Here is a 57671-nt window from a genome sequence, read left to right as displayed (position 1 = left end):
GAATTCTTACATTATCGGAAAAATGGGCGAGATCTGTATTCGTCCCACTCCATGCAAGCACAACATACTGTGCCATAAATTCGATATCAACGATACCACCTGAGTCCTGTTTTAAATGAAAAATACCATGTTTTTTTTGTTCAGAAGATGATCCCAAATGATCTTTCATCTTCTGACGCATTTTTAACACTTCTTCACGCACTACATTTTCATCACGAACTTGCGTCAGGATTTGGCAGCGGATCTGCTCAAATTGCTGGCATAAACTTTGATCGCCCGCAATCGAACGGGCACGGACTAAAGCCTGATGTTCCCATAACCATGCATTTTTCTGCTGATATTGTTCATAGGCTTTTAAACTGGTCACCAGCATGCCGGCTTCACCCGAAGGTCGAAGACGGGTATCAATTTCATAAACACGTCCATCCAGAGTTTGCGTGGTCATCAACGACATAAACTTCTGTGCTACCCGAATGGCAAATTCCGCTCCACTAATGCCCTTACGGCCATCGGTTTCACCTTGCTCTTCAAGCGCATGAATAAACACCAGATCCAGATCTGAACCATAACCCAGCTCGATGCCGCCTAATTTTCCATACGCAATCACCGCAAAGCCTTTACGATCCAGACTACAACGTTGCCCGTCATTCCCCAAAGGATAACCATGCCGTGCTGCGACAGCTTCATAGGCCAAACGTAAGGTTGCCTGTACACTCACCTCAGCAATATCGGTCAATGCATCCGATACTTTCATCAACGGACTTTCTGCCAGCACATCACTGGCAGCGACGGTCAGGACATTGCTCTTTTTAAATAAGCGCAATACCCGCATCTGGTCTTCAACTTGGTCAATCTCAATCCGCAGTAATTGCTGACGTAAAGAATCTTCCAGATCCTGACGCTGTGGCAGACCAAAATCCATCGACAGGAATTCATCGAGTAAGACTGGATACTGCGCCAGTTCTTCACAAATCCATGGGCTGACGGTCGACATTTTCACCAGTCGCTGCAAGGCACCGCGGCTTTCCATTAACATCACCAGATATACGGTACGGCGCAGTACCGACTCGACCAATGGCATCAAGCGTAACAAAGCCACTTGCGGCTGATCCGACTGTAAAATCGCTTCAATCAAATGCGGCCAGAATTTCTTTAACCGTTCCAAAGCACTGGCAGGAATTTTACGCAGGGCCTGACCATGCCAAAAGTTCTGGATCAGGTTTCTGGCATTGTCATCCAGTACCGCATTGAGTTTTTGTTCAAGCTGGACAAAATCATCCACCGGCTCAGCAAACTCTTTTTCCTGAATTAATTGCTTAAACTGGACTTTGACTTTGTCGCGCTTCTGGTTTAACACCTCAAGAAATGCTGTCCAATCGCTAAAGCCCAAGGTGTCCAGCATCCGCTGTCTCAGTTCGGGCTCGGTAGGCAAGGATTGAGTCTGCTGATCATTCAAGGCCTGAATCGCATGTTCCACCCGTCTTAAAAACAGATAGGCATCTTCCAGATCAATCACCGCTTGTTGATCCAGTAACTCCGCTTCACCTAAATGATGTAAATTGACCAGACACTGACGATCTTGCAGTTCACGCTTCGATCCACCGTAGATGAGCTGGAACACCTGCACAATAAATTCGATTTCACGAATCCCGCCTGCACCGAGCTTAATATCTTCTTCGATATTACGGCGCATGACTTCACGTTCGATCATGGCTTTCATTTCACGCATAGCAGCGAAAGCAGAATAATCAACATAACGACGGAATACGAATGGACGCGACATGTCCAGTAACTCTGCACCCGCTTTGCCACCCGTAATTACGCGTGCCTTAATCCAGGCATAGCGTTCCCATTCACGCCCATGCTGGCTCAGATATTTTTCCAGTCCACTATGACTGATGGCCAGAGCCGAACCATCGCCCCACGGACGCAAGCGCATATCGACGCGGAACACAAAACCGTCAGCAGTAATGTGATCGAGTAGATAAATCAGTTTCTGTCCCCACAAAATGCAGAACTGCTGCACATCAATACATTTACGTCCATTGCTTTCGCCCTGTTCATCAAAGGCAAAAATCAGGTCAATATCACTGGACAGATTCAGTTCTTGTGCACCCAGCTTGCCCATTCCGATGACAATCAAATCCTGCAACTGGCCTGAATAACCGATCGGTTCACCATGTTTGGCCAATAAAGGCGGTAAGGCAAAAGCTTTGGCAGCACAGATACTGGCATCGGCAAAATCAGACAGTTCACGGGTTAGCGTGATCACATTGGTCAATTGATTGGCATCCTGCCAGATCCAGCGGAACATCAACTTGGCACGCAGCACACGCAAGGCTTTCATCCAGGCTTGTTCATTGCTGATCTCAGCCACAGCCTGTTGAACTTTTTGATAGATGGTTTCAGTCGATAATGACTCAAGGAATTGATCTTGGTGATAGTCTTGTTCTAATTCTGCTTGGTATAAATTTAAAACCTGTTCAGCATATTGGCTTGCGACCAAGGTTTTTTGTAGTTGTTGCGCATTCATATCAAAAGGCTCGACTGATGTCATCTCATCTTGGTTAGTTATATCAGTTACAAGCTTATCTTTAAAATCACTTTAGACTAATTTTGCTTTGGTTTTCGCTTGAGTTGTACACAAATCAACCTGCTCACGCTCTATCGGGAGCAGTACCGTAAATACCGTGCCTTCCCCTTCATTGGAAGTCACATTGATTTCCCCCAGATTCATTTCCACAAAGCGTTTGCACAGGCTTAAACCCAGTCCGGCACCTTTCTCTCCTGCGGTGCCTTTATAGCTCATGGTAATGCGCGGCTGGAATAAATTCTTGATTTGTTCCGGGGTCATACCCAACCCCGTATCTTTGACATACACCTCAACATAGGTACCTTTATGTTGTGCCTGAATGTAAACTTTGCCTGAGCCATCCACATCGGTAAATTTCAAGGCATTGGACACCAGATTCTGAATCACCGAGGTGATCATGTTCATATCGGCATAGACTTTCAGGTTTTCATCGACTTCATTAATCAGTTCAATATTCTTCTTGATTGCCAAAGTTTTCAGGATATCGGTCACAATATTGGTGATCTGGCGCAACTTGAAGTTAATCGGATGGTAGACAAAGCGCCCACCCTCTGCCATTGCCCAATTCAGTAAGCTTTCCAACAGGTTATAGGTCGACTGTGAAGTATCATAAAGATAATCGGCAATATTCTGGATGCTCGACTCGTCCAGGGTATCACGCTCTTTGGCCAATATTTCCGCAAAACCGAGCAAACCATGAAATGGTGCACGCAGGTCATGGGAAATAATGGAAAAGAATTTGGTTTTACTAAAATTCAGTGCAGCTTCTTGTTCGTATAATTCTTTAAGTTCATCGTGGTTAAATTTCAGTTCCAGCTGTTGCATGAAGTTGATGCAATGCTCTTGTAGCAATTGTTTTTGTAATTCACTAAAGCCTTGTGCCGCTTCATCAAACAGAATGATATAACCCAGTGAGGTTTGGTCCGGATGCCTGAGATGCAAGGCAATTGCTGACTGGACTTTCTTTTTAATCGGATGTAAAAATGCCAATAGGGTCTGATATTGTGGATGATCACAGTCGACCAGATCGCCATTGACGAAAAGTGTATTTAGGCTTTTGCTAATTTTGGAGGTATCTATTGCTTGTAATTTTTCAGGACAACGATGCCACAGGTAAGGTTCCTGATGAAAAGCCAGCAAAGCCGTACTGGCTTGCATCAGTTTACGGTTAAACTGTAAAAATTGCTCAAGCAGGTTCTGCTCTGAGTTTAGCCCCAAAGAAAGAGAGATTTTACAAGCGCTTAGCTTCTCGGCTTGCTGTAGTTCTAATAATTGAATCGCCATTCCCGCCTCTCGAATATTTTCGTTATACGGTTCTTTACGTTTTATAGAAAAAATGTGAAAACTATCACTTAGTATTAACAAACTTTAACAGAAAAGGCAATTGTTGATTTAATCAATTCGCAACAAAACGTGAAATTTCATTGAATTTTAACTTTATAAGTTCCCAACCTGCTACCTGCAAAGCAACTAACAGTATTACCAACGCTTTCGGCATTCCTTCGATTTCGACTGAGACACCGATGAATCTTGATGGCTTTAAACCACAGGTGGCTTGAGCTTGAAGTAAATATTATTCTTCAGGTATATATTTAAGTTTTAACTTATCATATATACGTAAGGTTGAGTCTGCACTCCAAAAATATAACCATGCAATACTGATACACATTAAGAATAACGCCAATGAGAATATGAATCCTAAAAAATAGGTAGTTGCACTAACTTGAATAGGATCCACTACAGGCAACCATTTCAAAAACATAACTAAAATATCATTTATATAAAGAATTCCTAACGTTAAAAAATATATAACTGCAAAAAAACCATTAATCTTTATTAATTGTTTTTTAGTATATTTTGTCACCAAAACTGGCTTTTCAGCCTCTATCTTAACCTCTATAAATTTTCGAGCAGTTATCACATCTTCAATAGTTGAGAAAAAACGTTGAGGATAATTTTCAATAACATAATCAACTTCGTGATGCCCAACTTTCTCAGAACCCACTAAAAGCTGTGCGGCACAATCTTTTTCAATCTCTGGTGCTTCTTTTTGATAATATTTATTAGTATATGCTTTGATTTCCTCAATACGTTTTGCATAAAGTTTACGCTTATGTGCGAACCTTGTGGATTTATCAATCCAAACTAGTAAAGGACCTAATGCTGCGAATATTGGTAGTAATTTCAATATAAAATCGACCATTTAATTCCTCAATTTATAAAAAATTTATAATTTTATTAAAACTAAAACTGTAATTGCTTTGCATAAACAAAAAGAAAGTGATTAAGAACAAGGTGATTGCTGAAAATATTGAAAAATACATTTTTAATTTTACTGATACAGCCGTACTATCCAACTCTTCTTTTACAGATAATATTGTTGGTGACTCATCTTCAAACTTAGATGATAAATTTAAAAACACACTTGTATATTCTTTAATCATTGAATTTAAAGTATTTCTTTGCCCTAAAATATTAATTATCAAAAGTAAAACCATTAAAGCTATTGTAATAAGCACAACTAAATTTTTAGTAGCACTAAGGTTTTTAACAGGATCAACTTCTTGTATTTGAGCCATAGCAAACCATATACCTGCAGGTATTGCCAACATTTTTGTTGCTACAGAATCAAATGCCTCATTCATTTTTTTTATATATTCTGTTCTCTTTTCCAAATACTCTTTACGAACTTTATCAAAACTATAGTTATCAACATAACTTTGATAGCTATGATTAATATTATGAATCAAAGGATTTAAATTCTGAATAATGTAAATAAATCTATTATTTTCATCTTGATCTTTAATAAAATTAGTAACTTCTTTACTCATTAAATGAATTATTGCTTCACGATGCATGTCTTTTTTCATCAACAACTCTAAGGACTCACTATCTATAGAGCTTTCTAAACAATTCTCAGTTAATTTAAATCTAAACTTATAAGAACGATTAAAAAAAATGGTTCCCTGATCGCTTTTAGTTTGCTCACTCAGATATTGAATAAATTTATAAACCTTACCTACTTTTAAGTAATTTTTATATTTAGGATCCTTTGAATCTATATTATAGTAAATATTAGTTTTGGTGAACAAAATTTCAGCAACTGGAAATTCCACATAGTGTTCAAAACTTAAAAGTTCATTCCAATCTGAACAAATTAAAAAACTATCCCCTCTGTTATTATTGGTTTTTTCTAATTCAATTCGAAATAATATTCCATCTTCAGAAAACCTATCTTCATAGCTTTGAATTATTCTATCTATATCTACATTGGTAGAATTTTCAGAACCTGCTTTTTTTACCCCTAAACTTGAGTTTGCTAATTCTATATCAGCTAGACCTTTCAACTTCATTATTGAATCAAAGTCAAGGGCTAACCAACCTACAAATTTATCGTGAGAGTCATCCCTATCTCTTAGAGACAGTAGAAATTCACGATAGATTTGCACAGGACTAATGGTCATTTTTTATCTGCTTGATTAAGACTTTGTGTTGCCTTCTCAACATCTTCCAAAAACTCTTTCGTCAATAAACTTTCTTCAATTTCGAGTTTACCATTTTTACGAAAAATACTTTTGCCTATAAGATGGCGAGCGATACTTAAAGACAAATCTTTATTTCGACTACTCACTTTTTTAAAATTATTAAGCACTCCCCTACTGATGGAAATATTGTCAGACAGATTATGCTTATTACTTGCGTAGGTGAAAAATTCTTCACTTTTCTCAGGAAATACCCTTTTTGCAACATTCTCAAGCAAAACATCTTCATTATTTTTCAGACATTCAGTTACATAGCTATGAGTTTCAATTAATTTCGCATCAACATGCTCCTGAGTTTGTTTTAGTTCATTTAAGACGAATTCTTCAATAGCTGCTTTTAGCTGATGTGTTTCTTCTTTAGCTGCATTTGCATCTACAGTACAACCAATGAATTTTTCAAAATAGTCTCGAACCTCATCTGCATGTCCTTTCTTAAATCTAATATATCTACATGAAAAACCATCAATCCATTCATGAATATTAATTGTTGCCCCTAGATGTAACTTATCTAAATCTAGAATTTCACGAACAACAAAATTTAATTCGTTATCTACATCTGTTCCTTTTGTTTTGTTAATAACGGCTACAGCTAACCTAGTTTGAGCTGTGGATTCATACTCAAAAAAAACAAGATATCCGCCATTAATTCTTTTATCTTTTCTTAAAATAGCTTCAAAATGTTGAGCGAGTTGATTTGTCATCTCTACAAAATCTGAACATTCTGAAGTACCGTTATAAAATGCATTTAACTTTTGTTCAAAAGCAGGTTGAGCTTCTGTATCTTCATTAACAGCAAATTCACCAACATAGAGACTTGCTTTTGCAAATAATTTAACCAATCCGATGGCTAAATCTGTATCCAGTTTAGATACATCATTTTCCTCATCTTTAATTTTAGAGATAATCATATCTTCTGCATCTTCTATAGACGCTTTAGCACGACGTACCTCATGAATAATAATGTGTTGAATACTCATAACCACCCCGAAAATTCATTAAAATTCTTAAAATTTATAGGGGATTTATAACATTTTAACAAACCTATTTAAACAACTAAGTTAAGTTAGGCGACATAATTCAACGCATAAAAAAAGCCCAATAAAATATTGGGCTTATGATAATAAAGGATACTATCCTCCTCCATTAGCTGGAGGTTCAGCATCTTTCTTGGGCTTAGAAGCATCTAAAACAACAGTGGTCTGTTCAACAACCTTACCTAATAGCTGCGTAATATTATTTGGTAAATCATTCATTTTTTGATTTAAATTTTGTTCTTGTTCATCCTTACCGAAGTAAACATCAACCAGTTTTTCATGTATTTCTTCTTTCTTAGCTTCTGACATATCTGCAATAAAAGATTTAAGAGCAGTCAAGCGTAAAAAAACACCTTCATTCTTTTTCCAATATATATAACTTTTCGATGCTAATCTTGATGTAAACGCTATTGTAGAAAAAATTAGAATTGAAAAAATAAGTCTTATTCCAAGATAAGCTAAATCAAGGGCTTTATAGTCGCCTGTATGTTTGGTAGCAAAATCGCTTAAACTTGAATATGAGAAATAAATTGCAAAGCCTATAATTCCGAAACTCAAAATATTAAAAAAATAGTATGAGTACATTTCAAAGTTAGCTTTACTTTTATAGTCATCTGTTAACTTGATTGCTGTCTCATCACTAATAAAGTCTTTGAAACTTCTTGAAGTTTTCTTGACTGAATTCACTTCTTGAGTTATTAGTGCTTCCGTTTCATCTAGCTCCTTAGTAAAATCTTTCAATACAGAAATTGTATTATCATGAATTTTCTTTTCAACACGATCAGCTCTAACCTTCAACTCTGCATCAAACTCACTAATTTTTTTATTGAGTTCTTCATTTAAGTTAAAAATATTTGAATTAATTTCAGTAAGCTGACTATATACACCTTTAACTTTTTCACTAACATCCAAGTATGACTTATTCAGATTTTTTAAATCTTCCCCAGCAATATTGTATTTAGAGGCAACAGATTTAACATTGTTTTCAAATGAATTAAATCGCATATCAATTTCATTCATCTTATCACTAGTAAAATTATAGAAATCTTTCTCCAATCTTTTTAAAACTAAATTTTGAGGTTTATATTTATTTTTAGTATCTCTATAAAACTTTAAAAAACTCAATCTTAGTTTATTAATTTGATCAGAGTAATCAGTTAACTCTTTATAGAATTGAATATCGTCTTCATAAAATGGATCAATAATGCTGTGCAGCCTAATCATCCGTAACTTATCTTTCAATTCATAATTAAATTTTTTAATTTCATCTAAATCAAACTCATCGATTCCATTTGAAATATGATCTATTCTCATTCTCTCATCAGTTTCATAGTATCTAATTGATATTTCTTGCATAAAATTATCTGAAATATTTTTAATATTAGATAAAAAAAGGACGAACTCTTTTTTTATCTTATCAACTACCTCGATATAGGTGTAGGCAGATTTTTTATCTTGTAAAAACAAAATATAGTTATCAATTTTCTCTAAATATCTCTCTATAACTTCTTTTGACTCTTCTAGCTCTTCAAACATATCCATAGTATCTATATCTATTTATTACTATGAATTTTACACAACTTAACAAAGTTTGACACTATGAATAAGCTCAAAATGACATGATGATATGGTTCATTTTGACCCGATACAAAAGGTCAAAAAGACATTTACTACTATCTATAAATAAAATAACAACTAGAAATATAAAAGAAAGCCAAAACCAAAAAACGCTTGCTTTCAAAAAATATAATTGTATTTTCTAAATCATAGTCAGACCTATGGCAGACGTACGAATCCCGAAAGCATCTCCACACAAGATGAGAAAACCCATGATGGGCTTCTTTACGAAAAATCTTTTAGCTAAAGAACAAGAATATTAATCATGATTTATCTGAAGAATCAAAATAGTTAGTTAGTCATAATTTTAAAAATTTTTAGTAATCTATTTATAATTATATATTTCCCCATTAAAAAACCCCAAGCCTTTAATACCAGCTTGGGGTCTTTGAATCTTGGTCCCGAGGGTCGGACTCGAACCGACACGTCATCTCTGACAGCGGATTTTGAGTCCGCCGCGTCTACCAATTTCACCACCTCGGGAAGAGTGCGATGCTTTGTGTTGCGTATAATAACCTGTTTGATTTTATTGTCAAACACTAACTCACGCTTATTGCTCACTTTTAAATCACTCAGATATTTTTCTATCAATAAACACGCGAACTCAGCGAGAAAACGCAAAAACGACTATACTACGCCCAATTTTTGCAATGTTTTAGATGTATGCAACTCTCCGACTTTTCGTTTGATCTCCCCGATGAACTTATTGCTCGCTACCCGCTAGACAGTCGTAGCGCATCTCGCCTGCTGCATATCGATGCGCAAGGTCAATATCACGACCATGCCTTTACCGATATTCTCGATCTACTCGAAGAGGGCGATTTACTGGTACTGAATGACACCAAAGTCATGAAAGCACGCTTAAAGGGCAAACGTGCCACAGGCGGCGCAATCGAAGTGCTGGTTGAACGTATGTTGGATACCCACACTGCGCATTGCCATATCAAATCAAGTAACTCACCCAAAGCAGGCGCAGAACTGTATATCGGTGAAGATGCGGTTCCAGTCACTGTACAAGGCCGTCATGAAAACCTGTTTGTGGTGAAGTTTTCACAACCGATCTTGTCGGTACTGGATCAATACGGCCAACTGCCGATTCCACCTTATTTCAATCGTGAAGCCGAAGAGATTGATACTGAACGTTATCAAACTGTGTTCCATGATCCTGAAAAAATTGCCAGCGTTGCTGCGCCCACAGCCAGTCTGCATTTTGATCAAGACCTGTTAGAAAAATTAGCCGCTAAAGGCGTACAAAAAACCTTTGTGACCTTACATGTCGGTGCAGGAACGTTTATGCCTGTGCGTACTACAGACATTACCAATCACATTATGCACAGTGAATGGTGTAATGTCCCGCAAGCCACCATTGACCTGATTCTGGCAACCAAAGCACGCGGTAATAAAGTGATTGCGGTAGGCACTACGGCGACCCGCGCGCTGGAAAGTGCAGCACAGGCCAATCAAGGCAAAATTGCAGCATGGACTGGTGATACCCAAATCTTTATCTATCCGGGTTATCAGTTTTGTATCGTGGACCGTTTGATTACCAACTTCCATTTACCAGAATCGACCTTGCTGATGCTGGTTTCAGCGTTGTCGAATCGCGACAATATTTTGGCCGCTTATAAACATGCGGTGCAACAACGTTATCGTTTCTTTAGTTATGGCGATGCGATGCTGATTGATAAGCTCGACGCTTAAAACAATCAATAGGCTAAATTCAGGTTTAGCCTATTTTTTAGAATAATGATTTAAAAAAACCATGCCATTTATCTTTCAAAAAATTCAAAAAACCTTTCAAAATCAATTCATGCATAATCAGGTGACCTTAGAAAATATTAAGGCCATTCGCCAATTGCTTGAGGAACAGCCCACACCCGACACGCTTATTCATCGCTTAAAATACTGGCAAGGCGAGCAAAACCTGTATATCAAGAATTACCTGAACTGGGCGCTGACCACACTGAGCCTGATTTTTTTATTGGCTGGCCTTTTGTTCTCAGGCTACTACCTGATTGTTTGTGTTGCTTTGTTTGCTCTTGGCCTGCGCTATCGCATTCCGACCATTGAACTGGAAAACTTAAAACAGGAACTCAGGCTTTATCTGCTGGAACAGACCTATCAGGTTCGGTTTGATCATGAAAATACGCCATTAACCCATGCATTACAGGATCATCCCTTATTTCAACTCGGTGATAAAGACAATACTGTTACAACCTTGCTTACTGGGCAAATCGCCATTAAACAGAAAGCCTATGATTATTCAGTGATTAAATATCACTACACCTATATAACCAAAACAACCGATGATCAGGGAAGAGAGGTTTGGGAAACGACTCATTGTGATTTGTGGGGTGTGCTGATGGAGAATTTTCCCTATAAAGGCGTGAGTATTTCAGCGGCACATAAAAGCCATTGTCATCTTGGTATCGAATGGCAGTCCAGTGATATCCGTTTTAACCAGAAATATCAGCAAAGCGGTATCAGTGAATTTGAGTTTGTGAAATTCTTAACACCAGAACGCTTACTGGCACTTGAGCACATGATGCAGGCTTTTCATGGCGATTTTTATGTCGATCCGCACACTGGCCTGATGTGCTGGTTATTTAATGAGTCGCCTTTGGCCGAAAATAATTATTTGTTTCAGGCCATGAGCATCAATGAACTGGCCGAAAAGCTGGAACAGTTGCAAATGCCAAAACTTCAACGTTTACAAGATGCGTTCTCCAATCTGCTCAAGACCCTCTAATTGCATTTATAACGGTTAAAATAACCCGCAAGGTACTTCTTAGTTTCTGAAATTTAAAGCATAATTCAGTTTATACCCAGCAATTATAATGACATAAAAACGCCATGCCGATCGATACCGTACAACAAGCCCTCCATATCCGGCGTAAAAAAAATGCGCAGGTATTCCGTAATATCGCCCGTTTGTGGGAGGCTGGACAAAAATCACATAGCGATCAGGACTTGTTAGATGCTTTGCATCCGTGGCGTGAAGATCATAATCTGTGTTTTTTTAATGCCCTGCCCTACTTACTAGGTATCATCAGCATCGGCACGCTGGTGTTTGGCTATTTTCTGCATCCGCATATTCAATATATCTGGAGCCTGCTCGGGGCATTTCTAAGCGGTTTTCTGGCGTATCTGCTGTATGAACCACGAGAACCTCTCACCCGTGTAATCAATTATCTTGAACAACGCATTACGGTATTACGTTATGGCCTACAGTTTCAGCAATTGCCTGCTTATTTACCGATTCAGGCACAACCGCTACTGGTGATGAGTAAATTAAAACAACATTTCCCCTTATTTAATCGTGGCAGTGAATCCAATGAAATCACCCAATACGCATCCACGACATGGCACGATGGCACAACCACGCATCAGGTGCTGCTTTTTCAATATCATTACGTCAATGAAATGCCAATCCTGCAAGATCAGGGTAACGATAAGAAAATCGTCAAAGAGATCCATAAGGATTTATGGGGCGCCTTTATTTTTCAAATGCCTGCTTTGGGGATTGCAGTCAGTGATCAGCGTTCCCGTTTTTTTGAGCCCTATAGCAGTGCTTGGCAAAGCAGCGATATCCTGATTAATCGGGAACTGAATATTTTTGGCCTGGATCAACATCAGTTGGCCAAGCAGGTCAGTCCGAGTTTAACTTTAAAATTACATGATTTTTTTCAACATTTTAACGGTGATTTAATTTATCATCATCAAGAACAAATCCTGTGTTATGTAGGCGAACAAAATCTTTTCCAAACCGCCAGTAAACGCAGTGAAATACATGATATTCCGGCATTACGCGGACACTTGCGGACCATGACCATGCCGCAGTATCAGAAGTTTCAACAACTCATGCTGAATTTAATTAGCTAATCATCTCGCAATAACAATAAGGGGCAAGCGATGACAGGTTTACTCATTTTCTTGGGGATTTTTGTGGTACTGATTGTCTGGGGCGTGTCGATCCGCAACAACATCGTACGCTATTTTAATGCCACCAAACGGGCATGGTCAGAAGTGGCCAATTTTGAACGTCAAAAAGTAAAAACACTAGAAGCCTTGGAAGCAACGCTGGATCAATATACCCAGTTCGAGAAATCCACTTTGGAAAAAGTTACTGAATTGCGTCAGCAGATTCTTAACCTCAATGTCAATGACACGGATATTTCACAGTTACAACAAATTGAGAAAATGAGCAAAGAGCTGATCCGTAGCTTGAATGTGGTGGTCGAAAATTATCCTGAGCTGAAAGCGGACGCACTGTATAGCAAGATGATGGATGATATTCAGGAACAAAACGAGAATGTCGGTGCTGCGATTACCATTTTTAATCGTAACGTGGAACTGTTTAATAACCAGATCGAAGTATTTCCAAACAATCTGATCAATACCCTGACCTTATCCAAGAAAAGCATTCGTCCGTTTAAGGATAATTTGGCGACTGAAAATTTTGACTATAAGCCGAATTTTTAGTGCGGTAGTTAAACATATTAGCGTCTTATAGTTATCTCTCTCATTTCAGTAAAAACCTTCGGTTGGAGTTACTTTTGTTTTGGCAGAAGTAACCAAAACCCTTGCACAGCTTTAATCGCTGTTCATAGACTGACGGTACATCCCTGCTACCGCAGTCTAACGCGGCGGCATCCATGCCGCCATCTCGATAGCAAATTTCCTCACAAATGTCGCATTACAAAATGCAAAACCTTATTCACGTAAATCAGTATTTGCTCATCAACATTCGAGCAAATATCACTAAAAACTTATCAAACTAAATCTATTTTATCTCTCGCTACATTTAGTAGTAGAACTGGACGCCATAATCAAGGAAAATAGCCGCTTTTGATCAGCGAACTGTTTTTTCGCCTTGATGGATAGTGTATGAAATTTGAAAAATTAGGCCAGTCGGGGCGCGCCCGTCGTGGTCGACTCACCTTAGAACATGGTGTGGTTGAAACACCTGTATTTATGCCGGTCGGTACTTACGGCACGGTCAAAGGCATGTTGCCGCGCGATATTGAAGACATTCAGGCACAAATTATTCTGGGTAATACCTTCCATCTTTACTTACGCCCTGGTCTGGAAGTGATTAAAGAGCACGGCGGTCTGCATGAGTTTATCAAATGGGATAAACCGATTTTGACGGATTCGGGCGGTTTCCAGGTCTTTAGCTTGGGTGCAATGCGTAAGATCAAGGAAGAAGGCGTCACCTTCCGTTCGCCGATCGATGGTTCAAAAGTGTTTCTGTCTCCAGAAATTTCGATGGAAATTCAACAGGTACTCAACTCAGACATCGTGATGATTTTTGATGAGTGTACTCCTTACCCTGCAACCCATGAAGAAGCGCAAAAATCATTGCAGCTTTCTTTACGCTGGGCAAAACGTTGTAAAACCCACCACCATGATGAGCTTAAGAATAAAAATGCTTTATTCGGCATCATTCAGGGTGGCATGTACGAAGACCTGCGTGATGAGTCACTGAAAGGCTTGTTGGAAGTCGGTTTTGACGGTTATGCGATTGGTGGCTTGTCGGTCGGTGAACCGAAAGAAGAAATGATCAAGGTGCTTGATTATCTACCGAACAAAATGCCACAGGACAAACCACGTTACCTGATGGGTGTGGGTAAACCAGAAGATATCGTGGAAGCGGTGCGCCGTGGTGTCGATATGTTTGACTGTGTGATGCCAACCCGTAATGCTCGTAATGGTCATTATTTTGTGACCGATGGTCTGGTCAGAATCCGTAACAGCAAATATCGTCATGACAAAGGGCCATTAGACCCACATTGTGATTGCTACACTTGTAAAAACTTTACCCGTGCCTATTTATATCATTTAGAGAAGTGCGGTGAGATGTTGGCTTCAATGCTCGGCACCATCCATAACTTGCGTTACTACCAACGCCTGACCCAAGGTATGCGTGATGCGCTGGATAACGGCACATTTGATGAATACGTTCAGGACTTTTATGCACGTCGTGGATTAGATGTTCCGCCTTGCCCAGAAGACTAATGTCAGGTAAATGCATCAAGATTTGCGCCTGATCGCAAGACAAGGTACATTGCAAAACGAATTGGAATTTATTGTTAATTTTTTGGCTTTTTAATTTTAGGAAAACGAAATGAGTCTTTTCATCTCTACTGCTCATGCTGCACCAGGTGCAACACAAGGTCCAAGTCTTATGGCTAACTTGTTGATGATCGCGGTATTTATCGCAATCTTCTATTTCTTGATCTGGAGACCTCAGGCAAAACGTGCCAAAGAACACCGTTCTTTGATCGAAAGTCTGGGTGTCGGCAGCGAGATCGTGTTTGCTGGTGGTTTAATGGGGAAAATTATCAAACTCGAAGGTGACTTTGCAGTCGTTGAACTCACTCGTGGTGTTGAGGTAAAAATCCAGCGTGCGAGTGTCATTTCAGTATTACCTGAAGGCACATTAAATAACCTTTAATCATAAAATAGTCGTGCCTCAGCACGACTTTTTCATTTAAGAAGAAAGCGAATGCGTTACCCTGCATGGAAATATTTACTGATCCTGGTTGTCCTTGTGATCAGTACGTTATATGCACTTCCAAGTCTGTATCCAGATGAGCCTGCCGTCCAGATTTCTGGCGCAAAAGCCGGCACCAAGATTGATCAGACCATCGTGCAAAAAGCTGAGCAGATTTTAAAAACTGCCGATATTAGCAGTCACGACAATAGCTTCACCAACAATGCGGCATTATTACGTTTAAGCTCTTCTGAGGCGCAGTTAAAAGCCAAAGAAGTGCTTCGTCGTGATCTTGGTGATGACTATGTCGTTGCACTCAACCTTGCGCCAACCACACCGGAGTGGTTGCAAAAGATTGGGGCTAAACCGATGAAACTCGGTCTGGACTTACGTGGCGGTGTGCACTTCTTGCTCGAAGTCGACATGGATAAAGCGATTAGTCAGCGTATGGAAACATCTGCGACTGATTTGCGTCGTCAATTCCGTGATAACAAAATCAAATTCAATAACCTGGCGTTAAACAACAACACCATTACAGTGCAGTTTGCAAACAATGCAGACCGCGATGCAGCGACTGATTTCTTGCGTCGTAATGGTAACGAGTTTACTCAACAGGCAGTTGCGACCTCATCTGGTGCGACTTTAAGACTGAATTATACCGATGCCCGTCGTCAGGAAATTCAGTCTTATGCAGTGAACCAAAACTTAACCACCCTACGTAACCGTATCAACGAACTGGGTGTGGCAGAAGCTTTGGTACAAACACAAGGCAGCAACCGTATTGTTGTTGAATTACCGGGTGTACAGGATACGGCTGAGGCAAAACGTGTCTTGGGTCGTACAGCCAACCTGGAATTCCGTCTGGTTGCAGACAGCAATGATCAATATATCGATCCGTATACCGGTAAATATAACGGTCAGCCGCTTCCTCCTGGCACTGAGGTATTCGCTTACCAATCACTGGATAGCGGTCGTCAGTTACTGTTACAACGTAACCGTATCTTGACCGGTGAGCGTGTTCAGAATGCAAGCTCTGGCTTTAGCCAGGATTCTGGTGGTGCTGAAGTTAACATTACTTTGGACTCTGCCGGCGGTAAGCTCATGTCAGATGCAACGCGTGGTGCAGTTGGCAAACGAATGGCAGTCCTGTTTATCGAAAATAAACAGAAGATCTCTTATGTTGCAGACCCGAATACAGGCGTTCAGACTGAAGTTCGCACCCCGTATACCGAATCTGTGGTGATCAATGCGGCAACCATTCAGGCTGTGCTGGGTTCACAATTCCGGATTACCGGTCTGGATTCACCACAAGAAGCAGCCGAGCTTGCCTTGATGCTGCGTGCAGGTGCACTTGCTGCGCCGATGTACTTCGTTGAAGAACGTGTGGTTGGTCCTAGCCTCGGTCAGGAAAACATTGACAAAGGTGTACTCTCAACTCAGATCGGCTTCTTGCTGGTTGCGATCTGGATGGTCGTGTTCTTCCGTTTATTCGGTCTGATCGCAAACTTTGCCCTGGTCTTTAACTTGGCCATGATCTTGACCGTGATGTCATGGATTGGTGCTTCCCTCACCCTGCCAGGTATTGCGGGTATCGTGATTACCATTGGTATGGCAGTCGATTCCAACGTCCTGATCTGTGAACGAATACGGGAAGAAATGCTCTGGGGTGCCTCGCCCAAACAGGCGATTGTGGCAGGTTATGATCGAGCCTATAACACCATTCTTGACTCGAACTTAACTACCTTACTGGTTGCGTTTATCTTGTTCGCGATTGGAACAGGTCCGATTAAAGGCTTCGCGGTAACATTGATGATTGGTATTATTTGTTCAATGTTTACAGCCATTACCGTCACTCGTGCCATCGTCCAGCTCATTTATGGCAAACGCCGTAATTTGAAAAAGTTGAGTATTTAAGGAGATTCATATGACTGATCTGACTCAACCAGACTCAAAACAATACGGTCGCCCGGATAACCTGAAAATTATCCCGTTCATGAAGATTGCCAAACCGGCGGCAATCTTGTCGATCCTGCTGACGATTGCGAGTATCTTCTTTATCGTGACCAAAGGCTTGAATCTCGGACTGGATTTTACCGGGGGGATTTCTGCCGAATTGAACTACAAGCAAGGTGTACAGCCTACGCAAGTGGTTCAGACACTTGACCGTGCTGGTTTTAAAGATGCCGTGGTACAAACCTTGGGCAGTAATACCGACCTGATCGTGCGTATGCCTGTGCAAGAAGACCTGAATGTCGAAGACCTCAGCAATAGCATCACCAAAGCGGTTCAATTACCGAATAACACCGTTGAAGTGCATAAAGTAGATGCGGTAGGTGGTGCTGTCGGAAATGAGCTTTACGTGCGTTCTGCAGGCGCTGTTGCACTGGCTTTGATCTTGATGCTGATCTACGTCACCATTCGCTTCGAGTTTAAACTCGCGATGGGCGCGGTCATGTCATTATTCCATGACATCGTACTGATTATCGGTGCATTCGCATTATTCCAGTGGCCTTTCGACTTAACCGTGTTGGCTGCAGTCCTTGCGGTGATCGGTTTCTCACTCAACGATAACATCGTTGTCTCGGATCGTATCCGTGAGAACTTCCGTAAGATTCGTGGTGCCACACCACGTGAAATCGTTGATATTGCACTGACAGAAACCTTACGCCGTACCATCCATACCTCGATGACCTTGTTACTTGTGGTTCTTGCCATGATGTTCCTGGGTGGTGATGGTTTACACTGGTTCTCTGTTGCCATGTTTGTCGGTGTATTCGTGGGAACTTACTCATCGATCTATATCGGTACAGCATTCGCTTTATGGCGTGGTCTGAACCGTCAGGACTTTATTGTTCAAGTTAAACCTGAATTTGAAGAAGAAGAGATTCCTTAAATCCCTCTCCTCCTTGATTCAAATAAAATGCCAGCAATATGCTGGCATTTTTTTATCGCGTTAAAATCTGCTCTATCTGACGATGCTTTAATGCTGAATGATCTGAATTTTTGGAAACTGAAAACCTCGGCAAGACCGCTCTGCCCGCCATGCAATGGTGACTACGATTTTCTGGTTCAGGATAAAGTTCTGATAGGCAAAAGTGCCAATCAATGGATGCGAACACATGCCCTCCTGATTTGTAGGATGCACCTGTGTATTCAAACTATTTAGGTCTAAACGAATACCAAGACCTGAGGCTTTTAAAATCGCTTCTTTGGTGGTCCAGATCCTAAACCAATATTCTGTATCTTGATCTTGCTGTTGCCAGATCTGGTATTCCTCCGGATGAAAGGCATGCTGGGCCAAGGCATCAAAACGGACTTTTCGGTCCAGTACTTCAACATCAATGCCGATATCTTGAACACGTTCGCTCATTGCCAGTGCATAATATTGCTGACTATGCGAATGATTAAAATGTAAGGCATGAGAGCTTAAAAAAGGTTTGCCATGCTCATGTTTGGAAAACACCAGATCATCTATAGTGCAATGCAGTTGATGAGCCAAAAGCTGATTACGTCGTGCCTGAATCTGCTGTTTTTGATAATGATTAAAGTCTCTGAAATCGGCAAAATCAGTTTTATCCTTTTGCAGCAGCTGCGCCAATGCCTGAACATGGATGTGTATGATACCTGTCGTCATGAGCAACATCTCCCGTGTATAAAAAAGCCCAAAGCAAAGTTTGGGCTTTTAAGCATTGAATACAGCTTAACGCTTGAATTTCTTTTCTGCTTTCTTGAACTTCTGAACATAACGACGTTTACGTGCTGCAACGCGTTCGTCCACTTGGGATTTACGTCCTTCAAATGGGTTCTCTGAGGTTTTAAAGTCAATACGAACTGGCGTACCTTCAAGCTTATAGACTTTACGGAATACGTTTTCCAGATAACGACGATAATCCGCTGGAGTCTTATCCACCTTGTTACCATGAATGACGATGGTTGGTGGATTTTGTCCTCCCATATGCGCATAACGCATTTTAATACGACGACCACTGATCATTGGTGGCTGATGTGCCTCAGTAGCATCACTTAGAATCTGGGTCAGTTTCGCCGGTGAAACTTTTAGGTTTGCCGACTCGTAAGCACGATGGATCGAAGGATAAAGCTCACCCACGCCGGTACCATGTAACGCTGAAATCAAATGGATTTTTGCCCATGGAATAAAGTCAAAACGACGCTCCACATCAAGTTTACATTGCTTACGATCATACTCGGTCATGTTGTCCCATTTATTGATCGCAATGACCATGGCACGGCCTGCTTCAAGTGCATAACCAATCAAATGTAAGTCTTGTTCAACAATCCCTTCACGTGCATCGACCACCACGACCACAACATGCGCGTCTTTCATCGCTTGCAAGGTTTTAACGATTGAGAATTTCTCAATCATCTCATCGACTTTACCTTTACGGCGTACACCGGCAGTGTCAATCAAGGTATATTGACGACCATCACGCTCATAAGGGATATAGATCGAGTCACGGGTTGTACCTGGTTGGTCAAACGCAACCACACGCTCTTCCCCGAGTAAACGGTTCACCAACGTCGATTTACCCACGTTTGGACGACCGATAATCGCTAAACGCAAACCGGTATTTTTGTTGTGCTCGTCCGGATTTTCATCTTCTGGGACTTCAGCCAACACTTCTTCAAGCATTTGCTGTACACCACGACCATGACTGGCCGCAACCTGCATCGGTTCGCCCATACCGAGCTTGTAGAATTCAACTAATGCAGCTTCTGCATGGACACCATCGACCTTGTTGGCCACCAGATGGACTTTCTTGCCCAATGTACGTAGCTCACGGGCAATCTGCTCATCTGAAGCCAATAAGCCAGCACGCGCATCCACCACAAATACAATGATGTCTGCTTCATGGATAGCTGTTTTTGACTGCTCAGCCATGTAAGAGTCAATGCCACCTTCATTCTCACCAATACCGCCCGTATCTACGACAATGAATGATTTATTTTGATAAACCGCATCGCCATATTTGCGGTCACGAGTTAAACCAGCGAAGTCAGCAACCAAAGCATCACGACTTTTGGTGATTTGGTTAAATAGCGTTGATTTTCCGACGTTTGGACGACCAATGAGCGCAATAACGGGTTTCATAAATTAACCTTAATTCAGACGAGCCATCGTTGATGACATCGTATCAGAAACAGTATGGAAGATTTTGGTGATCAAGTAATCACAATAAAAATTCGGGGTTTTGTTTAAACAAATACCCCGATCATTCTTTTATTAGCAATAGCTAATTGAGCATTTTAGCACAAGCTAAGGCAAAATTAACGATTCTGCCAAATGGTTAATGCACCTTTTCGTGTTGCAACATAAAGCTGGTTGTCAATCACACGCAATGAACGCACTTCACCACTGGTTTTGGCACGACCGATCAACTTGCCTGAAGCCGGATTAATCAGATGAAGTACACCATCCAGATCACCCACCACCAGGTTTTGTCCTAACATCACAGGATTACTCAGCTGACGGTTTAACAGTTCTTCATTCTGCCAAACCAACTCGCCAGTCGCCAAGTTATAAGCATTTAACTTGCCATCGGTTGTGGTCACGAATACTTTATCTTCGGCAACCTCGGCAGTGTTGGTACTGCTGGCATCTTCACTCCATACCACACGTTGTGAAGCAAGATCGATTACGGTAACCTGACCCTGGAAGCTTGTGGTGACAAGGAATTGACCTGCAACAACCGGATCGCCGACCACATCAATCAAACGCTGGATGTCTGAACGGCCATCGCTAATCGCCACACGACGCTGGAAGCGAGGCACACCACTGATAATATCTAGTGCATATACATAAGCATTGGCAGAACCAATCAACACGGTACGCTCATCCAAGCGCACTGGGGCTGGCTGACCACGTAAACTAAACTGTACATTTGGCAGTTTATAGGCCCAGACTTGCTGGCCTGTTACTGCATCATGCGCAAACACAGTGCCATCATTGGCAATGGTAATTACACGACCCGACTGGATCAAGGATGGCGACAGAATGGCCCCTGACAGTTTTGCCGTCCATTTTTGCTCACCTGTCGCCTGATCTAAACCAAATAACTGTCCTTTACGATTGCCAATGACCACAATCCCTTCACCGGCTTCTACACCAGCAGTCAGTTCCTGTTTGGTAATCTTGCTTTTCCAAAGGCGTTCTTTGCCTTTGTAAGCAGACACCTGACCATCAGGGTCAATCGCAAAAATCACACCATTGTCTGTATCCAGCTGTAAGCGCAAAGCCTCAGCCGCATTGGTAGACGAAACACTTTGTGAAAAAACAAGGTTTAAACTTTGTTCTTGCGTGATTTTTGGCAATGGATTTGGTTTTGCCTCTTTTACTTTATTGCTCGAACATCCAACAAGTAAAGCTGAAGCAATTGCAATTGCCAAAGGAAGTTTTAGTTTATTCTGCATTAAGACTCATCCACTTTGGTATCTAAAATCGGGCGCTCAAACTCAGGATCATCTACTAAAACGCCAACACTTTCGAGTTTAATTTGTAAAAGCTGACGCTCCTGTTTGCGCTCGAGCAGGTTATCCCATGCACTTTGATACGCTTTACGCGCAGAGGCGTTGTCTTTCTTCGCAACAAAAATATCACCGCGAAGCTCATCAGCAGTAGCCTTGAACGCAGGCTCTGTCACAGCGGACAAGGTTTTTAAGGCTTCGTCAAATTTGTTTTGTGCCAATTGCGCATCAGCCAAACGTATTTTTACAACCTGTAGCAAACCCTCATCTTTTACTTTTGAGTTTTCAACTTTCTTCAAGGCTTTTTCAGCAGCAGCATAGTCCTGCTTGTCATACGCAAGCTTCGCCATAACAAATTGTGTCTGAATTGCCTGAGCAGAATCGGCATCTTCTTTCACAATTTTATCTGCAGCTTCAGACAAGCTTGCAAAGGCATTGGGCTGACCTGTGGCAGCTTTGGCCTCATCCATCAACTTCTGCACCTTCGCCGTCTGGTTCTGGGCTTCGGCAAGATTTTTCTTTTGCCAGTATTCCCATCCGAAAAAGGCAATCAAGGCAATGAGAATTCCGCTAATGATTGCAGAACCATATTTTTTGGCAAACGACTTTAAACTGTCGAGCTGTTCATCATCACTTAAACTCATGTGATTGTCCTTTTCCTAAATTCTTCAACTTATTGTTTAAATTTTTCAATCAAAAACGGCGTCAGTTCAGTCAAAGCAACTTGAGACTGCTCTGCTGTCGCCAATTCTTTAATGAGAAGCTGCTGTGATTCCCACTCGCGCTCACCCAAGATCATCGCAAAAATTGCACCCGACTGATCGGCCTTTTTCATTTGGCTTTTCATGCTGCCTTGTGAACCTGTTTTTAAACGAATCGGGCTATGGGCCGCTTCCAGCTGATCACGAATCTGTTCCGCCAAGACCAAAGCTTTGGCTTGATAAGCCGGTTCTGCCAACAAGAAGATTTCGCAATCACGTACTGTTTTGGCTTGTTCGACTTGCTCGAGCAACAGGAGCAAACGCTCCATCCCCATCGCAAAGCCAACCGCAGGCACAGACTGATCCGCCTTACCTTTTAACTGCCCGACCAGACCGTCATAGCGACCACCTGCACACACCGTGCCTTGTGAACCCAACATGGTGGTGGTCCATTCAAATACGGTTTTGTTGTAGTAATCCAAACCACGGACTAACTTCTGGTTAATCACAAACTCAATACCCGCATCAGTGAGGTATTGCTGTAATTGCTGGAAGTGATTGATTGAATCTTCTTTGAGGAAATCATGCAACTTAGGTGCATTTTCCAGAATCTTTTGGGTCGACTCAATTTTAGAGTCCAGAATACGCAATGGATTGGTGGTTAAACGACGTTGCGAGTCTTCATCCAGAGCATCTTTGTGCTGATTTAAAAACTCAACCAATGCGGCACGGTATTCTGCACGTTCGTCGGTTTCCCCGAGTGTATTCAACTCCAGTTGAACCTTGTCCGCAACGCCCATACGCTTCCACAAACGTGCTGTCAGTAAAATCAGCTCGGCATCGATATCGGGTGTTGCCACACCAAAGGTTTCTACACCAAACTGATGGAACTGGCGGTAACGGCCCTTTTGCGGTTTTTCATAACGGAACATCGGTCCCATATACCACACACGTGGCGTCGCGCCGCGCAACAGGTTATGTTCAAGCAAGGCACGTACACAACCTGCTGTCCCTTCTGGACGTAGCGTCAGTGATTCAGGCGGATTACCCTTGTCAAAAAAGGTATACATTTCTTTTTCAACGATATCGGTCGCATCGCCAATAGCACGTTTGAATAAACCGGTTTGCTCAACGATCGGTAAACGAATCTGTTGATAACCATACGCATCCATTAAAGATGCAAGTTGTTGTTCCAGACTTCTCCAAGCCGCAGTTTGCGTTGGAAGGATGTCATTAAAACCTTTGATAGCGACGATTGAACTCATGATGAACTACGAATAATTTCTTTAGATTTTGCTTCTTCAAGCTCTTGAACACGTTGACGAACCATTGTTTCAATTTCATCAACCAACTGATTTGTATCAATTAAATGGCTCTTTTCGCCATTACGGTACACCAGTGAACGCGGAGATGCCCCGACAATCCCGATATCCGCTTCTTTGGCTTCACCCGGACCATTCACCTTACACCCGATCACAGACAAGTCCATCGGCGTACGGATATCTTCTAAACGCTCTTCCAGTGCCTGCATCACCTGAATCACATTGAATTCCTGACGTGAGCAGCTTGGACAAGCAATAAAGTTAATGCCGTTTGAGCGCAAGCCCAACGATTTTAAAATATCAAACCCGATTTTAATCTCGTCTTCCGGCTCGGCAGCAAGCGAGATACGCATGGTATCGCCAATGCCTTCCATCAATAATCCACCCAGCGCGATGGCTGATTTCACCGTACCGGTACGATAGATACCTGCCTCTGTGACACCGAGATGCAAAGGATTATCAATCTGTTGCGACAATAAGCGATACGCATCCATGGTCAGGAAAACATTCGAAGCTTTTACGCTGACTTTGAACTCATGGAAGTCCAGACGGTCCAGAATATCGATATGACGCATCGCCGACTCAAGCAAGGCCTGCCCGGTTGGCTCGCCATATTTCGCCTGTAAATCTTTTTCCAGTGAACCCGCATTCACACCGATACGGATCGAAATACCATGATGTTTTGCCGCAGCAACCACCTCACGTACTTTCTGATCTGAACCGATATTCCCCGGGTTAATGCGCAAACAGTCGGCACCATAATCCGCCACAGCCAACGCAATACGATGATCAAAATGAATATCCGCCACCAGAGGCACGGTCACACGTTTACGAATAGCACCAAATGCCTCTGCTGCTTCCATTGAAGGAACAGAAACACGCATGATATCTGCACCAGCATCTGCACAGCGCTGGATTTGCGCGACAGTCGCATCGACATCACAGGTTTCAGTATTCGTCATACTTTGAACACTAATCGGGGCATCACCACCGACATACACCGAACCGACACGGATTTTACGTGTCGGGCGGCGTTTAATGGGGTTCACAATCATCGTATAGCTCTACTCTTTGTCGTTAACGAGACAAACGGAATTCTGCTTTTCCATTGACGGTATAAGGAGACAATGAAATCTGTTCCTGATTCAAAACCAGGGATACAGCGGTCGCATCGTCCAAACGAATCTGGAATGGCGACTGACCACTCAGATTCAAGGTCGATGCCTGACGACCTGTTGCCAATACTTTACCTGTTGCATCCACAATATGCACAGAGGTTGGTCGGCTGAAGTTCAGGACTAATTGGTCACCAGATGTTGCTGCCGTTGTATTTCCACCCATCGGCAGAATTTCAACTTCAGAGTTTTTGATCTTTGGTACATCCGCATCATCCTTATGGCTTGATGTCCAATTCTGTACAGCCATGACCGCTAACCATGCCAATACTGCCACCGCTGCCACAATCGCAATGCGTTTTAACCATTTGCGGTTACGTACGCTTTTCGAACCTGACAATTTCCCCATGATCTTAATCGGAGAGTTATTCAGGGCATGGCTGGCTTTAAGACCGGTATCATTAACATAGATTTCATCAAAACGCTGAATGATCGCGCTTGCATCCGCATTTAAATGCTTGGCATAAGCACGATAATAGCCTTTGATAAAGGTCGCTTCTGGCAATGACTTGTAGTCATCTTGCTCTAATGCCGTCAAGGTTTTGACCGGCATGTTCAATACGTTTGCAATCTCTTCAATTTCTTTCTTTTGTGCAATACGAATTTGACGCAAATACTCACCAGGTCGTTGAATATTTCCTAACGCAGACGATGGCGAGGTTGAGCCAGTTGGCTGATGTGAATTTGGATTTATTTCCATACGGCCTCAGTACTGTACTGTAATTGCAAATAACGTTGATATTCTGGACTATCAGGAAATAAAGCGCGTAACTGATTGACTAACACTTGCATTCCTAACTGATCCGCATTTGCCCGAGCAATGCGTAAACCAATCCAAAGCGCACGGGCACCCTGGTTTTTCTGACCTACATTACGAACATATTGTTCGTATAGTTGCGATGCATCTCTATTATTTTGTTGCAAATAGAAAATTTCCGCCAACTCTAACATTGAAATTGTTGCGTTTCGATTCGCTTGTAGCGCCTGTTTGAATGCTTTTTCAGCATTCGCCACATCGCCGAGTTTTAAATAGATTCGCCCCAGGTTTTCCAGCGACTGAAAACGCTGATCATAACCCAGAGTTGCGCCCGCACGGGTAAATTGCTCAATGGCTTCATTATAGCGTTGCTGCTGGTACAAATATGTACCGTAATTATTACGCGCCTGAGCATTATCTGGTTCGGAGGAAATAGCACGCTTGAAATAAGACTCCGCTTTTTCCATATTGGCTGCGCTGCCTTCCTGTTGCAGCAGGATGCCCATCATCATGTTGGCGTTGGCATCCCGAGAATTCAGTTTTAATGCCTGATCAAGCGAACGCTTGGCTGAATCCAGATCACGTGTACGAATATATTCTGCCGCAAGTTGCGTACGCACCTGCACCGCTTTTTCCGGATCTTTTTTTAATGTTGTAGATGGCGTCTGGCAAGCTGTTAAGCCAAGTAAAGTAAACACAACAGCTGTCGCTATAATCGTTTTTGATCGAGTTGTATTCAACGCTTTTTCCCCAAGTTTTATCCTTGTGTGCGCAATATTTCTTGTCGTTGCGCCACTTTCTTTTTCCACTGTTCAGCACGACGGGTTCGGTCAGCCACCTGTCCTACCAATTGTCCACATGCCGCATCGATATCATCGCCACGTGTCTGACGAATCGTACACACAAATCCGGCATCCGACAAAGTTTTTTGGAAGGCAATAATGCGGTTACGGCTCGAACGGCCGTACGGCGCATGCGGGAACGGATTAAATGGAATGAGGTTGATTTTACTTGGTAAGTTTTTCAGCAATTTTAACAATTGCTGTGCATGCTCAGGCTGGTCATTGACCCCTTCCAGCATCACATATTCAATGGTGACATGGCGACGAGAACTTTCATTGCCATCTTTGCCCAAATAACGCTGGCAAGCCGCAATCAGTTGCTGTAACGGATATTTTTTATTGATCGGCACCAGCTCATTACGCAATTCGTCATTCGGTGCGTGTAATGAAATTGCCAGGGCAACATCAATGTCCTGCGCCAGTTGATCGATCTTTGGCACCACACCCGAGGTTGATAAGGTGACACGGCGTTTCGACATGCCATAAGCAAAGTCATCCAACATCAACTGCATCGAACTGAGCACAGCATCATAATTGAGCAAGGGTTCGCCCATTCCCATCATCACGACATTGGTGACGGTACGTTCACGCTCTGCAACTGGCACTTCTTCCATGTAGGAATAGTTCGCCATCCACAGCTGACCAATAATTTCTGCAGGGGTTAAATCACGCTGAAAACCTTGCTTACCGGTAGAACAGAATGAACAATCCAGTGCACAACCCACTTGTGAAGAAATACACAGGGTTTTACGCGCACCGGTTTTATCATCTGCCGGAATCAGGACCGTTTCAACCAGCGAGCCCTCACCATCACCGACACGGAATACCCACTTACGGGTGCCATCTTTGGAATAGTTACGATGCACCACTTCAGGCGCTTTAATTTCACAGATTTTTTCTAATTTTTCACGTAATTTGCCCGAGATATTGGTCATCTCGGCAAAATCTGTCACAAAATATTGATGAATCCATTTCATGACCTGACCGGCGCGAAACTTTTTTTCGCCCAGATCTTCAAAGAATTTTTCCAGTTCAGCTCGAGACATGCCAAGTAAATTGACTTTATGCTCGGCAGCTTGAACGACAGGCGTAGTAACAGACTGTTGTTTTTCATCTAAATTTTCTGATGAAACGACCACTGCAGAACTCATGTATATTTACCTAAACAATATCAGCGCTAAAAAATACTGTGCATTATTTGCACAATACAATCAATAAGAAATAAAAAACCAGATAAGTAGTATACCACTTATCTGGCTCGAATACTTTGGATTAACGAGTGCGTGGGCAAATCTCGTTATCAGCAAAGAAGTAAGCGATTTCGCGCTCAGCAGAAGCAACTGAGTCAGAACCGTGAGCAGCGTTTTCGTCGATGCTTACAGCGAAGTCAGCGCGGATTGTGCCTGGAGCCGCTTCTTTCGGGTTCGTTGCGCCCAAGATATCACGGTGAGCAAGAACTGCGTTTTCGCCTTCAAGAACTGAAACAACCACTGGACCAGAAGTCATGAATGCAACGAGGTCAGCAAAGAAACCGCGTTCTTTGTGCTCAGCATAGAAACCTTCAGCATCAGCTTGAGAAAGGTGTTTCATTTTAGTAGCAACGATCTTCAAACCTGATTTTTCGAAACGAGCAAAGATGTCGCCGATGTGGTTTTTAGAAACTGCATCTGGTTTTACGATAGATAAAGTACGTTCAATCGCCATGATTGACTCCTATTATGGTCTAAACTAAAAAATTTGCCGCATTATACCGATGTCATCGTTAATAATCAGCTTGAATATGCAAAAGTTCAGCGATTTCTGACGAATTTTTAACGAACTTCATCCAGCCAGGCCATTTGGATGGCTTCAAGCAAACCTTCGGTTGATTTATTCGGATCATCACTAAAGTCTGGTAAAGCACACACCCAGGCATGCAAATCCGTGAATCGCACCCATTGCGGATCGACATCTGGATGTGCTTCGGTAAGTTCAATTGCAATATCAATCGTATCTGTCCAGCGTAAGCCCATATAACAACCTGAATAAATGTATGTGATTGAGCCTACTTTAACAAAACACCGGATTTAAGAGATAGTGTTGAAGTGCTAAATTGTCGCTAAAACGCTTGTAAAATGCGTTACAGAACCAGATTAAAGCTCGGTGCCAGCAAAATGATCGCACTTGCCACCGATGCACCAATCATTGCACCGACAATGACATCGCTTGGATAGTGTAGTCCCAGAATCATTCGTGACAATGCGACCAAGATCGTAAACGGTAGCATCAGGATCAATAACAGGGGCTGGATATAACCCAAAGTGATGGTGACCATGACCGCATGTAAGGTGTGACCCGAAGGGAAACTGAAATGATCGAGTGGTCGCTCCCCCAAGACAATGACCTGATGCACCTGATAAGGTCTTGGACGGGTAGTTTTATGTTTTAAAAACTTATAAATCAAGGTGCCTACAGAACCCGCCCCGATCAGATACAATATCTGCACCCCGTATGCCAAGCCATGCATCGCCCAAACTGATAGCAACATGACATACCAAAATGGCCCATCACCCAATCGGCTGATTGTTTTAAAAAATAAAGCGATACGTTGCGACTGTGAAAGATGGTTGAGATAGACACACCCTTTTAAATCGAGATCCAGCATTTTTATTTTTGCATTTTGAAATTTCATACTTTTTCTCCTCTTCAGGATTTAGGTCGGCGTCATGGGAGACTCCTCACGACCTGATAAAATGCATGTTCTAATTGTTGTACCGGAAACTGCCAGCTGCTGTGTTGTACGCTTTCGCTGGCCAGTAAGCCCATTTGTCTCAATTGCGGTAGCGCAGGTAAATGACAAATGGATTGAATAAAATCTGTGGTCTCTCCAAGCTGGCTCAACCAGCCGGTGACCCCATGCCGAACATGTTGATGGGCACAGACATAGTCATAGGCCACCACTGCCAAACCACTGGCAATGGCTTCCAACACCACATTTCCGAAAGTATCGGCCTGACTGGCAAAGGTAAACACATCGGCACTGGCATAAGCCGCCGAAAGCGCTTTCCCGCTCAGGCTCCCCATAAAGATCACATCACTGGATTGCGCCATTTTGCTCAGACGTGTCTGGTCTGGTCCTTCGCCCACAATCACGAATTTAGTGTTTTTGCCTTGTTGTGCCTGTAAGGCATGGAAACTCTTGATCAGCACATCGACTTCTTTTTCAGGTGACAAACGCCCGACATATAGCATGACACGAGTATCTGCATCAGCGCCCCATTGCTGGCGAAGCTGTTCTGAACGATGTTTCGGTGAAAACTTTTCCGTATCCACACCACGTCCGACCACCACCAAAGGACAGGTTACGCCAAAACCGCGTAAAGCCTGTTCGGTGTATTGACTGGGTACGCAGGTGACATCGGTACTGTTATGGAACCAGGTCAGATAACGTTGAATCGGCTTGACCAGAAAAGCCAGATCAAAGAACCGGCTAAAGTCATGAAAGGCTGAATGGAAGCCACTCGATACTGCAACCTTTCGCGATTTTGCAGCCTGCAAAGCGGTTAATCCCAAGGGCCCTTCTGTGACGATATGCACCACATCCGGCATAAATTTCTCAAAGGCTTTGGACACCTTGAGATATTGTGGCCATCCGAATTGCACACTCGGATATTTGGGAATCGGCTGAGACATCACCAGACATTCCTGATCGGGATGGAATTCGGTACAGACTGTTTTTTGTGTGGGACGTACCAGTAAGATTTTATGTCCAAGTCGCTGTAAACCCTGACATAACTGCATCATGGATAAAGCCACGCCATTAATTTCTGGGGGCCAGGTTTCAGTCACAATCGCGATACGGAGACGAGGACGAACCAGATCATGCAGTTCAGACAATTCATCTTGTTTATTTTTGAGTTGTTTCCTTTTAAAGTAAAATTTAAAATTTTCAGGAAACTCTTGCTTGAATAGAGATGTCGCGTATGTACTCTGCATATCGCCATCCATTTGTGTCGTTATTTTCATGCTTTTAGCTTATAAGCATTTTTTGACACTTTAATGATCAGTGTATGACAGTTTTTTGACAGTCTTAAAATAAAAAATGCCCATTTTCCAAGCAAAAATGGGCATCTAAAAATAGCACTGCATCCATCAGGCAAGCGGGTTATCTACCGCAAAAAGCTGCTGATCTTCTAAACGTAAAGCCACCAATTGTTGTCCCCAGACACAGCCACCATCCACATTTTGAATTTGAGGACTAATGGTCTTGCCCTGTAATGCCGCCCAATGTCCAAAAATCAGCTGATGGGTGTGTGCGGCCTGACTTTCAAACTCAAACCAGGGTTGAAAACCCGCTGGCATCGGCGCATCTAGGGCATCCTTAAATTCAAACTCCAGACGCCCTTCGGCATCAGTCAAACGCATACGGGTCAGATAATTGGTGATACAACGCAATCGCGCCATACCTGTCAGCTCATCCGACCACAGATCAGGTTGAGAACCATACATTTCTGCCAGAAAAGCATCCAGCACCGAGAGATCATCATGCGCAACAACCTGTTGTACTTCTTGTGCCAGTGCAACTGTCTTTTCAGCGCTCCAGATACAGGGTACACCCGCGTGAGTAATCAAGGTGTGTTGATTTGGAGACAGACTTAAAGGCTGTTTACGTAGCCAGTCAATCAGCTCATCGCCATCAATTGCGTCAATCACTTCCTGGGTATGGTCTTTTTCTTTGGGTTTTTTAAAGCCACGCGCACAGGCAATCAAGGTCAGGTCATGATTACCCAACACCGTTGCAGCGGCCCCACGGTCAGCCAGCTTTTTAATAAAGCGTAAGGCACCGACCGAGTTTTCACCACGCGCCACCAGATCGCCAGCGAACCATAAAAAGTCTTGGTCCGGATCAAAGCGGATTTCTTTCAGCAACGCTTTTAGTGCTTCAAAACAGCCTTGCACATCACCAATGACATAATTATAGCGCTTAGACATCAGGCCACCATCTGATCGGAAAGCGCCACAAAATCTGCCAGACTTAAGGTTTCTGGACGCGCCATTGGGTCAACCCCGGCTTTTTCAAAGCCATCTTCCACCAGCATGCCTTTTAAGCTATTTCGCAAGGTTTTACGGCGTTGAGTAAATACGTGCCCCACCAAACGCGCTAACGCTTTCTCATTTTTTGCCACAATCGGTTTGGTTTCGTAAGGCTCTAAACGGAATACTGCCGAGGTGACTTTTGGCGGTGGGTTAAATGATCCCGGTGGCACTTCAAACAAGAAGGTTGGCTTGCAGTAATACTGAATCATGACCGAAAGACGACCATACTCTTTGGTATTGGGTGTTGCGGTAATACGGTCCACCACTTCTTTTTGCAACATGAAGTGCATGTCTTTGACTTTGTCACCAAACTCCAAGAGATGGAACAACAGTGGTGTTGAAATGTTATAGGGTAAATTCCCCACTACACGTAGTGGGCGGCCTTCCTGAAACAGCTGGGTAAAGTCGTACTTCAAGGCATCTGCTTCAACAATGGTCAAACGCTCAGGATGTGGTACACGGCCTGGCAAGCCTGCTGCCAAATCACGGTCCAGTTCAACTACGGTCAATGCATCACACTCACCAATTAACGGTGAGGTCAATGCTGCCAGACCAGGGCCAATTTCAACAATGTTTTCGCCCGCACGAGGATTCACTGAGCGTACAATTTTGGCAATCACACGTTGATCATGTAAAAAGTTTTGACCAAAACGTTTTCGAGCCTGATGCCCTTCATCTTTAGGGTTTAGGGCATTAATTTGATACATATATTTATACTCAATATTTGAAACTTAATTCCCCCCTCTTTTATAAAGAGGGGCTGGGGGAGATTCTTGCCAAATCAAGTGCTAAATCCACTGCAACATGCAAGCTCGATGCTTTTGCCTGTCCAGTGCCTGCAAGAGAGAGTGCCGTACCATGATCGACAGAGGTTCGAATAAATGGCAAGCCTAATGTAATGTTTACTGCTTCACCAAAGCCCTGTGATTTTAACACAGGTAAGCCTTGATCGTGATACATCGCTAAAACCGCATCTGCATCTTTGAGATTTTCCGGGGTAAACAAGGTATCTGCTGGCAAACTCAGGCTCATGTTCACGCCCTGCGCTCGATAGCTTTCCAGCACCGGATTAATCACCTCAATTTCTTCACGACCTAAATAGCCGTCCTCGCCCGCATGCGGATTTAAGCCACATACCAAGATACGCGGTGCAGAAATTTTAAATTTGGTTTTTAAGTCATGAATCAGGATATCAAGCACCTGATGTAAACGTTCTGGACTAATGGCAGCAGGCACATCGCGCAACGGCAAATGAGTGGTTGCCAGAGCCACCCGTAGCGTTTTGGTCGCCAGCATCATCACCACACGATCAACACCAGCAAACTCCTGATAAAACTCGGTATGTCCGCTAAACGCGATGCCCGCCTCATTGATAATGGACTTTTGTACAGGCGCCGTGGCCACACCGACACTTTGTCCAGACATGGCATAATCAGCCGAACGGCGCAATTGCTTCAATACATAAGCCGCATTGGCAGAATCTAACTGCCCTAAATTCACCGGTTTTGCCAAAGGCACATGTTCAACAAAGAGTTGCCCCTGCAAACTCGATGCTACTTGCCCCTGATAAGCAATCAGTTCAACATTTAAACCGAGTAGATTGGCACGTTGCTGCAACATTTCGATATCAGCCAATACCACCAGCGGCCGCTCATCAATCCGTTCCGCCAGACTCAGACAGATATCTGGACCAATTCCAGCCGGTTCACCTGAAGTGACATATAAAGGAAGCATATCTAGCGCCAGTCTTTTGATTTCCTGCTAGTGTAACCAAAATCTAAAAGCAGCTATAGCCCCACCTTTTTATAAATTCTGTTGAAAGGACAGCAATAGCCCTTTATTACAGTACATACAGCCAAAAAAGTAATGGCTCTTCGTTAAAATCAGCACGGTCTTTGCCTAAACCCTTGCTAAACTCAGCCTTTATAAAGGTCAAAATATGAGTATTGAAGTATTTAGTCTTCCGGTTTTCGTGGCAAATGAAACTCGGCATTTAGCCAGCCGAGCACATGCGCAAGTTCTGACAAGCAAATCAGGACCCCAGCAACCCCAATAGCAATAGCCAGCCATTTCCACAGTTGGCGATGGGTCTGGCTAAAACGCTGCACTGGTATGCAGAAAAAAATCAGCCCACCTGCCAAATAAAGCAGATATGGAAAAGGTGTGAAATGCATAAACATGCTGACTAAAGCCACGCCGACCATTCCACTAAAACCGTAATAGATTCCAAACCCGGTGATCAGAATGAAATAAGTTGTGATTAGTCCGAACAGACAGCCCAATAGAAATTGTTTTACGCGCAGCATCATGAGTCTTTTTTATTTGGATTCATACTCATAAAACATTATTTTATCCGCTCAATCAAGCTGCGGGATCAGCGTTCAGGCAGCACAGCTTTAGACAGGTTCTGTGGAACAAGATTGGAAGGAACAAATTCGACCTTTCGGGTCCATGGATTCACTTTGGGCTGTGCTTTCTTCTCCGGCTGTGCTAAAGCCATTTCTTCTTTTTTTTCACTCACGGCAACCGTACTTACTGGCTTGTCAGCAAAAGGGTTGTTGATACTGTCTTTTTTTTCTGCTGCTGGCAGCGCCTGCTGAAGTGGAGCTTCTTTTTTCTCAAGTGCTGTGGTGTTCACGACTGTACTGGCTGGACGGGCATAAGCAGCGACCATAGCCCCTTGCTTTACGATGGTCTGGGTGGTCGGTGCGGGTAACTGAGGTGCAGGAGTTGTCAATGTAGTACTTGATGTCCCTTGCAGATTCAGCGGATCTACCGGAATTTCGATGGCTTTCATTTCAGCGGTAACCGCCATTGCAGGATCAATATGATCGTTGCCACGACTTTCCAGCACTTCAAGTTTACGACTAGTGCCCTCTTTCGGCTGGAATTCAGAATAATTGGTCACACTGGTCTGATCGACCCATTTATACAGTCGTCGTGCATGGGTCTGGGTCGCACAAACACCTACCAGCAAGGTGACTACAACCATTTTTGTAGAAAACGACAACTTCATCAAATTCCCCGAGAGAAGAGGTAAATACTTCTATTTATTTCAAATAATTGGCATAAAAAATAATAGGTTAATCCCGGCGCTGCCTCAAGCGAAATAACAGGCCCTGCAACTCACCGCCGATTAGTTCCCAATTCAGTCACATTGCAGCAATTTCTGGCTTCGGTAGCGTTTTTTTCTTGTGCATGGATATAAACTCATGTAGAATTCGGTCTCCTTTTGTTTGGACAGATTCCACCGTCCAAACCAACTATAATAGGTAGTGGTTTAAATGAAAACTCTCAGCGCTAAGCCAGCTGAAGTTCAACACGATTGGTATGTTGTTGATGCTTCTGGCAAAACTTTAGGTCGCCTTGCGACTGAAATCGCTCGTCGTTTACGCGGTAAGCACAAAACTTCTTATACTCCTCACGTTGACACTGGCGATTACATCGTTGTGATCAATGCTGAACAAGTTCAAGTGACGGGTAACAAATCACTTGATAAGAAATACTATCGCCATACTGGTTTCCCTGGTGGTATCCGTGAGACTAACTTCGAGAAGTTAATTGCTCACAAACCTGAAGCTGTTTTGGAAAAAGCGGTTAAAGGTATGTTACCAAAAGGTCCTCTTGGTTATGCAATGATCAAAAAAATGAAAGTGTACGCTGGTAGCGAGCATCCTCATACTGCTCAACAGCCACAAGTTTTGGACATCTAAGGGATACAGCACATGGCTACTAATTATGGTACAGGTCGCCGTAAGACCGCAACTGCACGTGTTTTCTTGTCAGCTGGTACAGGCAAACTCGTAATCAACAATCGTACTTTAGAGCAATATTTCGGTCGTGAAACTGCTCGTATGGTTGTACGTCAGCCTTTAGAACTTTTAGAAGTTACTGAAAAATTTGACCTTTACATCACTGTTAAAGGTGGTGGTATTGGTGGTCAAGCTGGCGCTATCCGTCACGGTATTACTCGTGCATTGATCGCTGCTGACGAAAACTTAAAACCTGCTCTTCGTCAAGCTGGTTTCGTTACTCGTGATGCTCGTGAAGTTGAACGTAAGAAACTTGGTTTACGTAAAGCACGTAAACGTCCTCAATTCTCTAAACGTTAATCGTTTTACGAATTGGACAAAAAACCTCGGATTTTCCGAGGTTTTTTATTGCCTATGATTTATTACTTCTTTTTAGAACAATCCATGACTGCATCACCTGTGCCATCGGCAGCAGCAAACTCGGTGACAGTACAGCCATTTTGCTGATAGCTTCGAGTGCTTTTGGAAAATTGATGGTCTTTCGGAATCGGTGCATTACACGGCTGCCCGGTTTTTTCATGTACCATCTGGATCGGTCCATCATTATAAATAGTCACCTGACAAGCTTTGACCACATACTGCTTTTTAATGCCACCATATTGTTGCCCACTATCCTCATCAGCCCCAGCAGCAATCACGGCATCAGCTGCCGCCTCACTCTCTATCGAAGAAATATTGCTCTGCCCCACTCCCTTAGGCGAACCCGCACAACCACCTAGTAACAACACACCGCACAATACAATCAGGTAATCTAGTTTCATTCTATTTTCTCTCATTGAACTTATTGAATAATAAATCTATTCTGTAAGGCTCATATTATTAATGTTTAAGTGCTTTCCAACGTTAATTTTAGTATTCTAAACAGTCAATCAGAATTTTTTGGATTTATGTCTTTAGAAAATCCCCCAAGCCCTGTGCAAGGCATTACGCTTTATAGTCATGCAGATGATTTCCGCTCACACTGGATTCGTTTTTTACTTGCTGAAAAACAAATCAAATATCAGCTCATTATCACCGACCATGAAGATGAGGATTTGGCAGACCTCAATCCCTACAATCAGCTGCCGATGTTGATTGAACAAAACCTAAAGCTATTTTCAGCCAACGTGATTGCTGAATATCTAGATGACCGTTATCGCCAGAATAAACTCTATGCCGATGCACCGATGGCCAGAGCAGAACAGCGACAATATATCTGGCGCTTTGAACAGGACTGGTTCAAACTGGCAGATCATATGCTCAGACATGCCGATAGCCTGGACCTGAAACAAAAACAAAAGGCGCAAAAAGAACTCAGGGATACCTTGATCTCACTGACGCCCCTGTTTCAGCATTTTCCATTTTTCATGTCAGAAACCTTCTCCATTCTGGACTGCATGCTAGCCCCGATCTTCTTGCGCCTTAAAAGTATGGGAATCGAATTACCAGCACAGCATTGCCGACCGATTTTCTTGTATTGTCATCGTATCTTTAGCCGCCCATCTTTCATTAAATCAATGACAGCTCAAGAAAAAAACAGCTACAATGAATTGATTTCTACGATTTAATAAGTTTTTCAATTATGTCTGAGCAAATAACTTTTACGCCTACACGCCCATACCTTGCTCGTGCCATTTATGAATGGATTTGCGATAACCAGCTGACGCCTTATTTGTTAGTGGATGCAACCCAACCGCACACAGATGTTCCGCTACAATTTGTAAAAGATGGGCAAATTGTTTTGAACCTCGCACCGCATGCAGTGCATCAACTGCATATGAGTAATGATGCAATCACTTTCTCCGCCCGTTTTGGCGGTGTTGCCAAAGAAATTTATGTGCCTATCCGTGCCGTACTTGGAATTTACGCCAGAGAAAATGGACAAGGCCTATTCTTTGATCCTTCTGAATATGAAGATATGGAAGAAACTGCTGCACCAGAAACAGAACAAACCAAGCAAGAAGCAGAACCTACGAAAAAGAAACCTTCACTCAGAATTTTAGATTAAGCAAGGAGAGACACAATGGCATTTGACTTGGTTCAGTATTTTGCTGAACAGATTAAAATTCAAAAACCGCAGCTTTTTAGCCAATATTCTCCAAAAGAAAAACAGTCTTATATTGATGAAGTCAATATTTTAACTCTTGGACAATTAATCAGCTTATGGAAACAGAATCCCCAGAAACTTTATCAGGAAGTTCAAACCGCTGATCCGCTTTATATCCAAGAGATTGCTCGTCACCTGACCACCTCCCCGCATAATCAGTCTGAGCTTAAAGCGGCTGAACTCGAAAATAGTGTTTCAGAAGTACTGGCCTTACAACTGGCGGAGTTAAAGCAGCTTGACCAGACCGGCAGCTTCGGACAAACCGGACTGACCGAACTGTTAATGGGTCAAATTGAACATCTATCCGGCCAAGCGGAAGACTGGGTCTGGTCAACCAACCATTTGACAGAGTTACTGGGCTCCAAACCGGTTATTCAAGAAGAGGTTTCTCTTGAAGCTACCATGCAGGAGTTTAACCAGATGGTAAATCAGGCCAAACCTGTGGCTCATGAGTCGCATGAAGCTGCTGATATTGTCCCGCCAGTGGTACCTGGCTGGGCCTATCTTGTTTCTCCTTTGGTGGCATTGGTCATTCTTATATTTTTGTATTGTTCATATTGCCAGTTAATCTCTGGCTGATTTGAGATAAGCCGATAAAGAAAGAATTAAATTCTTTCTTTATCATCATTTTAGTAGAAAATTAATCATTATTAAAATAATAATTCAAACTTTCTAATTAATAAATTTACATTTATTTACAATCCCAATTACATATTTATCTCAATTATTAATGTGAATAAAATCACACTAACAATTAATTATTCATCTTAATTAATATTTTTATTTGTTAATCTGACAAAAAATGTCAATTATTAGTACTCCTTAAATTTCAATTAATCTAAAGCATGATTGATTTAATAAAAGAGTTTCCTATAATAAATTTATCTACTTTTGAAAACTAATCAAAAACAAAAGTAGTGTATATATAAATTCATAAACAAAGATGTATCAGTAGAGATAAAATCATGGCTAAAATTTCATTAGAAAGCTTAACAAATATTGATGGGTTCGTTGCAGCAGCATTAGTAGATACAGAAAGCGGTTTGGCGCTAGCAACACAAGGTGGGGGTTCACTGGATTTAGAATTGGCAGCTGCTGGTAATACCGAAGTTATCCGCGCCAAACGTCGCGTAGCCAACTCATTGAAACTTAACGATGATATTGAAGATATCCTGATCACCTTAGGTAAGGCATATCACTTGATCCGTCCATTAGAAAGCAATGGCAATTTGTTCCTTTATCTTGTTTTAGACCGTACCAAATCAAATCTTGCTATGGCGCGTCACGAACTTAAAACCTTCGAAAAAGAGTTAGATTTTGCTTAATTCTTAATTTAAAAATATTTAATATATTAGGTTTCTTGTATATATTTCCATTTTATTTATTCATCATCATAAAATAGAAATAATACAAGTTGCCTATTATTAGCCTTTAGTATAATGGCTATTTTTTGCAGTCCAATATTTTAAAAACATTAAAGTGATACTATGAATGGACATTGCATTAATATCGCAATTTCAGGTATAAGTTTAAAAGTTTCAGATGAATTAAAAATAGAACTTAGAAAAACCATACCACACGAGTTTGGCATAAACTGGATCAATATTGCCGATCCCAACATCGACTTACTATTAATCAATGAAAATTTCTTCGAGTCCGAAGGCATTCAACGCATTTTAAAACAAAAACAACTACCCTGCTTAAAAGTTGCGAAAGGAGAAGGCTCACATCATATCGAACAACACAATACCCTGTATTTACCGTTTCAGCATAGCGAGGCATTAAAAAACTGGATTCAGTTTCGTCTACTGAGCTATCTCTCTCATCAACAATCCCAGCAACCCAAGACCGAACGCGTTTCCAGCCACAATGCCATTAATGAAAAATATTTGACGGATATGCTCAATCCTGAGAATGCCAGACTGCATCTTTTTGATGATCACGGCACCTTGGCCATCATCGATACCCGTAGTCAAATTGCCTGGCTGGAGCCGACACGCATTCATACCAAAACCAATCACAGCTTTAAATACGAATTTGCAACCACCTCCAATTTCACTAAAGTTTCCCGTAAAGTGGAATATAACTTACAGGACTGGGTCTGGAATCTGTTTTGGCACTCGATCGAATTCCAACGCCTGGCACCCAATGAAAATGAATATTATAAAATCGAATACTGGCCGCAGCCTGCTCAAAGCGAAGGTCGTAAAACCGCCCTCCTACTTTCGGCCTGCTTTATACAAGGCGCGCAACTTTATCAGGTCGCCACACAGCTAAAACTTCCTATTCAAACGGTTCAACAGTTTATTGCGGCCTGCATGATTTCGAACAATGGTGGCATTATTCCTGCTTCAGAAAGTCATTACTTAAAAACAGAAGCTGAAGAACAAACGATTGAACAAAAAGGTTTTTTAAATAAATTTTTCGGCAAAATCAGACGCCGCTTTGGGCTTTAAGGAATATTATGATTCTCCAACAATATAAAATTGTCTTTGCAGGAAGCATGGGCGCAGGAAAAACCGAAGCGATTAAATCGCTTTCAGAAATTCCTGTGCTTGCGACTGAGGCATTAAATACAGACAGTCAGGCCCATAACAAGATGCAGACCACGGTGGGGATTGATTATGGTGAAATTACGCTGGATGACGGGGTAAAGATCGGCTTGTACGGGACACCAGGTCAATCACGTTTTGATTTTATCTGGCCAGTGATCTGCCAAGGTGCCTTGGGCGTTATTTTACTGGTCGACCATAACAGCAAAGTGCCGATTGAAGAACTTGAAGCCTATCTGGAAACCTTTAAAGATTACACCCAGAATATTTCGATTGGCATTACCCATGTCGATGAAAACAAAGAACAGCCGACTACGATCTATCGGGACTGGCTGATTCAGAATGACTATCACTATCCTCTATTTTTTATCGATGCGCGTAAACAAGAGCATATCTTGCTCATGATTGAATCTCTTATTGCAGCATTAGAAGTCAATTTAAAAGCAACAAATTAATTACTTTATAAAAGAGAAGAAGTATGTTCAGTATTCCCAGTCAGCAACGTACCGCACCCAAAGAGCTGATCCAGTTTGCCAAGGCTCAAGCCAATGATATTCTGATGAATATTCGAGGGGTGGATTATATTATGCTCTGCTCAACAGACGGGTTTGAACTCGCGGCAATTTACAAGAAAAATCCGTATAACAGTACCAAGCTGGCTGCTGTCAGTAGTTCAATTCTGGCGATGGTCACGGCTTTTCTGAATGAAATCCAGTTAACCGGATGTCAAAGTATTACGCTAGATGCTGAAAATGGTAAGGCGATTCTGACCTCTATCCCGGCCCAGCATCATCCGATGGTTATGGTGACCTTAAGTAACAAGGACGTATTATTAGGCCAGCTTCTTTATAGCCTAAAGCAGGCCAGTACGGCGATTTCCGAAGCAGATCAAGCCTAAACACCTCATAAAATAACTAATCTGACAGGGTGTCATCCTTGTCAGATTTTTTTCATTTTATCCCTCATAGAATTTGCATCCACCTGTTTATTTTCGTTTATGAACACTTGTATATTTTTACGATCTTAGAAAGATTTTGTATCCTGCTTAGTTCTCTCTAAAATATTCATAACTATAAATAAGATAGAGTTTTCAAAACATCAGATGAATGGTCATTAATTTAAATGATTTAGCAATATTTTTTCATTATTATAATTTTCGAACAAATAACGATCATAAATTTTTCATAAATGAATAATTTTAATAACACATCTCGTTTTTGTTCCAACAAAATGAACACGATGGAGAGAAAAATGAAGCTGAAAAGCTTAAAACTCGGCGCAGGGGTTGCGTTATTGATTAGTGGTTTTTCGAGTCAGCAGGCGATGGCTGATTCCTATGTTTTTGTGACCAATACCACACCGCAAACGGTATCGGTACAAGTCAATCAGACGGGAGCGGCCTTACAGCAAGGCAATGAATGGGCACAGGAAGCCACACAAATTGCCCCTTATGAAACCAAACGTATTTTAAGGATCAACCGTTATACCGGAATCAAATCCGGTAAAACCTATAACTTTGATACTGTCGTCAGCAGCGGCAACTCACAAGTGACTTTAAAGCAGACCATGACTGGCACCTGGTCTGGCAGCAACATACAGCATGGCATCCAAACAGCGACGGCAACATCGCCTTGGTATTCAGACCGTAATGTTCATCGGATTAATACCACTTATGCAGGTTTATCCGCTCAGGCTGCGGTAAAAGCCGAATATACCGGCGGTTATGATGACTTCCACTACACCATCCATCAAAACACCGTTCTAGAACCGGTTTCAGCCAGTGCCGATGAACTCAAAGTCCTGACGTATAATATTTATGCCCTGCCTATGGTGGCAAGTAAAATTAGCGAACGTCTGGCTGAATTGCCCAATCATTTAAACGGCTACGATGTGATTATGATGCAGGAAGCCTTTGCCTCTTCACGCACAGACATGTTGAATCAACTGGCACAACAATATCCGTATCAAACCCATATTCCTGTCGGTTCGGGCTATAACCTGTTTGACAGTGGTCTGGTGATTATCAGCCGCTATCCGATCGTGAAAACAGCACAATTGATTTATCCAGATTGTACTGGCACCGACTGCTTTGCCGATAAAGGTGTACTGTATGCTGAAATCATTAAGAATGGTAAGGCCTATCATGTGACATCAACCCATACCGCATCTTTTGATACTGATGCCGCACGCGCATTACGCCAGACCCAGTTCAAACAGATTCGCCAATTGGTCAATCAACAAAATATTCCAAGTTTTGATGCCGTGCTGATGGGAGGAGATTTTAATGTCAATAAACTGTTATGGCCGCAAGATTATCAAGACATGCTGACTAACCTGAATGCAACCGCAGCACCAAGCACAGGTTATACCGCTTCGACCTTTGATCCACGTGTGAATAAGCTGGCAGGGGCTGCAGGTTCTGGCGGTTCAAATGTGGAATATCTGGACTATATTGTGGCTTCCAATAACCATCGTCAGCCAACACAGTCGCGTAATGATGTGCGTATTCTGCGCAGCACGGCGGACTCCCTGTTCATGACTTGGGATCTCTCCGATCATTTCCCGGTAATGGGTCAATTTAATTACACGCCATAAACGGAATGCGGTATGAATAAAAGACTATTGCTGACAATATTGATTGTTGTCGTGGTCTTGGTTGCGATTGTAGTCTGGAAGAGCACCGCCTCTTCCGCTGCAGTCCAGCACACCAAATCCACCTCTTCATTTCAGGATTCATCAGCACAGATGAGCGATGACAGCATGCCCAATAAAAGCAAGGATGAAGTTTTTCAGGACTCACTGTTAAAACAACTCAAAACATTGCAACAACAACCCGGCAATATCACTGAATTTCTGAATGGGTTTAAAGCCAGTTGTCCTATCTCTGACTGTAATGCAGCGCTCGCAAAAGCTTTGGCCAATTATCCCGACCAGAAATTTGCAGCTTTAGTTGCGAATCTGTTGAAACGGATTCCGCAATATGAACAACAGATGCAAAGTACCGTACTCTCAACCGCGTTATCTCCTAAAGAACGTTTTGACGCGCTTTGGAAACTCAGGGAGCAGACCTTAGGCCAAGCCGAAGCCATGCTAGGCTTTGGACAAGAACGACAGTATGCAAATTATCATTTTGCCTATCATGATCTGGCACAGAAACAGAATCTGAGTGCTGAACAACGTTTAAAAGCCTTTGAACAGTTGCAAAAACAGTATCCAGATGCAACTCAGCAGGAAAGCAAGATCGGACAATATCAACAGGCCTTGAATCTGCTCGAGCAAGGCTCACACAACCCGGCAGAAACGGCACGGTTAAAGCAGCAATTACAGCAGCAATATTTGACCGAGCAGCAACGCCAACAGGTTCAGCAAAGAGAACAACAGGAGGCTCAACAACAGCAGCAAGTCAATCAATATCAGCAGGCCTTGCAGCAGTTACAACAAGAGATGCAACCGCTGAAAACACAGCTTTCAGAAGCCGAATGGCAACAGCAGTATCAAAGCCGTTTAGAGAATTTACGCTTGAAAATGTTCCCTTAAATCGGTTGAACCCCGGCGCTGGCTAGTCGCAAGGGTTCAATCAAGCCATAAAATCAAAGCAAAGCAATATTTAATAGTTGCTGACGTTTTTTCACCTGTTGGCCGACCTGACCAATCAATTCCTCTACCACCCCATCGACATCCGATTTGATCTGTTGCTGAATTTTCATGGCTTCAAGTACCAATAAGGTTTGCCCTTTCACCACCTGATCCCCCATATTAACCAGCAGATTCACAATCGCCCCATCCATTGGCGCACGGATTTTGCCATCTCCCACCACTTCTGCTGCTTCAGGTGCGGCATAGGTGATATTTTCAAGCATGACATTACCATTGCCTGCGTCCAGATACAGCTGATCTTGATCAAACACATAGGCCAGCTTACGGCGAACACCGTCACAGCTATAAATAATCTCCTCCCTATTGATCCTTACAATCTGGAGGATTGCCTGTTGATCACACAACTCGACTTTGAGCTGCTGCTGATCATGTTGCACATGCAGCAAGATCTGCTGATCGGCATATTTCAGTTTCAGTGGAAATGGCAAGGCAACGCCTGTTTGCCAAGCCACTTGCTGCTGATTTTGCTGGCTAAACAGGGCGGCTGCGACGGCTAAGGTTTCAAGCGTCAGGCTTTGTTGATGCAGACTCACATCATCCTGAAAATGTTGCTGAATAAAAGCAGTATTGGTGTCTCCCGCTACAATAATCGGATGACGTAATAAATTGCTCAGGAATTGTTTATTACTATTCACCCCCAGCAATACACAATCATCCACAGCACGGGCGAGTAAACGGATGGCATCCTGACGGGTCTTCCCGTAAGCAATTACTTTCGCCACCATCGGATCATAAAAGGGACTAATTTCACCCTGCTCTAACATGCCATGGTCAATACGCACATTCGGTATCATCCCATCGCTACCTGCGGGTTGCCAACGAAGCACTTTCCCTGTTTGTGGCAAGAAATCCTGTCGTGGATCTTCGGCATATAAACGAACTTCTATGGCATGCCCGTTTAAGCTCAACTCATGTTGCTGTAAAGGCAGAGTTTCGCCATTCGCCACACGCAACTGCCATTCCACCAGATCCAGTCCGGTAATCATTTCCGTCACCGGATGCTCAACTTGCAGACGCGTGTTCATTTCCAAGAAATAGAATTCACCCGATTGATCAAGTAGAAACTCGACCGTACCAGCGCCGACATAATCACAGGCCTTGGCTGCGGCCACTGCCGCCTCCCCCATTTGCTGACGAAGCTCAGGTGTCATCACCGGACAAGGGGCCTCTTCCACCACCTTTTGATGACGGCGTTGAATCGAACAGTCCCGTTCAAACAAGTACACATAATTGCCATGCATATCACCAAAGATCTGTATTTCGACGTGCCTTGGTGCAATCACGGCTTTTTCCAGAATTAACTCGCCAGAACCAAAGGCATTTTCTGCCTCCGACCGCGCTGTTTTTAAGGCTTCCACGATATCAGCAGCCTGCTGGACCAGACGCATGCCTCGTCCACCCCCACCTGCCGATGCCTTTACCATCAAAGGATAACCAATCGACTCAGCCTGCTCAGCCAGATAATCGATATCCTGCTGATCGCCTTCATAGCCCGGTACACACGGCACGCCTGCCTGAATCATGGCTATTTTCGAAAGACGCTTGCTGCCCATCAGCTCGATTGCAGCCGCAGTTGGCCCAATAAAAGTGATGCCATGCTCAAGACAGGCTTGGGCAAAATCAGTATTTTCAGACAAAAACCCATAGCCCGGATGTACCGCATCTGCTCCGGTTTTTTGGCAGGCGGCAATAATCTGGGCAATAGATAAATAAGATTCGGAAACTTTGGATGCGCCGATATAAACCGCTTCATCCGCTACCTGCACATGACGGGCATTGGCATCGGCATCTGAATAGACCGCAACCGTTTGATAACCCATTGCTTTGGCAGTTTGCATCACCCGTACAGCAATTTCACCACGGTTTGCCACTAAGACTTTTGAAAAACTCATTGTTTCATCTCTACGATTCAATCCCCTCATTGCTGCTGTTCAAACAGCAGTTGAGGACGATTTCTAGTCAAACCAACTCGGATTACGCTTTTGGATAAAAGCCATGGTGCCTTCCTGTCCTTCGGCACCCGCAACTGCATCTGCAAACTGTTGTGCTGCATCATCCAGAAGCTGATCTAAAGGTTCATTCAGGGTTCGGTGTAATAACGCTTTGGTCGCACGGGAAGCCAGAGGCGCAGCACGTTTAATCTGTTGAATGGTCTGTTCAAGCTGCTGTTCCAGTTCCGTTTCATTCGATGCCACCTGATGAACAACACCTAAATCCAGCGCGGTCTTGCCATCAAAGCGTAAACCTAATAATGCCAAACGGCGGGCTTGAGTTAGTCCAATCCGTTTCACCACAAAAGGCGCAATCTGCGCGGGCAAAATCCCCAAGCCTGTTTCAGGCAAACCAAACTGGGCAGTATCACGGCTGATGGCAATATCTGACACACAGGCTAAGCCGAAGCCGCCACCCAGCACTGCACCTTCCAGCACAGCAACAACAGTTTGAGCAGCCTGATCCACTTGCTCAATCATGGCACCGAAACGGCGATTAAAATCGACATAAGGTTGTAAGCTACCGCTATTGGCAACTTCAACCCGCAGCCCTGCCATATCCTTGATATCGCCTCCGGCACAGAAATGCCCGCCTTGACCGCGAAAAATAACCGCACGAATCGAGACATCATCGGCAATCTGGCTAAACACCTGCTGAATGGCGGTGACCATCTTCAAACTCATGGCATTACGGCTTTCAGGACGATTCAGCCATACGATTAAAATACTGCCTTGCTGTTCCAGCTGAATGCTGTCATCTATCTCTAAGCCTGCAATAGAAGTTGAAAGTGTCATACGTCAGCCCCTAGTTTTTCTGTTTCTTCGGCAGAATGTCAGTGAGCTTGCAGATAATTCCGAGCATGATCTCGTCTGCACCGCCGCCAATCGAACCTAAGCGCCCATCACGGAACAATTGTGATGCCGGGTTATCCCACATAAAGCCATTCCCGCCCCAATATTGCAGGCAACTATCCGCCACCTCACGGCTTAATCGTCCCGCTTTCAGCTTCGCCATTGACGCCATCAAAGTCACATCCTCACCCGCAACATGTTGTTCACAGGCTTGCAGCGTTAAAGCTTTTAGTGCTGCAACTTCGGTCATCAATTCAGCAAAACGGAAATGAACATACTGGTTATGAATTAAAGGCTGACCAAACGTGGTTCGTTCTCTGGTGTAATCAATGGTTTGCTGAATGACTTTTTCCATCCCCCCCACTGCATTGATACAGGCCCACATGCGCTCTTCCTGAAACTGCATCATTTGCATCATGAAGCCCATGCCTTCAACCCCAACCAAGTTGCGTTGCGGTACACGCACATTGTCGAAGTAGACTTGTGCGGTGGTGGTTGAACGCATTCCTAATTTATTCAAGGGTTCTGAAAAGCTAATTCCGGGAGTCTTGGCTGGGACAATGATCATGGACTTATTAACATGGGGTTTATCATCAGAAGTATTCGCCAATAGACAAAAGAAATCGGCTTGCAATGAGTTGGTGATCCACATCTTGCTGCCGTTAATGACATAATCATCGCCATCCTTTTTGGCTATGGTTTTTATCGCTGCCACGTCAGAACCCGCATGCACTTCGGATACCGCAATCGACGCCACATATTCACCACGAATGGCAGGATTCAAAAACTCATCGCGGAGTTCCTTACTGCCAAAACGTGCCAGTGCAGGTGTAGCCATATCGGTTTGTACACCAATCGCTAGGGGCACACCACCACACGCAGCACGACCTAATTCTTCTGCTACTACAAGGTTATAAGAATAATCAAGACCCAAGCCGCCATTTTCCTCTGGCTTGCAAATTCCCAATAAGCCCAGATCCCCCATTTTCTTAAATACCTCATGAATCGGAAAACGCCCCGCTTCTTCCCATTCCGGAATAAATGGATTCAGCTCATTTTCAACAAACTGGCGTGTGGTACGGCGTAAGGCTTCATGTTCTGCGGTAAATTTCATTGTTTTTGTTCCTTAAAATTGTTTCTCCCTCTCCCTAACCCTCTCCCCAGATGGGAGAGGGAATCCCTTCTCCCTCAGGGAGAAGGCTAGGATGAGGGTGTTAAAACTAAAATCTCGATACACCAAATCGTGTTGGATTTAACTCACGTTGTTGTGCTTCAAAAATGGTTTGTAATAAAAAGATCAGGACCTTACGGGTGTCTCTTGGGTCGATGATGCCATCGTCATGCAGCATGGCCGTATTGAATAACGCCGTCGACTGCTGTTCCAGTTTCATTGCTGTACTTTGTTCCAGAAAATCCAGCATCTGCGGATTCGGTTCCATTCCTGAAGCTTTCTGTTTGCCCTCAGCCACAATCCGTAAGACTTTGCCTGCTTGCGCTGCACCCATCACCGCCACATGTGAGTTTGGCCATGCAAAGATAAATTGCGGCGATAAACTACGGCCACACATGGCATAGTTACCCGCACCATAAGAGCCTGCTACCACAATCGAAATCTTGGGTACGGTTGCATTAGCCACCGCCTGAATCAGCTTGGAACCATGTTTAATAATGCCGTTCTGCTCGGCATCGGTTCCGACCATAAAACCGGTGGTGTTATGCAGGAATAAAAGTGGGCGTTGGGTTTGCTCACACAGATGAATAAATTGAGCTGCTTTAGCCGCACCTTGCGGTGTAATCGGACCATTATTGGTAATAATGCCGATATGTAGCCCGCCCACTTTGGCCCAACCACAAACAGTTAAGGCATCATATTCCTGCTTGAATTCCAGAAAATCTGAATCATCAATAATCCGCGCAATGATTTCTTTCATATCAAAGGGTTGCTTTGGATCTTGCGGAATAATGCCTAACAGCTCTTCAGCAGCATAACGCGGTTCTTTATAATTCTGAGTGGATTGCGCGGTCTGTTCTTTCCAGTTGAGGTGCTCGAAAATCTCACGCGCCAAACGAATACCATCTGCATCGTTTTCAGCCAGATATTCTGCGACACCTGACACTTGGGTATGCATTTCTGCCCCACCCAGTTCTTCCGCAGTCGCCACTTCACCTGTTGCCGCCAATAACAGTGGTGGGCCTGCCAACAGCATTTCTGTTTGCTTGCGGACCGCAATCACATAGTCAGACAAACCCGGCTGATAGGCACCACCCGCAGTTGCATTGCCATGTACCACCGCCACTTGTGGAATCCCTGCCGCAGATAAACGTGCCTGATTGGCAAAGGTCATACCACCATATGTAAATACCTCCGCCGCATAATTCAGGTTTGCGCCACCACTTTCGGTCAAGGTGACCATCGGCAATTTTTGTTCTAAGGCGATCTTTTGCAGGCGTAGGGTTTTATGCACGCCCATGGGTGACATGGTGCCACCTTTGATGGCACTGTTACTTGCAGACACCAGCGCACGTACCCCACTGACAAAACCGATGCCTGCAATCACACCACCGCCTGCTTCGGAACCATCTTTATCGTCATGCATGTTGTAGCCAACCAGACCACATAACTCGACAAAAGGTGAGTCTGCATCTAACAGCAACCGGATCCGTTCATGCGGCAAGATTTTACCTTTCTTATCGAACTTAGGTTTTGCTGCATAGGACTTATCAATACTTTTTTGCTGCACCGCACGCACTTCAGCCAACTGCGCTAATAATGCCTCCCGATTTTGCTGGTATTGTTCGCTACCTACTGCAATCTCAGATTGGAGAATACTCATGTTTATTCTCCATCTGTTTTGAATATGTCAGGAATAAACGCACGATGGAAACCGTTAAAGGCGTCATTGTTGGTCGCATCAGCCAATGGATACATGCGTGTGCCTTGTGACGCTGCCCCATCAATACGCAGGGTAACACCTGATACAAAAGCCGCTGCATCAGAAAGTAGATAACAAATCGCCGAGGAAATTTCTGATTCTGTGCCCATCCGTTTTAATGGAACATTGCTCGCTAAACTTGGAATGATCACTTTGGCAAAATCGCCACTATAGTTGTCCATACCCGAAGAAATAATCCAGCCCGGTGCAACTGCATTAACCCGTACCCCAGATTTGCCCCATTCCACTGAAGCCGTTTTAGTGAGGTTATCCACCCCTGAACGTGCTGCACCTGAATGTCCCATGCCTGGCATACCGCCCCACATATCTGCAGTCATATTCACGATGCTGCCGCCATGCTGTACCATCCACTGATTATAGGCTTCACGCATCAGGTAAAAGGTGGAATGCAGGTTATTACGGACCACGGCATCAAAACCATTGGCTGAAATATTCTCTAATGCAGAAGGAAATTGTCCACCTGCATTATTGACCAATCCATCCAGCTTGCCAAATTTTTCAATAACTTCGGCAATCATGTTTTTAACCTGTTCTTCATCGCGGTTATCACAGACAATGAAATGCACTTTGCCACCATCTTCCAGAATTTCCTGGCTGACTTTTTCCAGCTTTTCAATTTTTCGACCGGTAATGATGACCTGTGCACCTAAGGATGCCAATTCATGTGCAGTACAACGGCCAATACCAGAACCTCCACCCGTCACAATAATGACTTTGTCAGCAAATGCATCTGCCCTGAAAATTGATTGATAACCCATGTTTACATCCTTAATATTTTTCTAACAGTTGTGCAGGCACTTTCACCGGCATATCCAATAATTGCTGTGCAAACGCCTTACCTTGTGGATCAATCCGCAAGCTGGCGATTCCCCCGCCCCCCAATGCATTTTCCAGCATGAAATTCAGCGCATGCATCTCAGGTAATTCATAACGAATCACTTTTGATTTTTCAGGATCTAAAACATGCTGCATATATGCGGCAACATTGGCCTCGGTCAGAGCTGCACGAATCCACGGTAAATATTCAGCCTTGCGCGCAATCACCCCAATATTGCTGTGATTGCCCTTATCACCACTACGTGCATGTGCCAACGCAACCAAAGGGACTTCAACCTCACCGCCTTGATAACTTGCCACTTCACCGACGGGATGTAGCTTGACCTCTGCTACCTTTTGCCCAACAGGAACCTGAACCGGATAACGCTGCCCCGCAAAGTCGACTTCAACTTTTAATTGATCTTTATCAATCAGGAATGAAAATAATTTCACCACTGCTGAGGCTTTCGGACGGCCGCCGACAATTCCTGCCAATGCAGGTGCCATCCCTGTTGAAGCTTGGGCAATTTCCGAGGCAAAGAACATACAAGCTTCTTTAAACAGATGTTTGACCGCGATCTTCACCACCACTTCACGGCTATTTTGGATTCGGGTATGTGCGCCATAGGTACTTTCAATGCCAAGAATCTCAACCGACTTTTCACTAAAAGGGGGAACTGAACGCAGTGCCAAAACGCGTTCACATTTATTCAGAATGGCATCTGCAATCACTTGGGCTTTTTCTGGTGCTTCACGACCCGCAATTAAGAAACTGACCATGACCCGATAACCATCGGCATAGGTCGCACTGACTTTATATTGCTGAGTTGGTGCCTGACCTGTTGCGCCAGTCACCTTGACTCGATGTTCGCCCACCTGTTCTAAATGTACTTGGCTAAAATCAGCGCTTACATCAGGTAAAAGATAGGCTTGCGGATTGCCTATTTCGTAAACGATCTGCTCTGCTACAGTCGCAGTTGAAACGAGGCCTCCGGTCCCTTTCGGCTTGGTCACAATAAATGAAGCATCAGCACTGACTTCAACAATCGGGAAGCCCATGTTGTCAAAGCCCTCAACCAGACGCCAGTCAGTAAAGTTTCCACCTGTACACTGTGCGCCGCATTCAATCACATGCCCAGCCAGTGAACCTTGCGCCAGCTTGTCATAATCATGCAGTGACCATTTATATTCGTGTAACAAAGGCGCCAGTACGACTGCTGAATCGACCACCCGGCCCGTGATCACAATATCCGCACCCAAGTCCAAGGCATCGCGAATCGCAACAGCACCGAGATAGGCGTTGCTACTGGCAACCTGTGCAGGTAACGCATCGCCATTAAACATTTCCTGAATATTTTGTTTTGATAATTCTGCATGCTTTGGCAATACATCATCACCGAGCACCACTGCAACTTTTAAATCCAAGCCTTTTTCATCAATGATTTTCTGTAAGGCATCACGACAAGCCAGTGGGTTTACCCCGCCTGCATTGCTGATCACTTTTATTTTTTTCTCGGCAATTTTATGGATCAGTGGTGACATCACGCGACTGACAAAATCCAGCGCATAGCCATGACTTGAGTCCATCATCATTGCCTTGGCCATAATCGACATGGTAATTTCAGACAGATAGTCAAACACCAAATAATCAATATCACTCAAATGCACCAACTGAAAGGCAGCAGTGTTGGTATCGCCCCAGAATCCTGATGCACACCCGATTTTGACTAGCCTCTGGTCATCCTGTTTGACAGTTGTCATGCGCTTTCTCATTGTTATTGCTAAAAACGCCTTAACATTACCAAGCAAGTGCTTGGTTTGTAAAGTACATAATGCTATGCTGTATTGGCAAAAAACGACAAACTCAAGCAACTGCTTGTTATAAAAAGATAAGACAAAACATCGAATGAATTTTGTTACAATACACTTTAGCTTGAACAGGATAGACGGATAGGCATGATCGCAACTTCAATTGAGCAAATTCCCAAGATTGTTTGCTTTGACGATAGTCCACGTGGACGTTTACTGCAAGGTGCTGCCTATCTGTTTTATAAGCAAGGTTATGACAAAACCACAGTTCGTCAACTTGGTGAATTTATTGGCATTCAATCAGGTAGCCTGTTCCATCATTTTAAAAGCAAGGATGAAATTCTGGCGACGGTGATGGAACAAACCATTATCTATAACTTCGCCCGTTTAAAAGAAGCCGCTGAACGCTCAAGTGATCCTGAACAACAATTACATCATTTGATCAAAGCTGAATTACTGTCGATTGCTGGTGATACCGGAGCGGCGATGGCCGTCTTGGTACATGAATGGTTTGCCCTTTCTAAAGAGAAGCAAGATTACCTGCTGAAAATGCGCAATGAATATGAGCAGATTTGGCTAGATGTGATTGAAAAATTACGTGCTCAGGGCAAAGTCAAACATGATGCTTTTATCTGGCGTCGTTTGCTGGGTGGCTCGATTTCCTGGACCGTAACCTGGTACAAACCTGAAGGTAAAGTCAAAATTGATGAGTTGACTGAAATGGTTTGGGAAATGGCGGTGAAATAATGAGTTATCGCATGCATCCTAAACAAATTGAAAATATATTTTCTTTGACACCTAAACAACGTTATGAGCATTTTGTTTCAAAAGTATGTGACTGGGAAGAACTCTGGATATTAGAAGATAAACATGCAAATTATCTTATCGTTACGCCCCAAGAAAATTTAGAATACTTACCTATATGGCCACATGCCGACTACGCGGCCTCGTTCCGTGAAGTTTATCCTTCTTTCACACCAACTAAAGTCGATCTCAATACTTTTATCGAAAAATGGTTACAGACTCTAAATGATGATGGTATAAAAATTGGAGTTCTACCAAATTTAGATATTTCTGTTTGGATTATAGATCCATTCGACTTAAAAGAAGAATTAGAAAATGAGTTAAAGCAATACGAATAAGCCAAATATAGAAAGAAGAGAATGTCGCATATTTATTTACGTAAGCCCTTACTCAGTGATTTAGCCGAAATCAAACAGGCTTACCAGAGTAGTATTCAACTGCATCGGCCATGGACCTATCCACCTGCTAATTTTGAACACTACCTCGCGCAAGAACACCGTTATTTTGTCTGCTTGAAAGAGAATCATGCCATTGTCGGCACTTTTAACATTTCCAATATCGTTCGAGGTCACTTCCATTCTGCTTACTTGGGTTATGAAGCCTTTTACCCTTATGCAGGACAAGGCTATATGCGACAAGGGCTACAACTGGTTTTACAAGAAGCATTTCAAACACTGAATTTACATCGATTAGAAGCCAATATCCAACCCGATAATCTGCCCTCTATTCGTCTTGTATCACATGCAGGTTTTGTCAAAGAAGGCTTCTCCCGCCAATATCTGCGAGTCGGTGGAAAAGAATGGAAAGACCATGAACGTTGGGCAATTTTAAATAGCGATTGGACAGATCAAAAATATCAAGCCTTTTAATTATTGAAATATCGGCCCCATAACGATAAAAATAAACTGATGCCAATTCTTTAAGCGAAATATATGCAACGTATCATCACGATTCTTCTTTCCAGCCTAATACTGGGTTGTACAGATGATAGAGTGACAACCAAATTTACAGATTTGCAGCATGCGAAAGCTGAACATGCATTTGAACGTGGTTGGCTGCCTCCTATTTTACCACCGAGTACAAAAAATATTATTGAAATAAATGACCTAGACCTAAATAGAGGCCATGGTTCTTTTACCTTTTCACCCACAGATCTCAATTATTTTAGCGCTCAAAGTGCCATCCCAATCAAAATAAATAATGCGACTCAAGGTAAAAAGAAAGAAATGCAGGAACAGGGATTTCAATTTTTAGTCTACGCTCAGGATTCATCACTTTGGTATATCGCAGTTCATCCAGAGGGAAAAGGAGCTTATTGGGTTGAACCCATACGATAAGCTCCTAGAGATCAGTTTAATACCCCAATTGCTTACTGATTAAATCCTTCATAATTTCTTCTGCACCACCGCCAATCATATTGACCTTTACTTCACGATAGATTCGTTCAGACTTGGTACCACGCATAAAGCCCATGCCTCCGAGAGTCTGCACCGCCGCATCGGCACAGAATTGCATGGTTTGAGTGGCAACATTCTTCAACATACAAATCTGGGCAATCAGTTCACTGCCTTGCAATTCAGGCTTGCCCAAGCGATAAGCAGTGTCCTCGAGTAAAGCACGGGTTGCGGTCAATCGAGTTGCCATATCTACCAGCTTATGACGCATGACCTGATGATCAACTAGACGCTTGCCAAAAGTGTGGCGTTGCTGTGCCCAATCCAATGCCTCTTCATAGCAGGTCAGGGCAAAACCATAACTACTGGCAGCAAGGAAAAAACGCTCCATATTGAAGTTATTCATAATCACCAGAAAGCCCATATTTTCTGGACCCAATAAATGGCTAACAGGCACTTTGACATTGTCAAAATGCAAATGCGCGGTATCGGATGCCCACCATCCCATTTTATCCAGTTTGGTTTTAGTGATTCCCTCACTATGCGCATCAATCAGCAGCATGGATATACCGTTTGCCCCTTTCGCATTTGGATCAGTACGAACTGCCACCGAGTAATAATCTGCTCGCATCCCCGAAGTGATAAAGGTTTTTTCACCACTGACCAGAAAATAATCACCGTCACGTACAGCCCTGGTTTTGAGGGAAGCGACATCTGAACCACCGCCTGGCTCAGTAATTGCCAGTGCCGAGATTTTTTCACCCGATAAAATCTGAGGCAGCACTTCAGCTTTCACCGCTTCATTTGCAAAGTGCTGAATCGGAGGCGCACCAATGGTATGCGACAGTAAAGAAGCACTAAGACCACCCGACGCGCATTTTGCCAGCTCAATCGAAGCTAACAGCGTATAAAATGCATCTGTCCCTGCAATCCCGCCATATTGCTCTTCAAACCCTAATCCCAATAAACCAATATCTGCGGCCTTCTTATATAGCTCTCGCGGAAAAGTTTCATTCTCATCCCATTCATTCACAAAAGGCGAAATCTCCTTCTCAACAAAGCGTCGAATACTCTTGGCAAATTCCAGATGCTGCTCGTTATAGTACAAAGGATTAAGGTGCATATTCTGCTTCCTAGCAATTATTGATCATTGTTTATTGAATGAGCACTAAAGTAGCAAAACCAGAAAAACCAAGCAAGCGCTTGGCAAAATTAAAAGTTAAAAAATAGGTCAAAACCTGTGATAAAGCACAAAACTATATTTTTAATCGGCCTCGAAATCCACGCGTCGCATAATAAGATTGAGCACCATTATGATACGTAAAAACCCGACCATAACGACTATCACAGAAAATTGCGCCACCTAAAGCTCTTACATCCTCTGGCGTTTTTACCCAACTCGAGGTTTTTAGATCAAAATGTTCCATTGCCTGTAACTGCCTATATTGCTCTTCTGTGAGTAATTCAACTCCCATGGCTTCGGCCACATCGATCGCATTATTATCGGGTTTATGTTCCTTACGTGCGTCTAAAGCGGCACGGTCATAACACAGGCTTCTACGCCCTTTCGGCGTTTCTACGGCACAATCATAAAAGACAATTTCTGGTGACTTTGCATCTAATACAATGATGTCTGGCTCTCCACCCGTTTCTTCCATTTGATGGAGTGACCATAATTTTTCTGGCTGCTGCTGTAATTGATCTTCAATATCGGCCCAATTCAGTTCCTTGTGACGATGCATATTTTGTTCAAAACGTTTCTTTAATATTTCAAATAGTGCTACGACTTGTTCAAGATCTAACTTTTTATTCTTGGTCATTTTTATACTCTAGATTTTATGGCTATACCGAACGGCCATCAAAGTGATTGATCTTGATACTTTCCAGTTCCAGATCATCAATACAACGCACATTGATTGCACATATGGTATTCCCTTGAGGATCTACACCGATTGCATAGGGGTGAATACCACAGACCTTACAGAAATGATGCTCGATCACATGCTTATTGAATTGATAAGTTGCCTGAGCATCGTCTTCCACAGTAATCTCAATTTCACTCTGAGGTAAAAACCAGAGTAAAGAACCTTTTTTCTGGCAAATTGAACAGTTACAAGACAATGCTTCAGTGAGTTCACCCTGCGCAATGAAAGTTAATTTTCCACAATGACAACTTCCTTTATATTGCATCTTTTTTTCCTTTTTGATTTTTATCTATTTTTACAGGATGCCGTGTATAAGTTCAAATCTGGTTCTGTTAATCAATGCTTATGTAAGCTTAACTCCAGAAATGTTGGCATTGTTGACACTTGGTTCCATGTTTATACGAGAATAACGGGAAACCAAGTAATAAGAAAACCAGATAAGCAGGCCGTTTTCCTTCCGTATAAGGCTTTATATCTGTGCTTCCGCATTGAGGACAACGCTCACTTAAACCAAACTCTTGTTCTAATTCCTGGCTAAAGTCTTGCGCCAGTAACGCTTGTGCTTGTTCTAAATAACGGTCAGGAACCAATAACCGAACCCCACCCAATGCATTGGAATAAAGCCAGTCCATGTTAATGGTATGTTCATTTTCAATACGGGCAGGAATACCAGCAGCTTCAAGTTGCGTTTTGGCAATTTGGGCTTCATAAGGAAAAGAATACGTTTCAGCGACCACCCATTTCATAGGAATATCTAAATAGCATAAATATAAATTCTAAGCTCAATTCATCTCGGTACACAATGCGTAAATTTGTTGTTATATATTTTGGCCATGAAACTTTTCCCATGCGATCGACTCCAAGTCGCCAGTCAGTTCATTGGATTGTTCATCCAATAGCTTATACATGATTTGATATTGACCAATTGTTGCACTACCATCAAGACCTAGCAAAACCGTATACAACGCATCAGTTAGAGCTTCTGAAACAATTTTTTTAGTTAAATGAATCTGTTCATGATTCATACCAGATTTTTCTAATAGACCGATTCGTGATATTTCAGAATCAACAGTAAAGTAACTCTGGATCAGATCATCTCTTAAAAGTTTAAATTCTTCGACGAATTCTTCTGAAGTCATAGCAAGGTGATTATTGATCATTTAAATTTCATCCTTTTTTTATTTTGATTCAACCTATAAAACAATAACATACTCTTCAAGAGATGCTATTCAATGTATTTTTCTCTACGCCAATAAAAAACACCCCCAACCGTTAGGTTGGGGGTGTTTCGTATTTAAAAGCTGGCGATGACTTACTCTCACATGGCAAGTGCCACACTACCATCAGCGCTAAGAGGTTTCACTTCTGAGTTCGGGAAGGG

General features: G+C 42.9%; 59 protein-coding genes and 1 tRNA gene (1 of these 60 running past the window's edge). 23 read left to right on the top strand and 37 right to left on the bottom strand.

Features of this window, described 5'->3' with window-relative positions:
• The 7 genes from glnE to MSG93_RS08500 all read right to left on the bottom strand — a co-directional run.
• Positions 1 to 2557, bottom strand: the 5' portion of a protein-coding gene (gene glnE / locus MSG93_RS08530; RefSeq protein ID WP_324621371.1) for a bifunctional [glutamate--ammonia ligase]-adenylyl-L-tyrosine phosphorylase/[glutamate--ammonia-ligase] adenylyltransferase. It extends 215 nt beyond the left edge of the window; only the first 2557 of its 2772 coding nucleotides appear in the window; its start codon is at positions 2555 to 2557; its stop codon lies off the left edge, out of view.
• A gap of 48 nt (positions 2558 to 2605) precedes the next feature.
• Positions 2606 to 3877, bottom strand: coding sequence for a sensor histidine kinase (locus MSG93_RS08525; protein ID WP_005226836.1), 1272 nt, complete (start codon positions 3875 to 3877; stop codon positions 2606 to 2608).
• A 289-nt stretch (positions 3878 to 4166) separates the two neighbouring features.
• Entirely contained in the window at positions 4167 to 4796 is a 630-nt protein-coding gene (locus tag MSG93_RS08520) for a hypothetical protein (RefSeq protein ID WP_324621369.1), read from the bottom strand.
• 13 nt (positions 4797 to 4809) lie between these two features.
• A complete protein-coding gene (locus tag MSG93_RS08515) occupies positions 4810 to 6057 on the bottom strand; it encodes a hypothetical protein (RefSeq protein ID WP_324621368.1) in 1248 nt (415 codons plus the stop codon).
• Positions 6054 to 7112 carry a nucleoid-associated protein gene (locus MSG93_RS08510; protein ID WP_324621367.1) on the bottom strand — a complete coding sequence of 353 codons (1059 nt, stop codon included), beginning with the start codon at positions 7110 to 7112 and terminating at the stop codon, positions 6054 to 6056. The genes MSG93_RS08515 and MSG93_RS08510 overlap by 4 nt, the downstream gene beginning before the upstream one ends.
• Positions 7113 to 7265: 153 nt before the next feature.
• Complete coding sequence (locus MSG93_RS08505) at positions 7266 to 8711, bottom strand: hypothetical protein (protein WP_324621366.1); 1446 nt, start codon at positions 8709 to 8711, stop codon at positions 7266 to 7268.
• Positions 8712 to 9182: 471 nt separating this feature from the next.
• Positions 9183 to 9269, bottom strand: a tRNA-Leu gene (locus tag MSG93_RS08500).
• Between the two features lie 180 nt (positions 9270 to 9449).
• On the opposite strand from MSG93_RS08500, the gene queA reads away from it, so the two are divergent.
• The 8 genes from queA (at position 9450) to secF (ending at position 18175) form a co-directional block, all read left to right on the top strand.
• Positions 9450 to 10487 carry a tRNA preQ1(34) S-adenosylmethionine ribosyltransferase-isomerase QueA gene (gene queA, locus MSG93_RS08495; RefSeq protein ID WP_324621365.1) on the top strand — a complete coding sequence of 346 codons (1038 nt, stop codon included), beginning with the start codon at positions 9450 to 9452 and terminating at the stop codon, positions 10485 to 10487.
• 61 nt (positions 10488 to 10548) lie between these two features.
• Positions 10549 to 11535, top strand: a complete 987-nt coding sequence (locus MSG93_RS08490) for a hypothetical protein (RefSeq protein WP_324621363.1) — start codon at positions 10549 to 10551, stop codon at positions 11533 to 11535.
• A gap of 104 nt (positions 11536 to 11639) precedes the next feature.
• Entirely contained in the window at positions 11640 to 12668 is a 1029-nt protein-coding gene (locus tag MSG93_RS08485; RefSeq protein ID WP_324621362.1) for a hypothetical protein, read from the top strand.
• Between the two features lie 30 nt (positions 12669 to 12698).
• Positions 12699 to 13268 (top strand): LemA family protein, encoded by a 570-nt coding sequence (locus tag MSG93_RS08480; RefSeq protein ID WP_009513072.1) that lies wholly within the window; start codon positions 12699 to 12701, stop codon positions 13266 to 13268.
• Between the two features lie 405 nt (positions 13269 to 13673).
• Complete coding sequence (tgt, locus tag MSG93_RS08475; RefSeq protein ID WP_005289237.1) at positions 13674 to 14804, top strand: tRNA guanosine(34) transglycosylase Tgt; 1131 nt, start codon at positions 13674 to 13676, stop codon at positions 14802 to 14804.
• A gap of 109 nt (positions 14805 to 14913) precedes the next feature.
• Positions 14914 to 15243, top strand: a complete 330-nt coding sequence (gene yajC / locus MSG93_RS08470; RefSeq protein ID WP_005226801.1) for a preprotein translocase subunit YajC — start codon at positions 14914 to 14916, stop codon at positions 15241 to 15243.
• Between the two features lie 51 nt (positions 15244 to 15294).
• Positions 15295 to 17196: a protein translocase subunit SecD gene (secD, locus tag MSG93_RS08465; protein WP_005226800.1), complete on the top strand. Its 1902-nt coding sequence runs from the start codon at positions 15295 to 15297 to the stop codon at positions 17194 to 17196.
• Between the two features lie 10 nt (positions 17197 to 17206).
• Positions 17207 to 18175 (top strand): protein translocase subunit SecF, encoded by a 969-nt coding sequence (secF, locus tag MSG93_RS08460; protein ID WP_324621356.1) that lies wholly within the window; start codon positions 17207 to 17209, stop codon positions 18173 to 18175.
• 87 nt (positions 18176 to 18262) lie between these two features.
• Here secF and MSG93_RS08455 read toward each other — a convergent pair whose 3' ends face one another.
• From MSG93_RS08455 to MSG93_RS08370, 18 genes are all read right to left on the bottom strand, one after another.
• The gene (locus MSG93_RS08455) at positions 18263 to 18916 is read right to left on the bottom strand and encodes a 4'-phosphopantetheinyl transferase family protein (protein WP_324621355.1); all 654 of its coding nucleotides are present in this window, start codon (positions 18914 to 18916) and stop codon (positions 18263 to 18265) included.
• 66 nt (positions 18917 to 18982) lie between these two features.
• Entirely contained in the window at positions 18983 to 20392 is a 1410-nt protein-coding gene (gene der / locus MSG93_RS08450) for a ribosome biogenesis GTPase Der (RefSeq protein ID WP_005226795.1), read from the bottom strand.
• 176 nt (positions 20393 to 20568) lie between these two features.
• Positions 20569 to 21711 carry an outer membrane protein assembly factor BamB gene (gene bamB, locus MSG93_RS08445; RefSeq protein WP_032870141.1) on the bottom strand — a complete coding sequence of 381 codons (1143 nt, stop codon included), beginning with the start codon at positions 21709 to 21711 and terminating at the stop codon, positions 20569 to 20571.
• The gene (locus MSG93_RS08440; RefSeq protein WP_005226791.1) at positions 21711 to 22409 is read right to left on the bottom strand and encodes a YfgM family protein; all 699 of its coding nucleotides are present in this window, start codon (positions 22407 to 22409) and stop codon (positions 21711 to 21713) included. The genes bamB and MSG93_RS08440 overlap by 1 nt, the downstream gene beginning before the upstream one ends.
• Positions 22410 to 22438: 29 nt before the next feature.
• Positions 22439 to 23731, bottom strand: coding sequence for a histidine--tRNA ligase (hisS, locus tag MSG93_RS08435; protein WP_324621353.1), 1293 nt, complete (start codon positions 23729 to 23731; stop codon positions 22439 to 22441).
• A complete protein-coding gene (gene ispG, locus MSG93_RS08430) occupies positions 23728 to 24843 on the bottom strand; it encodes a flavodoxin-dependent (E)-4-hydroxy-3-methylbut-2-enyl-diphosphate synthase (RefSeq protein WP_005226789.1) in 1116 nt (371 codons plus the stop codon). Before ispG ends, hisS begins: the two co-directional genes overlap by 4 nt.
• 22 nt (positions 24844 to 24865) lie before the next feature.
• Positions 24866 to 25663, bottom strand: coding sequence for a helix-turn-helix domain-containing protein (locus MSG93_RS08425; RefSeq protein ID WP_199949590.1), 798 nt, complete (start codon positions 25661 to 25663; stop codon positions 24866 to 24868).
• A complete protein-coding gene (gene pilW / locus MSG93_RS08420) occupies positions 25654 to 26460 on the bottom strand; it encodes a type IV pilus biogenesis/stability protein PilW (protein ID WP_032881569.1) in 807 nt (268 codons plus the stop codon). Before pilW ends, MSG93_RS08425 begins: the two co-directional genes overlap by 10 nt.
• Before the next feature lie 17 nt (positions 26461 to 26477).
• Complete coding sequence (gene rlmN, locus MSG93_RS08415; RefSeq protein WP_009513049.1) at positions 26478 to 27713, bottom strand: 23S rRNA (adenine(2503)-C(2))-methyltransferase RlmN; 1236 nt, start codon at positions 27711 to 27713, stop codon at positions 26478 to 26480.
• A gap of 121 nt (positions 27714 to 27834) precedes the next feature.
• Positions 27835 to 28266, bottom strand: coding sequence for a nucleoside-diphosphate kinase (ndk, locus tag MSG93_RS08410; RefSeq protein WP_004775629.1), 432 nt, complete (start codon positions 28264 to 28266; stop codon positions 27835 to 27837).
• A gap of 107 nt (positions 28267 to 28373) precedes the next feature.
• On the bottom strand, positions 28374 to 28574 hold the full coding sequence (gene iscX, locus MSG93_RS08405; RefSeq protein ID WP_005226785.1) for a Fe-S cluster assembly protein IscX: 201 nt from the start codon (positions 28572 to 28574) through the stop codon (positions 28374 to 28376).
• A gap of 107 nt (positions 28575 to 28681) precedes the next feature.
• Positions 28682 to 29233, bottom strand: a complete 552-nt coding sequence (locus MSG93_RS08400) for a phosphatase PAP2 family protein (protein WP_009513084.1) — start codon at positions 29231 to 29233, stop codon at positions 28682 to 28684.
• Between the two features lie 32 nt (positions 29234 to 29265).
• On the bottom strand, positions 29266 to 30537 hold the full coding sequence (locus tag MSG93_RS08395) for a glycosyltransferase family 4 protein (protein ID WP_032870212.1): 1272 nt from the start codon (positions 30535 to 30537) through the stop codon (positions 29266 to 29268).
• 156 nt (positions 30538 to 30693) lie between these two features.
• On the bottom strand, positions 30694 to 31533 hold the full coding sequence (locus MSG93_RS08390; RefSeq protein WP_324621352.1) for a symmetrical bis(5'-nucleosyl)-tetraphosphatase: 840 nt from the start codon (positions 31531 to 31533) through the stop codon (positions 30694 to 30696).
• Complete coding sequence (rsmA, locus tag MSG93_RS08385) at positions 31533 to 32345, bottom strand: 16S rRNA (adenine(1518)-N(6)/adenine(1519)-N(6))-dimethyltransferase RsmA (protein ID WP_004775636.1); 813 nt, start codon at positions 32343 to 32345, stop codon at positions 31533 to 31535. Before rsmA ends, MSG93_RS08390 begins: the two co-directional genes overlap by 1 nt.
• A 40-nt stretch (positions 32346 to 32385) precedes the next feature.
• The gene (gene pdxA, locus MSG93_RS08380; RefSeq protein ID WP_324621351.1) at positions 32386 to 33372 is read right to left on the bottom strand and encodes a 4-hydroxythreonine-4-phosphate dehydrogenase PdxA; all 987 of its coding nucleotides are present in this window, start codon (positions 33370 to 33372) and stop codon (positions 32386 to 32388) included.
• Positions 33373 to 33593: 221 nt separating this feature from the next.
• Positions 33594 to 33947, bottom strand: coding sequence for a hypothetical protein (locus MSG93_RS08375; RefSeq protein WP_262766159.1), 354 nt, complete (start codon positions 33945 to 33947; stop codon positions 33594 to 33596).
• A 65-nt stretch (positions 33948 to 34012) separates the two neighbouring features.
• Entirely contained in the window at positions 34013 to 34654 is a 642-nt protein-coding gene (locus MSG93_RS08370; RefSeq protein ID WP_324621350.1) for a hypothetical protein, read from the bottom strand.
• A 268-nt stretch (positions 34655 to 34922) separates the two neighbouring features.
• Here MSG93_RS08370 and rplM point away from each other — a divergent pair, with 268 nt between their 5' ends.
• Together rplM and rpsI are read left to right on the top strand one after the other, a co-directional pair.
• Positions 34923 to 35351, top strand: a complete 429-nt coding sequence (gene rplM, locus MSG93_RS08365) for a 50S ribosomal protein L13 (RefSeq protein ID WP_005226762.1) — start codon at positions 34923 to 34925, stop codon at positions 35349 to 35351.
• 12 nt (positions 35352 to 35363) lie between these two features.
• A complete protein-coding gene (rpsI, locus tag MSG93_RS08360; protein WP_004775642.1) occupies positions 35364 to 35750 on the top strand; it encodes a 30S ribosomal protein S9 in 387 nt (128 codons plus the stop codon).
• Between the two features lie 62 nt (positions 35751 to 35812).
• On the opposite strand, the gene MSG93_RS08355 is transcribed toward rpsI, so the two are convergent.
• Complete coding sequence (locus MSG93_RS08355; RefSeq protein ID WP_324621349.1) at positions 35813 to 36211, bottom strand: hypothetical protein; 399 nt, start codon at positions 36209 to 36211, stop codon at positions 35813 to 35815.
• Between the two features lie 126 nt (positions 36212 to 36337).
• Between MSG93_RS08355 and MSG93_RS08350 the strand changes: the two genes are divergently transcribed.
• The 9 genes from MSG93_RS08350 to MSG93_RS08310 all read left to right on the top strand — a co-directional run bounded on the left by MSG93_RS08350 (position 36338) and on the right by MSG93_RS08310 (position 43625).
• A complete protein-coding gene (locus MSG93_RS08350; RefSeq protein ID WP_004775645.1) occupies positions 36338 to 36997 on the top strand; it encodes a glutathione S-transferase N-terminal domain-containing protein in 660 nt (219 codons plus the stop codon).
• 14 nt (positions 36998 to 37011) lie between these two features.
• Positions 37012 to 37437: a ClpXP protease specificity-enhancing factor gene (locus MSG93_RS08345; protein ID WP_005226757.1), complete on the top strand. Its 426-nt coding sequence runs from the start codon at positions 37012 to 37014 to the stop codon at positions 37435 to 37437.
• 15 nt (positions 37438 to 37452) lie between these two features.
• Complete coding sequence (locus tag MSG93_RS08340; protein ID WP_324621348.1) at positions 37453 to 38115, top strand: hypothetical protein; 663 nt, start codon at positions 37453 to 37455, stop codon at positions 38113 to 38115.
• A gap of 386 nt (positions 38116 to 38501) precedes the next feature.
• Entirely contained in the window at positions 38502 to 38861 is a 360-nt protein-coding gene (locus MSG93_RS08335) for a hypothetical protein (protein ID WP_004775651.1), read from the top strand.
• Positions 38862 to 39023: 162 nt separating this feature from the next.
• Entirely contained in the window at positions 39024 to 39992 is a 969-nt protein-coding gene (locus MSG93_RS08330; protein ID WP_262475362.1) for a hypothetical protein, read from the top strand.
• 8 nt (positions 39993 to 40000) lie between these two features.
• Entirely contained in the window at positions 40001 to 40543 is a 543-nt protein-coding gene (locus MSG93_RS08325) for a GTP-binding protein (protein WP_005226752.1), read from the top strand.
• A gap of 23 nt (positions 40544 to 40566) precedes the next feature.
• Positions 40567 to 40986, top strand: a complete 420-nt coding sequence (locus tag MSG93_RS08320) for a roadblock/LC7 domain-containing protein (RefSeq protein ID WP_004775657.1) — start codon at positions 40567 to 40569, stop codon at positions 40984 to 40986.
• A 353-nt stretch (positions 40987 to 41339) separates the two neighbouring features.
• Positions 41340 to 42683: a sphingomyelin phosphodiesterase gene (locus tag MSG93_RS08315; RefSeq protein ID WP_324621347.1), complete on the top strand. Its 1344-nt coding sequence runs from the start codon at positions 41340 to 41342 to the stop codon at positions 42681 to 42683.
• A 12-nt stretch (positions 42684 to 42695) separates the two neighbouring features.
• The gene (locus MSG93_RS08310; protein WP_324621346.1) at positions 42696 to 43625 is read left to right on the top strand and encodes a lipase secretion chaperone; all 930 of its coding nucleotides are present in this window, start codon (positions 42696 to 42698) and stop codon (positions 43623 to 43625) included.
• 53 nt (positions 43626 to 43678) lie between these two features.
• On the opposite strand, the gene MSG93_RS08305 is transcribed toward MSG93_RS08310, so the two are convergent.
• The 6 genes from MSG93_RS08305 to MSG93_RS08280 all read right to left on the bottom strand — a co-directional run bounded on the left by MSG93_RS08305 (position 43679) and on the right by MSG93_RS08280 (position 52119).
• Positions 43679 to 45637 carry an acetyl/propionyl/methylcrotonyl-CoA carboxylase subunit alpha gene (locus MSG93_RS08305; protein WP_324621345.1) on the bottom strand — a complete coding sequence of 653 codons (1959 nt, stop codon included), beginning with the start codon at positions 45635 to 45637 and terminating at the stop codon, positions 43679 to 43681.
• 63 nt (positions 45638 to 45700) lie between these two features.
• On the bottom strand, positions 45701 to 46531 hold the full coding sequence (locus MSG93_RS08300) for an enoyl-CoA hydratase/isomerase family protein (RefSeq protein WP_324621344.1): 831 nt from the start codon (positions 46529 to 46531) through the stop codon (positions 45701 to 45703).
• A gap of 10 nt (positions 46532 to 46541) precedes the next feature.
• The gene (locus tag MSG93_RS08295) at positions 46542 to 47702 is read right to left on the bottom strand and encodes an acyl-CoA dehydrogenase family protein (protein WP_324621343.1); all 1161 of its coding nucleotides are present in this window, start codon (positions 47700 to 47702) and stop codon (positions 46542 to 46544) included.
• A 106-nt stretch (positions 47703 to 47808) separates the two neighbouring features.
• Complete coding sequence (locus tag MSG93_RS08290; protein ID WP_324621342.1) at positions 47809 to 49422, bottom strand: acyl-CoA carboxylase subunit beta; 1614 nt, start codon at positions 49420 to 49422, stop codon at positions 47809 to 47811.
• Positions 49423 to 49424: 2 nt separating this feature from the next.
• Positions 49425 to 50300, bottom strand: coding sequence for an SDR family oxidoreductase (locus MSG93_RS08285; RefSeq protein WP_324621341.1), 876 nt, complete (start codon positions 50298 to 50300; stop codon positions 49425 to 49427).
• A 10-nt stretch (positions 50301 to 50310) separates the two neighbouring features.
• Positions 50311 to 52119, bottom strand: coding sequence for an acyclic terpene utilization AtuA family protein (locus MSG93_RS08280; RefSeq protein WP_324621340.1), 1809 nt, complete (start codon positions 52117 to 52119; stop codon positions 50311 to 50313).
• A 195-nt stretch (positions 52120 to 52314) separates the two neighbouring features.
• On the opposite strand from MSG93_RS08280, the gene MSG93_RS08275 reads away from it, so the two are divergent.
• The 4 genes from MSG93_RS08275 to MSG93_RS08260 all read left to right on the top strand — a co-directional run bounded on the left by MSG93_RS08275 (position 52315) and on the right by MSG93_RS08260 (position 54308).
• A complete protein-coding gene (locus tag MSG93_RS08275; protein ID WP_324621339.1) occupies positions 52315 to 52914 on the top strand; it encodes a TetR/AcrR family transcriptional regulator in 600 nt (199 codons plus the stop codon).
• Positions 52915 to 52925: 11 nt separating this feature from the next.
• On the top strand, positions 52926 to 53309 hold the full coding sequence (locus MSG93_RS08270; RefSeq protein ID WP_324621338.1) for a DUF2750 domain-containing protein: 384 nt from the start codon (positions 52926 to 52928) through the stop codon (positions 53307 to 53309).
• A 21-nt stretch (positions 53310 to 53330) separates the two neighbouring features.
• Positions 53331 to 53840 carry a GNAT family N-acetyltransferase gene (locus MSG93_RS08265; protein WP_202740818.1) on the top strand — a complete coding sequence of 170 codons (510 nt, stop codon included), beginning with the start codon at positions 53331 to 53333 and terminating at the stop codon, positions 53838 to 53840.
• A gap of 63 nt (positions 53841 to 53903) precedes the next feature.
• A complete protein-coding gene (locus tag MSG93_RS08260) occupies positions 53904 to 54308 on the top strand; it encodes a hypothetical protein (RefSeq protein WP_324621337.1) in 405 nt (134 codons plus the stop codon).
• A gap of 16 nt (positions 54309 to 54324) precedes the next feature.
• On the opposite strand, the gene MSG93_RS08255 is transcribed toward MSG93_RS08260, so the two are convergent.
• The 5 genes from MSG93_RS08255 to MSG93_RS08235 all read right to left on the bottom strand — a co-directional run bounded on the left by MSG93_RS08255 (position 54325) and on the right by MSG93_RS08235 (position 57450).
• Positions 54325 to 55488: an acyl-CoA dehydrogenase family protein gene (locus MSG93_RS08255; RefSeq protein ID WP_324621336.1), complete on the bottom strand. Its 1164-nt coding sequence runs from the start codon at positions 55486 to 55488 to the stop codon at positions 54325 to 54327.
• Positions 55489 to 55621: 133 nt separating this feature from the next.
• Positions 55622 to 56185, bottom strand: coding sequence for a DUF4256 domain-containing protein (locus MSG93_RS08250; protein ID WP_324621335.1), 564 nt, complete (start codon positions 56183 to 56185; stop codon positions 55622 to 55624).
• Between the two features lie 22 nt (positions 56186 to 56207).
• Positions 56208 to 56555, bottom strand: a complete 348-nt coding sequence (locus MSG93_RS08245) for a GFA family protein (RefSeq protein ID WP_324621334.1) — start codon at positions 56553 to 56555, stop codon at positions 56208 to 56210.
• An 88-nt stretch (positions 56556 to 56643) separates the two neighbouring features.
• Positions 56644 to 57036 carry a DUF2007 domain-containing protein gene (locus MSG93_RS08240; protein WP_199949612.1) on the bottom strand — a complete coding sequence of 131 codons (393 nt, stop codon included), beginning with the start codon at positions 57034 to 57036 and terminating at the stop codon, positions 56644 to 56646.
• 72 nt (positions 57037 to 57108) lie between these two features.
• Positions 57109 to 57450, bottom strand: a complete 342-nt coding sequence (locus MSG93_RS08235) for a hypothetical protein (RefSeq protein ID WP_324621333.1) — start codon at positions 57448 to 57450, stop codon at positions 57109 to 57111.
• Positions 57451 to 57671 lie beyond the last annotated feature (221 nt).

Origin of the sequence: Acinetobacter sp. IK40 (assembly GCF_035615075.1) — a bacterium.
In the GTDB taxonomy this organism is placed as follows: domain Bacteria; phylum Pseudomonadota; class Gammaproteobacteria; order Pseudomonadales; family Moraxellaceae; genus Acinetobacter; species Acinetobacter courvalinii.
This window is presented reverse-complemented; position numbering and strand designations above follow the sequence as displayed.

Excerpts from the sequence above, each read along its gene's own strand:
- MSG93_RS08235 (WP_324621333.1), bottom strand. The coding sequence starts at position 57,450 with ATGATCAATAATCACCTTGCTATGACTTCAGAAGAATTCGTCGAAGAA.
- MSG93_RS08290 (WP_324621342.1), bottom strand. The coding sequence starts at position 49,422 with ATGAGTATTCTCCAATCTGAGATTGCAGTAGGTAGCGAACAATACCAG.
- MSG93_RS08440 (WP_005226791.1), bottom strand. The coding sequence starts at position 22,409 with ATGAGTTTAAGTGATGATGAACAGCTCGACAGTTTAAAGTCGTTTGCC.
- MSG93_RS08305 (WP_324621345.1), bottom strand. The coding sequence starts at position 45,637 with ATGAGTTTTTCAAAAGTCTTAGTGGCAAACCGTGGTGAAATTGCTGTA.
- pdxA (WP_324621351.1), bottom strand. The coding sequence starts at position 33,372 with ATGCTTCCTTTATATGTCACTTCAGGTGAACCGGCTGGAATTGGTCCA.
- rplM (WP_005226762.1), top strand. The coding sequence starts at position 34,923 with ATGAAAACTCTCAGCGCTAAGCCAGCTGAAGTTCAACACGATTGGTAT.
- MSG93_RS08520 (WP_324621369.1), bottom strand. The coding sequence starts at position 4,796 with ATGGTCGATTTTATATTGAAATTACTACCAATATTCGCAGCATTAGGT.
- secD (WP_005226800.1), top strand. The coding sequence starts at position 15,295 with ATGCGTTACCCTGCATGGAAATATTTACTGATCCTGGTTGTCCTTGTG.
- yajC (WP_005226801.1), top strand. The coding sequence starts at position 14,914 with ATGAGTCTTTTCATCTCTACTGCTCATGCTGCACCAGGTGCAACACAA.
- rpsI (WP_004775642.1), top strand. The coding sequence starts at position 35,364 with ATGGCTACTAATTATGGTACAGGTCGCCGTAAGACCGCAACTGCACGT.
- rsmA (WP_004775636.1), bottom strand. The coding sequence starts at position 32,345 with ATGTATCAAATTAATGCCCTAAACCCTAAAGATGAAGGGCATCAGGCT.
- MSG93_RS08245 (WP_324621334.1), bottom strand. The coding sequence starts at position 56,555 with ATGCAATATAAAGGAAGTTGTCATTGTGGAAAATTAACTTTCATTGCG.
- MSG93_RS08265 (WP_202740818.1), top strand. The coding sequence starts at position 53,331 with ATGTCGCATATTTATTTACGTAAGCCCTTACTCAGTGATTTAGCCGAA.
- MSG93_RS08375 (WP_262766159.1), bottom strand. The coding sequence starts at position 33,947 with ATGATGCTGCGCGTAAAACAATTTCTATTGGGCTGTCTGTTCGGACTA.
- der (WP_005226795.1), bottom strand. The coding sequence starts at position 20,392 with ATGAAACCCGTTATTGCGCTCATTGGTCGTCCAAACGTCGGAAAATCA.
- MSG93_RS08275 (WP_324621339.1), top strand. The coding sequence starts at position 52,315 with ATGATCGCAACTTCAATTGAGCAAATTCCCAAGATTGTTTGCTTTGAC.
- MSG93_RS08280 (WP_324621340.1), bottom strand. The coding sequence starts at position 52,119 with ATGACAACTGTCAAACAGGATGACCAGAGGCTAGTCAAAATCGGGTGT.
- MSG93_RS08490 (WP_324621363.1), top strand. The coding sequence starts at position 10,549 with ATGCCATTTATCTTTCAAAAAATTCAAAAAACCTTTCAAAATCAATTC.
- MSG93_RS08345 (WP_005226757.1), top strand. The coding sequence starts at position 37,012 with ATGTCTGAGCAAATAACTTTTACGCCTACACGCCCATACCTTGCTCGT.
- MSG93_RS08400 (WP_009513084.1), bottom strand. The coding sequence starts at position 29,233 with ATGAAATTTCAAAATGCAAAAATAAAAATGCTGGATCTCGATTTAAAA.
- MSG93_RS08260 (WP_324621337.1), top strand. The coding sequence starts at position 53,904 with ATGCAACGTATCATCACGATTCTTCTTTCCAGCCTAATACTGGGTTGT.
- MSG93_RS08455 (WP_324621355.1), bottom strand. The coding sequence starts at position 18,916 with ATGACGACAGGTATCATACACATCCATGTTCAGGCATTGGCGCAGCTG.
- hisS (WP_324621353.1), bottom strand. The coding sequence starts at position 23,731 with ATGAGTTCAATCGTCGCTATCAAAGGTTTTAATGACATCCTTCCAACG.
- bamB (WP_032870141.1), bottom strand. The coding sequence starts at position 21,711 with ATGCAGAATAAACTAAAACTTCCTTTGGCAATTGCAATTGCTTCAGCT.
- MSG93_RS08330 (WP_262475362.1), top strand. The coding sequence starts at position 39,024 with ATGAATGGACATTGCATTAATATCGCAATTTCAGGTATAAGTTTAAAA.
- MSG93_RS08510 (WP_324621367.1), bottom strand. The coding sequence starts at position 7,112 with ATGAGTATTCAACACATTATTATTCATGAGGTACGTCGTGCTAAAGCG.
- iscX (WP_005226785.1), bottom strand. The coding sequence starts at position 28,574 with ATGGGCTTACGCTGGACAGATACGATTGATATTGCAATTGAACTTACC.
- MSG93_RS08285 (WP_324621341.1), bottom strand. The coding sequence starts at position 50,300 with ATGGGTTATCAATCAATTTTCAGGGCAGATGCATTTGCTGACAAAGTC.
- MSG93_RS08390 (WP_324621352.1), bottom strand. The coding sequence starts at position 31,533 with ATGTCTAAGCGCTATAATTATGTCATTGGTGATGTGCAAGGCTGTTTT.
- MSG93_RS08350 (WP_004775645.1), top strand. The coding sequence starts at position 36,338 with ATGTCTTTAGAAAATCCCCCAAGCCCTGTGCAAGGCATTACGCTTTAT.
- MSG93_RS08340 (WP_324621348.1), top strand. The coding sequence starts at position 37,453 with ATGGCATTTGACTTGGTTCAGTATTTTGCTGAACAGATTAAAATTCAA.
- queA (WP_324621365.1), top strand. The coding sequence starts at position 9,450 with ATGCAACTCTCCGACTTTTCGTTTGATCTCCCCGATGAACTTATTGCT.
- MSG93_RS08485 (WP_324621362.1), top strand. The coding sequence starts at position 11,640 with ATGCCGATCGATACCGTACAACAAGCCCTCCATATCCGGCGTAAAAAA.
- MSG93_RS08355 (WP_324621349.1), bottom strand. The coding sequence starts at position 36,211 with ATGAAACTAGATTACCTGATTGTATTGTGCGGTGTGTTGTTACTAGGT.
- MSG93_RS08300 (WP_324621344.1), bottom strand. The coding sequence starts at position 46,531 with ATGACACTTTCAACTTCTATTGCAGGCTTAGAGATAGATGACAGCATT.
- MSG93_RS08480 (WP_009513072.1), top strand. The coding sequence starts at position 12,699 with ATGACAGGTTTACTCATTTTCTTGGGGATTTTTGTGGTACTGATTGTC.
- MSG93_RS08505 (WP_324621366.1), bottom strand. The coding sequence starts at position 8,711 with ATGGATATGTTTGAAGAGCTAGAAGAGTCAAAAGAAGTTATAGAGAGA.
- MSG93_RS08370 (WP_324621350.1), bottom strand. The coding sequence starts at position 34,654 with ATGAAGTTGTCGTTTTCTACAAAAATGGTTGTAGTCACCTTGCTGGTA.
- MSG93_RS08315 (WP_324621347.1), top strand. The coding sequence starts at position 41,340 with ATGAAGCTGAAAAGCTTAAAACTCGGCGCAGGGGTTGCGTTATTGATT.
- MSG93_RS08515 (WP_324621368.1), bottom strand. The coding sequence starts at position 6,057 with ATGACCATTAGTCCTGTGCAAATCTATCGTGAATTTCTACTGTCTCTA.
- MSG93_RS08335 (WP_004775651.1), top strand. The coding sequence starts at position 38,502 with ATGGCTAAAATTTCATTAGAAAGCTTAACAAATATTGATGGGTTCGTT.
- MSG93_RS08240 (WP_199949612.1), bottom strand. The coding sequence starts at position 57,036 with ATGAAATGGGTGGTCGCTGAAACGTATTCTTTTCCTTATGAAGCCCAA.
- MSG93_RS08320 (WP_004775657.1), top strand. The coding sequence starts at position 40,567 with ATGTTCAGTATTCCCAGTCAGCAACGTACCGCACCCAAAGAGCTGATC.
- MSG93_RS08295 (WP_324621343.1), bottom strand. The coding sequence starts at position 47,702 with ATGAAATTTACCGCAGAACATGAAGCCTTACGCCGTACCACACGCCAG.
- ispG (WP_005226789.1), bottom strand. The coding sequence starts at position 24,843 with ATGATTGTGAACCCCATTAAACGCCGCCCGACACGTAAAATCCGTGTC.
- secF (WP_324621356.1), top strand. The coding sequence starts at position 17,207 with ATGACTGATCTGACTCAACCAGACTCAAAACAATACGGTCGCCCGGAT.
- MSG93_RS08270 (WP_324621338.1), top strand. The coding sequence starts at position 52,926 with ATGCATCCTAAACAAATTGAAAATATATTTTCTTTGACACCTAAACAA.
- tgt (WP_005289237.1), top strand. The coding sequence starts at position 13,674 with ATGAAATTTGAAAAATTAGGCCAGTCGGGGCGCGCCCGTCGTGGTCGA.
- MSG93_RS08325 (WP_005226752.1), top strand. The coding sequence starts at position 40,001 with ATGATTCTCCAACAATATAAAATTGTCTTTGCAGGAAGCATGGGCGCA.
- MSG93_RS08395 (WP_032870212.1), bottom strand. The coding sequence starts at position 30,537 with ATGCAGAGTACATACGCGACATCTCTATTCAAGCAAGAGTTTCCTGAA.
- MSG93_RS08255 (WP_324621336.1), bottom strand. The coding sequence starts at position 55,488 with ATGCACCTTAATCCTTTGTACTATAACGAGCAGCATCTGGAATTTGCC.
- MSG93_RS08310 (WP_324621346.1), top strand. The coding sequence starts at position 42,696 with ATGAATAAAAGACTATTGCTGACAATATTGATTGTTGTCGTGGTCTTG.
- MSG93_RS08425 (WP_199949590.1), bottom strand. The coding sequence starts at position 25,663 with ATGGAAATAAATCCAAATTCACATCAGCCAACTGGCTCAACCTCGCCA.
- ndk (WP_004775629.1), bottom strand. The coding sequence starts at position 28,266 with ATGGCGATTGAACGTACTTTATCTATCGTAAAACCAGATGCAGTTTCT.
- MSG93_RS08250 (WP_324621335.1), bottom strand. The coding sequence starts at position 56,185 with ATGACCAAGAATAAAAAGTTAGATCTTGAACAAGTCGTAGCACTATTT.
- MSG93_RS08525 (WP_005226836.1), bottom strand. The coding sequence starts at position 3,877 with ATGGCGATTCAATTATTAGAACTACAGCAAGCCGAGAAGCTAAGCGCT.
- rlmN (WP_009513049.1), bottom strand. The coding sequence starts at position 27,713 with ATGAGTTCTGCAGTGGTCGTTTCATCAGAAAATTTAGATGAAAAACAA.